The 57,671-nt window shown below is 55.1% G+C and carries 49 protein-coding genes, 1 tRNA gene and 1 pseudogene (2 of these 51 cut by a window edge); 40 read left to right on the top strand and 11 right to left on the bottom strand.

Annotated features, from left to right (window positions below):
* From dnaE to sbcB, 5 genes are all read left to right on the top strand, one after another.
* A protein-coding gene (gene dnaE, locus QEP11_RS16170) for a DNA polymerase III subunit alpha (RefSeq protein ID WP_284337674.1) crosses the window boundary here: on the top strand, positions 1 to 2,881 show its 3' portion. Its footprint begins 668 nt before the window's first position; only the last 2,881 of its 3,549 coding nucleotides appear in the window; its start codon lies off the left edge, out of view; the stop codon is at positions 2,879 to 2,881.
* Positions 2,882 to 2,991: 110 nt separating this feature from the next.
* The gene (gene clpS / locus QEP11_RS16165; RefSeq protein WP_284337756.1) at positions 2,992 to 3,360 is read left to right on the top strand and encodes an ATP-dependent Clp protease adapter ClpS; all 369 of its coding nucleotides are present in this window, start codon (positions 2,992 to 2,994) and stop codon (positions 3,358 to 3,360) included.
* A gap of 62 nt (positions 3,361 to 3,422) precedes the next feature.
* The gene (gene clpA, locus QEP11_RS16160; protein WP_284337673.1) at positions 3,423 to 5,765 is read left to right on the top strand and encodes an ATP-dependent Clp protease ATP-binding subunit ClpA; all 2,343 of its coding nucleotides are present in this window, start codon (positions 3,423 to 3,425) and stop codon (positions 5,763 to 5,765) included.
* A 127-nt stretch (positions 5,766 to 5,892) separates the two neighbouring features.
* Entirely contained in the window at positions 5,893 to 7,335 is a 1,443-nt protein-coding gene (gene cls, locus QEP11_RS16155) for a cardiolipin synthase (protein WP_284337755.1), read from the top strand.
* Between the two features lie 165 nt (positions 7,336 to 7,500).
* Positions 7,501 to 8,949, top strand: a complete 1,449-nt coding sequence (gene sbcB, locus QEP11_RS16150; RefSeq protein WP_284337672.1) for an exodeoxyribonuclease I — start codon at positions 7,501 to 7,503, stop codon at positions 8,947 to 8,949.
* Positions 8,950 to 9,000: 51 nt separating this feature from the next.
* On the opposite strand, the gene QEP11_RS16145 is transcribed toward sbcB, so the two are convergent.
* Positions 9,001 to 9,438, bottom strand: a complete 438-nt coding sequence (locus tag QEP11_RS16145; RefSeq protein WP_284337671.1) for a pyrimidine dimer DNA glycosylase/endonuclease V — start codon at positions 9,436 to 9,438, stop codon at positions 9,001 to 9,003.
* A 906-nt stretch (positions 9,439 to 10,344) separates the two neighbouring features.
* Between QEP11_RS16145 and QEP11_RS19050 the strand changes: the two are divergent.
* From QEP11_RS19050 to QEP11_RS16070, 16 genes and pseudogenes are all read left to right on the top strand, one after another.
* Positions 10,345 to 10,887: pseudogene (locus QEP11_RS19050) on the top strand (tyrosine-type recombinase/integrase); the annotation flags it as partial.
* A 144-nt stretch (positions 10,888 to 11,031) separates the two neighbouring features.
* Positions 11,032 to 11,544 carry a tyrosine-type recombinase/integrase gene (locus QEP11_RS19030; protein ID WP_349816783.1) on the top strand — a complete coding sequence of 171 codons (513 nt, stop codon included), beginning with the start codon at positions 11,032 to 11,034 and terminating at the stop codon, positions 11,542 to 11,544.
* A 116-nt stretch (positions 11,545 to 11,660) separates the two neighbouring features.
* The gene (locus QEP11_RS16135) at positions 11,661 to 12,584 is read left to right on the top strand and encodes a hypothetical protein (RefSeq protein ID WP_284337669.1); all 924 of its coding nucleotides are present in this window, start codon (positions 11,661 to 11,663) and stop codon (positions 12,582 to 12,584) included.
* 108 nt (positions 12,585 to 12,692) lie between these two features.
* Positions 12,693 to 12,902 (top strand): helix-turn-helix transcriptional regulator, encoded by a 210-nt coding sequence (locus QEP11_RS16130; protein ID WP_284337668.1) that lies wholly within the window; start codon positions 12,693 to 12,695, stop codon positions 12,900 to 12,902.
* Positions 12,903 to 13,631 carry an ORF6N domain-containing protein gene (locus tag QEP11_RS16125; protein ID WP_284337667.1) on the top strand — a complete coding sequence of 243 codons (729 nt, stop codon included), beginning with the start codon at positions 12,903 to 12,905 and terminating at the stop codon, positions 13,629 to 13,631.
* A 347-nt stretch (positions 13,632 to 13,978) separates the two neighbouring features.
* Positions 13,979 to 14,428, top strand: a complete 450-nt coding sequence (locus QEP11_RS16120; protein WP_284337666.1) for a hypothetical protein — start codon at positions 13,979 to 13,981, stop codon at positions 14,426 to 14,428.
* A gap of 3 nt (positions 14,429 to 14,431) precedes the next feature.
* Positions 14,432 to 14,683, top strand: coding sequence for a hypothetical protein (locus QEP11_RS16115; RefSeq protein WP_284337665.1), 252 nt, complete (start codon positions 14,432 to 14,434; stop codon positions 14,681 to 14,683).
* 88 nt (positions 14,684 to 14,771) lie between these two features.
* Positions 14,772 to 15,083 (top strand): hypothetical protein, encoded by a 312-nt coding sequence (locus QEP11_RS16110; RefSeq protein WP_284337664.1) that lies wholly within the window; start codon positions 14,772 to 14,774, stop codon positions 15,081 to 15,083.
* Complete coding sequence (locus tag QEP11_RS16105) at positions 15,080 to 15,520, top strand: hypothetical protein (RefSeq protein WP_284337663.1); 441 nt, start codon at positions 15,080 to 15,082, stop codon at positions 15,518 to 15,520. The genes QEP11_RS16110 and QEP11_RS16105 overlap by 4 nt, the downstream gene beginning before the upstream one ends.
* The gene (locus QEP11_RS16100) at positions 15,517 to 16,050 is read left to right on the top strand and encodes a hypothetical protein (protein ID WP_284337662.1); all 534 of its coding nucleotides are present in this window, start codon (positions 15,517 to 15,519) and stop codon (positions 16,048 to 16,050) included. Before QEP11_RS16105 ends, QEP11_RS16100 begins: the two co-directional genes overlap by 4 nt.
* A 9-nt stretch (positions 16,051 to 16,059) precedes the next feature.
* Positions 16,060 to 16,473, top strand: a complete 414-nt coding sequence (locus tag QEP11_RS16095; protein WP_284337661.1) for a hypothetical protein — start codon at positions 16,060 to 16,062, stop codon at positions 16,471 to 16,473.
* Between the two features lie 17 nt (positions 16,474 to 16,490).
* On the top strand, positions 16,491 to 16,925 hold the full coding sequence (locus tag QEP11_RS16090) for a hypothetical protein (RefSeq protein WP_284337660.1): 435 nt from the start codon (positions 16,491 to 16,493) through the stop codon (positions 16,923 to 16,925).
* A gap of 551 nt (positions 16,926 to 17,476) precedes the next feature.
* Positions 17,477 to 17,695 (top strand): excisionase family DNA-binding protein, encoded by a 219-nt coding sequence (locus QEP11_RS16085; RefSeq protein WP_284337659.1) that lies wholly within the window; start codon positions 17,477 to 17,479, stop codon positions 17,693 to 17,695.
* A gap of 12 nt (positions 17,696 to 17,707) precedes the next feature.
* The gene (locus QEP11_RS16080; RefSeq protein WP_284337658.1) at positions 17,708 to 19,312 is read left to right on the top strand and encodes a site-specific DNA-methyltransferase; all 1,605 of its coding nucleotides are present in this window, start codon (positions 17,708 to 17,710) and stop codon (positions 19,310 to 19,312) included.
* Positions 19,313 to 19,315: 3 nt separating this feature from the next.
* Entirely contained in the window at positions 19,316 to 22,018 is a 2,703-nt protein-coding gene (locus QEP11_RS16075; RefSeq protein WP_284337657.1) for a DEAD/DEAH box helicase, read from the top strand.
* Between the two features lie 219 nt (positions 22,019 to 22,237).
* On the top strand, positions 22,238 to 23,155 hold the full coding sequence (locus QEP11_RS16070; protein WP_284337656.1) for a restriction endonuclease: 918 nt from the start codon (positions 22,238 to 22,240) through the stop codon (positions 23,153 to 23,155).
* A 466-nt stretch (positions 23,156 to 23,621) separates the two neighbouring features.
* On the opposite strand, the gene QEP11_RS16065 is transcribed toward QEP11_RS16070, so the two are convergent.
* A complete protein-coding gene (locus tag QEP11_RS16065; protein WP_284337655.1) occupies positions 23,622 to 24,752 on the bottom strand; it encodes a DUF3800 domain-containing protein in 1,131 nt (376 codons plus the stop codon).
* 829 nt (positions 24,753 to 25,581) lie between these two features.
* On the opposite strand from QEP11_RS16065, the gene QEP11_RS16060 reads away from it, so the two are divergent.
* The 13 genes from QEP11_RS16060 (at position 25,582) to QEP11_RS16000 (ending at position 44,082) form a co-directional block, all read left to right on the top strand.
* Positions 25,582 to 26,358, top strand: a complete 777-nt coding sequence (locus tag QEP11_RS16060) for a phage antirepressor KilAC domain-containing protein (RefSeq protein WP_284337654.1) — start codon at positions 25,582 to 25,584, stop codon at positions 26,356 to 26,358.
* Entirely contained in the window at positions 26,355 to 27,188 is an 834-nt protein-coding gene (locus tag QEP11_RS16055; protein ID WP_284337653.1) for a type IV toxin-antitoxin system AbiEi family antitoxin domain-containing protein, read from the top strand. Before QEP11_RS16060 ends, QEP11_RS16055 begins: the two co-directional genes overlap by 4 nt.
* 51 nt (positions 27,189 to 27,239) lie before the next feature.
* Positions 27,240 to 28,097, top strand: a complete 858-nt coding sequence (locus QEP11_RS16050) for a terminase small subunit-like protein (protein ID WP_284337652.1) — start codon at positions 27,240 to 27,242, stop codon at positions 28,095 to 28,097.
* Positions 28,094 to 29,665: a terminase gene (locus tag QEP11_RS16045; protein WP_284337651.1), complete on the top strand. Its 1,572-nt coding sequence runs from the start codon at positions 28,094 to 28,096 to the stop codon at positions 29,663 to 29,665. The genes QEP11_RS16050 and QEP11_RS16045 overlap by 4 nt, the downstream gene beginning before the upstream one ends.
* A gap of 7 nt (positions 29,666 to 29,672) precedes the next feature.
* Positions 29,673 to 31,796 carry a portal protein gene (locus QEP11_RS16040; protein ID WP_284337650.1) on the top strand — a complete coding sequence of 708 codons (2,124 nt, stop codon included), beginning with the start codon at positions 29,673 to 29,675 and terminating at the stop codon, positions 31,794 to 31,796.
* Positions 31,797 to 31,808: 12 nt separating this feature from the next.
* Entirely contained in the window at positions 31,809 to 31,946 is a 138-nt protein-coding gene (locus QEP11_RS16035; protein ID WP_284337649.1) for a hypothetical protein, read from the top strand.
* 67 nt (positions 31,947 to 32,013) lie between these two features.
* On the top strand, positions 32,014 to 32,952 hold the full coding sequence (locus QEP11_RS16030) for a hypothetical protein (protein WP_284337648.1): 939 nt from the start codon (positions 32,014 to 32,016) through the stop codon (positions 32,950 to 32,952).
* A gap of 267 nt (positions 32,953 to 33,219) precedes the next feature.
* Complete coding sequence (locus tag QEP11_RS16025) at positions 33,220 to 34,326, top strand: N4-gp56 family major capsid protein (RefSeq protein ID WP_284337647.1); 1,107 nt, start codon at positions 33,220 to 33,222, stop codon at positions 34,324 to 34,326.
* Positions 34,327 to 34,402: 76 nt separating this feature from the next.
* Positions 34,403 to 34,804: a hypothetical protein gene (locus tag QEP11_RS16020; RefSeq protein ID WP_284337646.1), complete on the top strand. Its 402-nt coding sequence runs from the start codon at positions 34,403 to 34,405 to the stop codon at positions 34,802 to 34,804.
* An 83-nt stretch (positions 34,805 to 34,887) separates the two neighbouring features.
* The gene (locus QEP11_RS16015; RefSeq protein WP_284337645.1) at positions 34,888 to 35,268 is read left to right on the top strand and encodes a hypothetical protein; all 381 of its coding nucleotides are present in this window, start codon (positions 34,888 to 34,890) and stop codon (positions 35,266 to 35,268) included.
* A gap of 17 nt (positions 35,269 to 35,285) precedes the next feature.
* Positions 35,286 to 35,954 carry a phage adaptor protein gene (locus QEP11_RS16010; protein WP_284337644.1) on the top strand — a complete coding sequence of 223 codons (669 nt, stop codon included), beginning with the start codon at positions 35,286 to 35,288 and terminating at the stop codon, positions 35,952 to 35,954.
* Positions 35,955 to 36,070: 116 nt separating this feature from the next.
* The gene (locus QEP11_RS16005) at positions 36,071 to 37,858 is read left to right on the top strand and encodes a hypothetical protein (protein ID WP_284337643.1); all 1,788 of its coding nucleotides are present in this window, start codon (positions 36,071 to 36,073) and stop codon (positions 37,856 to 37,858) included.
* On the top strand, positions 37,855 to 44,082 hold the full coding sequence (locus QEP11_RS16000) for a PLxRFG domain-containing protein (RefSeq protein WP_284337642.1): 6,228 nt from the start codon (positions 37,855 to 37,857) through the stop codon (positions 44,080 to 44,082). Before QEP11_RS16005 ends, QEP11_RS16000 begins: the two co-directional genes overlap by 4 nt.
* A gap of 213 nt (positions 44,083 to 44,295) precedes the next feature.
* On the opposite strand, the gene QEP11_RS15995 is transcribed toward QEP11_RS16000, so the two are convergent.
* From QEP11_RS15995 to QEP11_RS15975, 5 genes are all read right to left on the bottom strand, one after another.
* Positions 44,296 to 44,386, bottom strand: a tRNA-Ser gene (locus QEP11_RS15995).
* Positions 44,387 to 44,649: 263 nt separating this feature from the next.
* Complete coding sequence (locus QEP11_RS15990; protein ID WP_284337641.1) at positions 44,650 to 45,444, bottom strand: ABC transporter ATP-binding protein; 795 nt, start codon at positions 45,442 to 45,444, stop codon at positions 44,650 to 44,652.
* 26 nt (positions 45,445 to 45,470) lie between these two features.
* On the bottom strand, positions 45,471 to 46,355 hold the full coding sequence (locus QEP11_RS15985; protein WP_284337640.1) for an ABC transporter permease: 885 nt from the start codon (positions 46,353 to 46,355) through the stop codon (positions 45,471 to 45,473).
* 84 nt (positions 46,356 to 46,439) lie between these two features.
* A complete protein-coding gene (locus tag QEP11_RS15980) occupies positions 46,440 to 47,405 on the bottom strand; it encodes an ABC transporter substrate-binding protein (RefSeq protein ID WP_284337639.1) in 966 nt (321 codons plus the stop codon).
* A 272-nt stretch (positions 47,406 to 47,677) separates the two neighbouring features.
* Positions 47,678 to 49,384: an electron transfer flavoprotein-ubiquinone oxidoreductase gene (locus tag QEP11_RS15975; RefSeq protein WP_284337638.1), complete on the bottom strand. Its 1,707-nt coding sequence runs from the start codon at positions 49,382 to 49,384 to the stop codon at positions 47,678 to 47,680.
* 259 nt (positions 49,385 to 49,643) lie between these two features.
* On the opposite strand from QEP11_RS15975, the gene QEP11_RS15970 reads away from it, so the two are divergent.
* On the top strand, positions 49,644 to 50,063 hold the full coding sequence (locus QEP11_RS15970) for an acyl-CoA thioesterase (protein WP_284337637.1): 420 nt from the start codon (positions 49,644 to 49,646) through the stop codon (positions 50,061 to 50,063).
* A 61-nt stretch (positions 50,064 to 50,124) separates the two neighbouring features.
* On the opposite strand, the gene QEP11_RS15965 is transcribed toward QEP11_RS15970, so the two are convergent.
* On the bottom strand, positions 50,125 to 50,706 hold the full coding sequence (locus QEP11_RS15965; protein ID WP_284337636.1) for a peroxidase-related enzyme: 582 nt from the start codon (positions 50,704 to 50,706) through the stop codon (positions 50,125 to 50,127).
* 116 nt (positions 50,707 to 50,822) lie between these two features.
* Here QEP11_RS15965 and QEP11_RS15960 point away from each other — a divergent pair, with 116 nt between their 5' ends.
* The gene (locus QEP11_RS15960; protein ID WP_284337635.1) at positions 50,823 to 51,314 is read left to right on the top strand and encodes a DUF6882 domain-containing protein; all 492 of its coding nucleotides are present in this window, start codon (positions 50,823 to 50,825) and stop codon (positions 51,312 to 51,314) included.
* A 160-nt stretch (positions 51,315 to 51,474) separates the two neighbouring features.
* Here the strand turns inward: QEP11_RS15960 and QEP11_RS15955 are convergent, their stop codons facing one another.
* A complete protein-coding gene (locus QEP11_RS15955; RefSeq protein WP_284337634.1) occupies positions 51,475 to 52,923 on the bottom strand; it encodes a catalase in 1,449 nt (482 codons plus the stop codon).
* 290 nt (positions 52,924 to 53,213) lie between these two features.
* A complete protein-coding gene (locus tag QEP11_RS15950) occupies positions 53,214 to 53,759 on the bottom strand; it encodes a PAS and helix-turn-helix domain-containing protein (protein ID WP_284337633.1) in 546 nt (181 codons plus the stop codon).
* 78 nt (positions 53,760 to 53,837) lie between these two features.
* Between QEP11_RS15950 and QEP11_RS15945 the strand changes: the two genes are divergently transcribed.
* The 4 genes from QEP11_RS15945 (at position 53,838) to QEP11_RS15930 (ending at position 57,167) form a co-directional block, all read left to right on the top strand.
* Positions 53,838 to 54,545 (top strand): CoA transferase subunit A, encoded by a 708-nt coding sequence (locus QEP11_RS15945; RefSeq protein ID WP_284337632.1) that lies wholly within the window; start codon positions 53,838 to 53,840, stop codon positions 54,543 to 54,545.
* A 1-nt stretch (position 54,546) separates the two neighbouring features.
* The gene (locus QEP11_RS15940; protein WP_284337631.1) at positions 54,547 to 55,185 is read left to right on the top strand and encodes a 3-oxoacid CoA-transferase subunit B; all 639 of its coding nucleotides are present in this window, start codon (positions 54,547 to 54,549) and stop codon (positions 55,183 to 55,185) included.
* A 100-nt stretch (positions 55,186 to 55,285) separates the two neighbouring features.
* Positions 55,286 to 56,656, top strand: coding sequence for an HD-GYP domain-containing protein (locus QEP11_RS15935; protein WP_284337630.1), 1,371 nt, complete (start codon positions 55,286 to 55,288; stop codon positions 56,654 to 56,656).
* A 277-nt stretch (positions 56,657 to 56,933) separates the two neighbouring features.
* Positions 56,934 to 57,167, top strand: a complete 234-nt coding sequence (locus tag QEP11_RS15930) for a hypothetical protein (RefSeq protein ID WP_284337629.1) — start codon at positions 56,934 to 56,936, stop codon at positions 57,165 to 57,167.
* A 79-nt stretch (positions 57,168 to 57,246) separates the two neighbouring features.
* Here QEP11_RS15930 and selD read toward each other — a convergent pair whose 3' ends face one another.
* Positions 57,247 to 57,671: the 3' portion of a selenide, water dikinase SelD gene (gene selD, locus QEP11_RS15925; protein ID WP_284337628.1), read on the bottom strand. Its footprint extends 643 nt past the window's final position; 425 of the gene's 1,068 nt are visible here — the last part of the coding sequence; the start codon falls outside the window, past its right edge; its stop codon occupies positions 57,247 to 57,249.

Raw genomic sequence — 57,671 nt, 5'->3', positions numbered from 1 at the left:
GGCCAATCCCAAGCGGGTGCGCAGATTTACGCGCGAACAGTATTTCAAATCCAGTGCGGACATGGAGGCGTTGTTTGCCGATGTACCGTCTGCCATCGAAAACACCTTGGAAATTGCGCGTCGCTGCAGTGCGACCCTCAAGCTTGGCACCTATTATTTGCCCGACTTTCCAACGCCCGGAAACATGAGCATCGCGGAGTACTTCCGCCATGCTTCGTATGAGGGGCTGGAAGAGCGTCTTGTATTGCTGTTCCCAGATGTTGCGGTGCGCAACAGCAAGCGACCGGAGTATGTGGAGCGGCTGGAGTTCGAGCTGGGCATCATCTTGAAGATGGGCTTCCCAGGTTACTTCCTGATCGTGGCGGACTTCATCAACTGGGCCAAGAACAATGGCTGTCCTGTGGGGCCGGGCCGTGGATCAGGGGCAGGCTCCCTGGTAGCCTATGTGCTCAAGATCACGGACCTCGACCCCATTTATTACAACCTGCTGTTCGAGCGCTTCTTGAACCCAGAGCGCGTATCCATGCCTGACTTTGACGTGGACTTCTGTCAGGCTAACCGTGACCGCGTGATCGACTACGTGAAGGACCGTTACGGGCGCAATGCGGTTAGCCAGATTGCAACCTTTGGCACCATGGCCGCGCGTGCTGTCATTCGTGACGTGGGGCGCGCCATGGACATGAGCTATACCTTCTGTGATGGCATCTCCAAGCTCATTCCCAATAAGCCGGGGCTGCACGTCACGCTGAAGTATCCGCCCAACCCCAAGAAGGAGGGTGACAAATACACCTATGCGATCGAGGCCGAACCCATTCTGGCGCAGCGCATCGAGCAGGAAGAAGACGTCAAGAATCTGATTGAGCTTGCGCAAAAGCTCGAAGGCATGACACGCAATATCGGCATGCACGCAGGCGGTGTGGTGATTGCTCCGGGCAAGCTGACCGACTTTTGCCCGCTGTACCAGCAGCCAGGCAGCGAGTCGGCAGTGGCGATGTTCGACAAAGACGACGTGGAACAGATTGGCCTGGTGAAGTTTGACTTCTTGGGGCTGGCAACACTGACCATTCTGGAAATTGCGCGCGAATTCATCATGAAGCGCCACAAGGGGCAGGAAAACTTCAAGTTTGAAGAAATTCCACTGGACGATTACCCGACGTACAAGCTTTTCCAGGAAGGCAAAACGGAAGCGGTTTTCCAGTTTGAATCGCGTGGCATGCAGGGCATGCTGCGTGACGCCAAGCCTTCACGCCTGGAAGACCTGATTGCGCTGAATGCCCTGTACCGTCCGGGCCCCATGGACCTGATTCCATCCTTCGTGGCCCGCAAGCACGGACGTGAAGAGATTGAATACCCGCACCCCCTGGTGGAAAAAGTGTTGTCCGAGACGTACGGCATCATGGTTTACCAGGAACAGGTGATGCAGACCGCGCAGGTGTTGGGGGGGTACTCGCTGGGTGGCGCCGACTTGCTGCGCCGTGCCATGGGTAAAAAGAAGGTGGAGGAGATGGTCAAGCATCGTGCCATCTTCTGTGAGGGCGCGGCAAAGCAGGGCATTGACGAGAACAAGGCAGGCGAAGTTTTCGACCTGATGGAAAAGTTTGCGGGCTACGGTTTCAACAAGTCGCACGCGGCAGCTTACTCATTGCTGGCCTACCACACGGCCTGGCTCAAGGTGCACTACACCGCTGAGTTTTACTGCGGCAATATGACCGTGGAAATGGACAACACCGACAAGCTCAAGGTGTTGTACGAAGATGCGCTCAAGCAGGGCATGACCTTTGAGATGCCGGACGTTAACCGTGGCTTCCACCGTTTTGAGCCGGTCACAGACAAAGTGATTCGCTATGGACTCGGGGCCATCAAGGGAACGGGGCAGCAGGCGATTGAGGCCATTGTGGCTGCACGTGAAGGCAAGGGCGTTGGCCCTGACGGCCATGTGAAGGGACCATTCAAGAGTCTGTGCGATTTCTGCGCACGCGTGGACCGCAGCAAACTGAATAAGCGCACGTTGGAGGCGTTGATCAAAGCAGGCGCTTTCGACAGTATTCACCTGGACCGTGCGGCCCTGGTTGCCTCCATTGACACTGCCTTTGAATACGCCAATGCCCAGCTTGCCAATGCCAACCAAGGCGGGCTGTTTGACATGATGGGCGATGACGCCCAGGGCTCAAGCAATCAGGAGCCTGCGTTGGCTGAGGTTTTGCCCTGGGGCGTCAAAGAGCGTCTCACGCAAGAGAAAACCGCTGTGGGCTTTTACCTCTCAGGTCATTTGTTTGATGAAGTGGAGCATGAAGTGCGCAACTTCATACGCACACCGTTGAGCGAGCTGGGTGATAGCCGTGAACCGCAATTGTTGGCGGGCATTGTCAGTGAGTTGCGGGTCATCAATGGTCAACGCGGCAAGCTCTGCCTGTTCAAGCTGGATGACAAGAGCACGGTGCTGGAGGCGTCCATTGACGAGGCGACGTTGAATGCGCACAGTGACTTGCTCAAAGACGACGAGTTTGTGGTCTTAAGCGGACGTGTACAGCACGACCACTTCAGTGGAGGCTTGCGTGTGAAAGCACAAAAGGTCTTCAGTCTCGCTGATGCGCGTTGCCGCTTTGCACGCTATCTGCAAGTGGATGCGGCACAAAAGTTGCCCGACGTGCAGCGCTTGCTGCGCGAGTTTCCAGCCAAAGTTGAAACCACCGATGAGGGTGAATTGCGCCATGGAATGCGCATTCGCCTGGGTGTGCGCTGTGAAGCCGATGGTGTCGCTGCGGTGGCCGAACTGGATATGGGCGACAAGCACAGGTTTTATCCCAGTGATGCGGCCTTGGCTGCCTGGCGTGCAGAAACAGGGAGCAAAGGCTGCCAAATAGTCTGGCGCGGTGCCTAATCTGCCCCCTGTAGGTCATCAACTTACGCTGTCCTACAAGAAGTTTCTTGAAATCTCCCTTTGTCAGCCCAAATACACCTATGAAAAATGTCTCTGGGCTGATCGCTAGAATGAAATTCATGGCTACCCAACAACCTCCATATCGCCCTTCATTGCCAGACCAGATCAAACATGAGGATGATGGCAACTCGGTCGTCATGGAACGGCGCACCCAGAAGATTGTGCCTCCACCGATGTACCAGGTTGTCATGCTCAATGACGACTTCACTCCTATGGAGTTCGTCATCGTGGTGTTACAAGAATTCTTTAGTAAAGACAGGGAACAGGCTACGCAAATCATGCTCAAAATCCATCTGGACGGACGTGGCGTTTGCGGCGTTTACTCCCGTGATATTGCTGCTACCAAGGTGGAGCAGGTATTACAAGCTGCTCAGCAAGCAGGCCATCCGCTGCAAGCTGTGAGCGAGCCTATTGAATAAATGGTGCTCGCCCTGATGTATAGACACAGTCTCATAAACCGCAAGCACAAAGGAGTTCGTACATGATTGCCCAAGAACTGGAAGTCAGCTTGCACATGGCATTTGTGGAGGCTCGTCAGCAGCGCCACGAATTCATTACCGTTGAACATTTGCTGCAAGCGCTGCTGGATAACCCCAGCGCTTCGGATGTGCTGCGTGCGTGCTCAGCCAACATTGATGATTTGCGTGCAGCCTTGAGCAACTTCATCAAAGACAACACCCCGCAGGTGTCTGGCACTGAAGAAGTGGACACGCAGCCGACACTCGGTTTCCAGCGTGTGATTCAGCGCGCCATCATGCATGTGCAATCCACAGGTAATGGCAAAAAGGAAGTGACCGGATCGAATGTGCTGGTCGCCATCTTTGGTGAAAAGGATTCACACGCCGTGTACTACCTGCATCAACAAGGTGTCACGCGCCTGGATGTGGTGAATTACATTGCCCATGGCATTCGCAAGAGTGACCCTCCAGAGCCTGCCAAAGCCGACTCTGCCTCAGAGGTGGAAGAAAGTGCCAGCATGGGGGGCGAGCGCTCGGAAAAAGCTTCTCCTCTGGAGCAGTACACCCAGAACCTGAACCAGGCAGCCAAGGAAGGCAAGATTGATCCGTTGATCGGGCGTGACTACGAAGTCGAGCGCACCATCCAGATCCTGTGCCGTCGCCGCAAGAACAACCCGCTGCTGGTGGGTGAAGCTGGTGTGGGTAAAACAGCGATTGCTGAAGGCCTGGCATGGCGCATCACCGAAGGCACCGTGCCTGAAGTGCTGGAAGAGGCCGTGGTCTATTCGCTGGACATGGGGGCTTTGCTGGCAGGCACCAAGTATCGCGGGGACTTTGAACAGCGTCTGAAGGGCGTGCTCAAGTCATTGCGTGACAAGCCCAATGCGATTTTGTTTATCGATGAAATCCATACGCTGATTGGTGCGGGCGCTGCCTCGGGTGGCACCTTGGATGCCTCCAATCTGCTCAAGCCTGCGCTGTCCAGCGGCCAGCTCAAATGCATTGGTGCCACCACTTTTACCGAGTATCGTGGCATCTTTGAAAAGGACTCTGCACTGTCTCGCCGCTTCCAGAAAGTGGATGTGGTGGAGCCTAGCGTGCCTGAGACCATTGAAATCCTCAAAGGTCTGAAACCTCGCTTTGAAGAGCACCATGGCGTGGAGTATGCACCTGAAGCATTGCAAGCAGCGGCTGAGCTGTCTGCCAAGTACATCAATGACCGCCATTTGCCAGACAAGGCGATTGACGTGATTGATGAGGCGGGCGCAGCCCAGCGCGTGAAAGCGGCAGATTTGCGCAAGCGCACGATCACTCGCACCGAAATTGAGGAGATAGTGGCAAAGATTGCGCGCATTCCGCCTGCCAACGTCTCTAACGATGATCGCAGCAAGCTGCAGACGCTGGAGCGTGATCTCAAGAGTGTGGTGTTTGGTCAGGACAAGGCTCTTGAAGTGCTGGCCAGTGCGGTCAAGATGGCACGTTCGGGTCTGGGCAAGCCAGAAAAGCCAATTGGCTCCTTCTTGTTCAGCGGCCCCACGGGCGTGGGCAAGACCGAGGCTGCCAAGCAACTGGCCTACATTCTGGGCGTGGATCTGATTCGCTTTGACATGTCGGAGTACATGGAGCGCCATGCCGTGAGTCGCCTGATTGGTGCGCCCCCAGGCTATGTGGGCTATGACCAGGGTGGCCTGCTGACCGAGGCCGTCACCAAGAAGCCGCATTCTGTGCTGCTGCTCGATGAAATCGAAAAAGCCCACCCTGACATCTTCAACGTGTTGCTTCAGGTGATGGACCACGGCACGTTGACGGACAACAACGGGCGCAAGGCCGATTTCCGGAATGTGATTGTCATCATGACGACCAATGCAGGTGCAGAGACCATGCAGAAGTCGGTGATGGGTTTCACGACGCAGAAGCAGGCTGGCGATGAAATGGCGGACATCAAGCGCCTGTTCACGCCGGAGTTCCGCAACCGTCTGGATGCCATCGTCAGCTTCAAGCCCCTTGACGAGCAAATCATCTTGCGTGTGGTGGACAAGTTCCTGCTGCAGCTGGAGCAGCAACTGGCTGAGAAGAAGGTCGATGTGACCTTTAGCGACAAGCTGCGCAAGCATCTGGCCGCCAAAGGCTTTGATCCTTCCATGGGCGCACGTCCCATGCAGCGTCTCATTCAGGACACCATCCGCCGCTCGCTGGCTGATGAGTTGCTCTTTGGTCGTCTGGTTGACGGCGGTCGTCTGGAAGTGGATTGGGACGACGAAGCCAATGAAGGAAAGGGTGAGGTCCTGCTGGATATCACCCCGGCACCCAAGCCAGAGGGGAAGTCAGAGCCTGCTGAACCAGAGCAGGCCACGGCATCGGAGTAAATTCCATGCAGCAAAAAGCCGACAGCCGACAAGCTGTCGGCTTTTTTATGTCTATTGGTTTTTAGCGGGCGCCAACAAGATACAGTCTGGCAGCAAAGTATTTGCAGGAGGTGATGTGGGCACAATCATGCAGTGGTTCAATCGTGAGCATGTCATGGTGACACTGTCCATTCTCTGGACGGTGTATGTGGTCGTTGTGGGCGTTTGGATTTTGCTGCAGCGCCGTGCCCCGGTTGCTACGCTCAGCTGGTTGCTATCGATGGCGGTGATTCCTGTGGTGGGAATCGGCATTTATTATTTTCTTGGCCCTCGGCGCTTGAAACGACAGCGTTTGCGGCGTCTGCGCAGTCGCCGCCGCTCGCGGGTGCGTGGGAGCATTGCGCGGCTGAGGGAAAAAGTGCCTGAGGCGCCTGAACGTCTGCACCAGGTGGTCAAGCTGGTGACCGCTTCCACCAACTTCCCGGTCAGCACTGCCGACAAGGTGGAGTTGCTGGTTGGGGGCGCAGCTACGTTTGACAGCATCATGGATGCAGTGCGCCAAGCAAAAGACCATATCCATCTTGAGTACTATATTTTTGAGCCGGATGAGACCGGCCTGGGGCTCATCAATCTTTTGTGCGAAAAAGCACGGGCTGGTGTCGCCGTGCGCTTGCTGGTCGATGCCTTGGGTTCCAAACGGCTTTCCAGCAAGCACTACCGTTTGCTGGAAGAGGCTGGCGGTGAGTTTGCGTTGTTTCATCCCACCAAGTTCGGCCGTCGGGTTCGGCCGGTGATCAATTTTCGTAGTCACCGGAAAATTGTGGTGATTGATGGCCATATTGGCTACACGGGTGGGGTCAACATCACCGATGAGGAAGACAAACGTATCTTGCCCGAGGCCTATCACGATGTGCATGTTCGCCTGGAGGGACCTGTGGTCAACTGGTTGCAGACGGTGTTCCTTGAGGACTGGAGCTACGCACTGGACTACAACCGCAAAAATGAGCCCAGTGATCTGAATGCCTTGCTGCCCGAGCTGCCGGATGGAGATCAGGTGGTGCAAATCATGGCGTCGGGACCTGACAGCAGCATGGAAGCCATTCACCGGGTGCATGTCTCTGCCATTCACGCGGCGCATAAGCGACTGTGGCTGACGACTCCTTACTTTGTGCCCACTGAGGCCGCCATGCTGGCTCTGACGAATGCGGCATTGCGTGGTGTGGATGTGTGCATTCTGGTGCCTGAAAAGTCAGACTCCAAAATTGTGACTGCAGCAGCGCGCTCGTATTTTGATGAGTTGATCAGCGCGGGGGTGAAGGTGTTTGAATATCACCAGAGCATGCTGCACTCCAAAACCATGGTGGTTGATGACATGGTGGGTATCATCGGTACGGCTAACTTCGACAACCGCAGTTTCCGCCTGAACTACGAAGTCTGCGCGGTGGTGTATGGCGAGGAGTTCGCTGCCAAACTGGACGAACAGTTTCTGGAAGACCTTAAACATGCACGGCGAGTGGGTTACGCAAGACCCCAGAGCTTCTGGCAGCGTCTGGGTGACTCTCTGGCGCGCCTGATGTCGCCTTTGCTTTGAGTGTGGATGCCACACCAGAGCTGCCTGGCACTTCATGTACTGGCACCATGGTATCGCCTTGTGGCTGTGCATTGGGTCATGCTTTTTGATGCTGTAGTGGCTTTGTAATGCTGGGTTGCCGCCACAAGGCGCAACATCGGGCTGCAAGAAGGCATACTCCATGCCATGGCTGAACTCACCTTTCTCTGGCACGACTACGAAACCTTTGGTGCCAACCCTCGTTATGACCGCCCCGCGCAGTTTGCGGCAATTCGCACGGACATGGATCTCAACGAGATCGGTGAACCCATCATGCTGTTTTGCCAGCCCGCGCCTGATTACCTGCCCAGTGCGCAGTCCTGTTTGATTACCGGCATCACACCCCAGCAGTGCTTGCAGGAGGGCGTGCCTGAAGATGCGTTCGCTAGAGTGGTGGAGACAGCCTTCAGTCAACCCGGTACGGTGGGTGTGGGTTACAACACCATCCGCTTCGACGATGAGATTACGCGATTCATGTTCTGGCGCAATCTGATTGATCCGTACGCACGCGAATGGCAAAACGATTGCAGCCGCTGGGATTTGCTCGATGTCGTGCGTATGGTCTATGCGCTGCGCCCGCAAGGTATTGTCTGGCCGACCAAAGAAGATGGCAGTCCATCGTTCAAGCTGGAAGACCTTGCACGTGCGAACGGTCTGGTGCATGAGCAAGCTCACGATGCACTCAGTGACGTGCGTGCCACGATTGCTTTGGCGCGCTTGATCAAGCAGCACCAGCCCAAGCTGTTTGAATTTGCCTTTGGCCTGCGCAAAAAAGATAAGGTGCTTCACGAAATGGGCTTGCCCGCGCAGCCGGTTGATGCACGACCATTTCTGCACGTGACTGGCATGATCGCTCCGCAGCGCGGCTGCATTGCCATGATGTGGCCACTGGCCCAGCACCCCACGAACAAGAATGAGGTGGTCTGCTGGGATTTGAATGCAGACCCCAGTGAGCTGGCCAGTCTGGATGCGGATACCTTGCGCCTGCGGATGTTCACCAAGGCCGCAGACCTGCCTGAAGGCATGACGCGCCTGCCCATCAAGAGCATTCACATCAACAAGTCACCCATGGTGGTGCGCAACCTCAAAACCCTGTCCCCGGAAATGGCGGCAAAGTGGGGCATGGATGTGCAGCTGTGCATTGATAACTCGGTCAAGGCACGCGCCTTGCCTGACATGAGTGCATTGTGGAAGCAGGTCTATGCCAAGTTGGATGGTCATGGCCCTAACGATGTGGATCAAGACCTGTACAACGGTTTCGTGGGACCCGCAGACCGCCGCCGGCTGACGCAGCTGCGTGGATTGTCGCCAGTGGAGCTGGCAGTGGACAGCACCGGTTTTGACGATATGCGGCTGCCTGAGTTGGTGTTTCGCTGGCGCGCGCGCAACTGGCCTGATAGCCTGACCGCAGAAGAGCAGTACCGCTGGCAGCAGCGCTGTGCTGCTGCCTTGATCGAAGGTGAGGGAGGTGCTCGTACGGCTGAGCAGATGTTTGCCGAGATTGACGCCTTGTCAGAAACGGTGGAAGACGAGCAGGCAGAAGAAATCTTGGGTGCGCTCTACGATTACGCGGAAAGCATCGTGCCGGAAATGTAAGGTTGCGATCCGAGGGGTGCGCTGTGAAGCGTACCGATGACTGAGGCTGTTTCAACGTATCTCCCAGTCAGAAACCTCTCCAGGCACAAGTACAAACAAGGGGTGTACTTCAGGTTGCTGCACCTCATGCCATTGCGCATGCAACATTGGATTGCGCTTGTGTAGCTTGTTCATCAGGTGTTGCCATTCATAGTCCAGCTGCCCCGTGGTGACTGCTATGGGTGTTGCCTGGGAGGCCTCCAGAATTTTGCTGGCATCAAACTTGTAGCCGCGCTGAATGGCTTGCGCATGTACGGCGTGAAGATAGCTTGCAATAGCAACGCGTGGCTGGGCATGGGATTTGAAGCGTTGTAGCTGTGGATGGTTGGTGTACCCTTTGGTGTGCCCGTGCAGCACTGCCTGGGCCAACAGGGTCTCACGCCATAAGGCAACCAGGCCTTGGGGATCAAGATAGCGGGGGTGTAGTGACCAAATACGCATGACACGCATTGTGCTTGCTCTCTTCAGAGTTCCTCCTGCCGATTGGATACAAGTATCTTCTTGACGAGAGTTCGGGCATAGCGCATTCCAGGCTTGGTTTGTCTCTCACCCGTATGAAGCTGAGAGGGTGCAGATATACGAGCGCTATAGTTGGTGCTATCAACAATCCAAGGTAAGGCAGCGCTTTCTCTCATCTCAGGCAGGCACATGCAAGGCACTGTTCTTGTTGCACATGCTTTTTGTGATCTTTGAGCTTGCGGTTAGCTCCCAGAGTTCTGTGCGATGGCGGTGCCACTTGGCAGCGAACAACAAATAGCGAAAGGTGAGGCGCGGCGAGGCCTGAATCGGGCAACACCCGACGAGGCTGCAGAAGAGGTTTCTAGATTCGCAGCGCAAAAATTGCAGACAAGACCTGGTTGCAGAAACGCAGACTGCACACTTGACTCCATGTTGTTTGCAGAAGAGAAGGAATGCGAGCAAGCTTTGGAGGCAGCAATGATTTGGTGCTGCACAGGTGATCTGCACAACTTAGCTGTGGTTGCAGCCCATCTTTTGTTACGGTGTTTTCACACAGGCGCTTGTCGTACTAAAAGTGGTCAGCTTTTGGCATCTGTGGCTGCTGACAGTGTTAAACACAAAAAGCCCCCAGAAGCGGGCATTTTGTGTTGGCATACATGAGAGGATGCCATCTGGTTTTTTATGCAATTAATTGATTTTGCAGTAATTCTGGCGGAAGGGGCGTCTGCGGATATAGAAAATCGCAAAACCTCAGAAAGTCTCATTTCGCCTTTGCTGTAAAAAACTCTTTGCTATTCATTTGTCTCCCGTAATCGTCTAAAGTCGTGTTTAATCTCTCATTAATTGATGGGTGGATTGATGGGTCTGAAAAACGGTCAATAGTTCGACGGAAGAAAAATGCGTCAAAAAGTTACAGAGCTTGGAGCACTGGTTGTTAACCGGTTGAAAGAGCCTGGTATGCATGCTGTTGGAGGCGTCTCCGGTTTATACCTCCAGATCACTCGCAGTGGTGCGCGCTCATGGATTTTGAGGGCAACTATTGGTGGCAAACGGCGCGATATGGGGTTGGGGGGCTTTCCTGATGTGACGCTTGCAGGGGCCAGAGAAAAAGCACGTGAAGCTCGCGCAAAAATAGATCAAGGTATAGACCCAATTCTTGAACGTGAACAGGCAAAAAGCAGGCTGCGAGCCGAACAGGCTAAAAGCATCACCTTTGAGGCAGCAGGTATGGCGTTGATAGATGCTAAAAGCGATGAGTGGCGCAACCTGAAGCACAGAGCGCAGTGGCTTGCAACGCTTGAAAATTACGCCTTTCCATCCATAGGGAAGTTGCAGGTCAGCGAGATTGGACAAGCTCATGTTTTGAATGTCCTGCAGCCCATCTGGAAAGAAAAAACTGAGACAGCTAAACGGCTTCGTGGCCGTATAGAACAGGTGCTGGATTGGGCCAAGGTGCGAGGTTTCCGGGAAGGAGAGAATCCGGCTCGCTGGCGTGGGCACCTAGACAAACTATTAGCAACCCCAGCAAAGATCGCGCCGGTAATCCATCACAGAGCCCTAGCAATTGATGCAATGCCTGGCTTCATGGTTGCGCTGCGACAGCGTAAAGGAATTGCGCCGCGTGCACTGGAGTTCCTGGTGCTGACTGCTACCCGCTCGGGTGAAGTGCGTGGAGCTACGTGGCAAGAGATAGACATGGATGCAGCCGTGTGGACTGTGCCAGCTGAACGAATGAAAGCAGGGAAAGAGCACCGTGTCCCTTTGTCGCTCCAAGCCTTAGAGCTTTTAGCCTGCTTGTCACGCATACAAGGCACTGAGTTGGTGTTTCCTGCACCGCGTGGTGGAGTGCTTTCCGATATGACTCTTACTGCAGTTATGCGCCGCATGGAGTTGGATGCTGTTCCGCACGGAATGCGCTCCACATTCCGCGATTGGGCTGCAGAACGCACGAACTACCCGCGTGAAGTAGCAGAGATGGCATTGGCCCACACCATCGGCAATGCTGTGGAGGCGGCCTACAGGCGCGGGGATTTATTCACCAAGCGTGCAGAGATGATGACAGAGTGGGCGAGATTCTGCACTTATGCCAAACTTTAAAGCAATGACACAATGGTGGAACGATTGCCTCGAAAGGCTAAATAGAGGTGTTGAGATAATCCTGTTTGAAAAAACATAAGATTCGCTTGAGAACTAATTTCAATTTGAGAGTAGATATGAGCTCTGAAAATTTTTACTATGAAAATTTTGATGAAATTACACCCGAGAAAAAATATAGAAAATTCATAGATTCTTTTCTGTGTGAAAAAAGTGTAAACTCAAGAAAATTAAATAAAAAGAGAAAGAGAAAAGTTCAGGTTGCAATAAATCCTAAAAGAAATGAACTCTCAAAGGAAGTCACAATAATTGAATCTGCTAAAAACAGATTGTTTATTCAGTATGCTAAATATAGACAAACAGTAGACGATGCAATAGATAATTTTTTAGCTATATGTGAAAGATCGGGACTAATCAGAGGGGTAGTGACAGCATCGAGTGTGGAGAACGCGTGTCTGTCTAAAGACAGTCGTTTTCTGTGCGATGAACTTATAGATCTCATTGTAAAAAACAAAGAAATAAAAGAAGCACTTGGGGATCTTGCTATAGTTATAGACCTCAATAAAGATTCACTCATTTACGGGAAAAAGTTTATAGCGAAGCGTAGTGATGTAATCAGGCATTCAGAGCGTGTAAGGCGTTTTTTTCGAGCTGGAGCAAACACTTACTACGAAAAGCTAAAAGAAATTGAAGAAGGAATTGATGCGATAAAGGAAATGTCTGCGGAGGAATTGAATAAAACTGAAGGTGATTTACGGAATATTGCCAATGCTGTAACTGTTATAGCTGAGAGGATCGCCAAAGAAATCAGAAGGCGTGATGCTCAGGCAGGAGCATCCGAAAAGCTTGCCAAAGATCCAAAACAGTCTGCAAAGCAACAAGTGCGCGAATGTTGGGATATCTGGAAAAGCAATCCTGAAAGGTACAAGAGCAAATCAGCATTTGCTAGGGACATGCTGGGTAAATATGAGCAATTGGAAAGCTCCGAGGTTATCCAAAGATGGTGCCGGGAATGGGATTTAGAACTCTGCAAGCAGAGTTAGAATCCAGCAGGCAAGCTTCTAACTCTGCTTGCATAATGCTATAGATTGAGTAGCGATTAAAATTTCCAATTCACTCCATCGCATCACACAAGATGAAAGGAGTGAACAATGCGACTCGCAGGACAAACACAACAATCAGCCCGCCCCAAAGATGGAGCCGCTATCTTGGGCGTAGGTGTATCTACTTTCTGGCGCTGGGCCAAAGAACGCCCAGGCTTTCCCAAGCCCCGCAAACTTTCTACTCGCTGCACCGTCTTTGACGTTTCTGAATTGATCGCCTGGCGCGATGCTCAGAAAGGTGACAAGGAGGGTGTGTAAATGTCCAATATCGTCATCAATAACACCGCACTGCAGGTGATTGAGTATCGGGGCTACCGCGTCGCCACGTTGTCGCAGATTGACGAGGTTCACGGTCGCCCGAATGGGACAGCTGGCCGCAACTTCCGTGAGCACAAGCACCGTTTCATTGAAGGTCAAGATTTTTTCGAGATTGACCAGCCCGACGAAATTCGTCGCCTTGGTTTTGAACGACCTCAGGGAGGCACACCAAACAAGGTCATTTTGATGACTGAGCAGGGCTACACCATGGTTGTGAAAGCGTTCACTGACGATTTGTCCTGGAAGATTCAGCGCCAATTGGTCAATGACTACTTCCGCACCAAGACCCAAGTCCGCGAGCTCAGCAAGCTTGAAGTGCTGCAGCAGGCGCTTGAGTCAGAGCAAGCCCGCATCAAAGCCGAAGAAGCGCTGGCCCTGGCTGCACCCAAGGTGAACTTCTTTGACAAGGTTGTAGAGCGCTCCACATTGATGACTGCCACGCAGATAGCCCAGAAGCTGGGTATGTCCGCCATAAAGCTCAACCAACACTTGGATGAGCTGGGTTTCTACGGCATGGGCGTAAAGCGCGCCCGTGTTTTCAAGCAATGGGTGATTGACAAGGGCTTAGGCGAACTGAAGCAAACCGAGCTTGGTTATTCGCAGCCACTGTTCACCACAGCAGGCGAGGCATGGATTGTTGAGCGCCTAACAAGCGAGGGAGTCGCATGATGTCAGAGCACCGCATTCAAACCATCGAAAAAGACGCTGTGAAAATTACATGCCTTAGACCGCCCCACGGTACAGAGAGGCGATCTATAGGACCGTCGCACGGTACAGAGAGAGCTTCTACTGTACCGCCCCACGGTACTATCAGGCGCCTTTTTATTGCCTCCTCTGTACCGTCCCACGGACACCATCTAGAGAAGCCATCTGTTTCCGGTTTTGAAACTGGTATCAACAAAGAGAAGGTTGAGGCAGGGCAGGTGAACAACATGATGGGGTTGAAGGAAAATCAGCAACCCCAATTCACATGTGGATCGACTTCGTGCTACATTGAAAGCAAGCCGAGAGGCCCGGTGACTCAAAAACACCAATCCGAAGCGGTTGCAACCCCCACCTTCAAGCGGGGTTTTGTCACGCCCATATTCTTGGGGCTGGTGCGTTCGTATGCACTCGCCCATTGGTTACGGGGTGTGGTGGGGGCTACCCGTAAGGATGTCCGCACGGCTTCGGACGTGTTTTTGACCACCACACTCCACCCGCTGCACTCAAAAATGCAAACGGTGGTTTCTTCTCTGATTCCCGAAGGAACCCAGACCATGACCGCCACTTACAAGCGCCGCCGCGCTATCACGCCCGCCACGGGCACCCCTGACCCTATCCAACTGCACGCTGATGCACGCTATGCGTTGAGCATGGCTGTGTTCTATCTGAGCCAGCCCACCGCTAATGTGCCCGGTGCTCGTCGTAAAGCCGTTCAAGCGCTGGATGCTTTGCGTAGCCTTGATCTGAGCCTGGAGGTCTAAACCATGAACGCACAAAACAAAGCCACTCAGGCAGTGGCTCAGGCGGAGCTTTGCCTGATTGATGCTATTGACAACGCACAGTGCGCACTACTCAAGGCGCAGGCACTCATTGCAATGACATTTGGCGAACTTGGCGAGGCGTTTCGAACGATAGATGAGGACTGCCAAGACCGCGTTCTATGGGCCATTAGTGATTTGGTGACAGAAGCCACAAACAAAGTCACTGAGATTGCTGCGCTTAGGGGTGGCAAATGAGCAAGAAATCAGAAGTGGCCCAAATAGGCGAACGCCACATGCACAAAGCCATCTTTGGAAACGCGAAGCAGTTTGATGAGGGGGCAGTATGACAACAAAGAACAAAGCTGCCCACGAGGCAGTGCAGGCGGAGCTTTGCCAGAATGATCGCCACATGCTTGCTTTGCAATGCACATGGGACATCAGTGGAATTGCCGAGGCTGTGACCTTGATGGCTGATGAAGCGGAAGCAGATGGAAACATTGCGCCGGCAGCGCTTCTTCGCTGCTATGGCATGCGCATTGCCACATTGAATTCACAGGTGATGTCCTATCTGGATATGGACCATGGGGTAACAGCGGAACACATGCACAAAGCAATCTTCGGCAACGCGAAGTCTTTTGAAGAGGTGGCTGTATGACTCAGAGAATATCTTCAATTAATGGTTTGAGTCCAGCGGATGTGATGCAAGTGGCAGATCACGCTACTCAGCTTCCAACTAAACACCAAGTGATGCACGCGGCTTGCCTGATGGTGGCCGATTCGCTGCAACTGGTGATCAAGGAGGCAATCGACCCAACTAAGTGGCGCGATGAGTACCACGACGCTATCAGTGCGGTCGAGGTGGCGCTAGATATCGTTAGAAGCCTGGAAGTAGTTGGAGCGTGTGCGCTTGATGACCATACCGATCAATGGTGGCGCGCAGCTTCTGTTGCACGCTTGGCAATGGGGGCCTTGCCAGATAAGGAGACGGCTATATGGCGCCACCTCTGCAATGCGGTCAATGAGTTTGTGGTGTTGCAGAACTTTGTGGATTTTGTGTCGGAGAAGCTGGCACAGAAGGGTGGTGCAGTATGAGTCATAAGAACAGCACCCCGGATCTGCATCCAGAAACTTGGAGTCATGAATTTATTGCCGCAGCGGCTGCATTAAATCGCTTGATTAACGAGCAAGGTCCTGAGGCCCCATTTCTGCCAGAAAACGCGCATCTGATCCGCGCAGCGGCCAAGTATTCACCGCCCGAGTTACAAGGCGATGTCCAAGAGTGGCTACGGCAGCTGAATTTTCATGAGGCCAGCACGGCTATGAAACGCATTGCGGCAGAGCACGGAGAGGAGGAACTGGCCAAGCCGGAATATTCCGACTTGTTGTTCAAGATGATGATGAATGCGCCCTCAAAGCTGAGGGATGCTTTTGAGGAGGAGGCAAAGGCCATGAACCTCCTGCCACCGACTACGTATGTGGATGCAAACGGCCAGCCTGTGTACAGCCTTGAGCAAATCTCCCTTCAATTGGGTGTTTCAGTGCAAGAGCTGAAAGAGCAGCTGCAAAGCATGCCAGATGCCCATGAGTTGCTGTACACGGGTCCCGTGTCGCCTCTGCATTAAGGAGGCAGCATGAAGAAAAAGACGAAAACAATGAACCGTGACCCTAGCTCATGGCACCCCGAGTTCATTAAGGCGCAGCGGGAACTGGAGCGCATCATTTTCAGCATGGGTCCTAGGGCGGTCTTCTTGCCCCAGCATGCCGAGCTGGTGCGAACGGCTGCCCGGTATGCTCCGCTTGAGCACGCCAGGACCTTTGCCCAGATGACATGCACTGTGGACTTCGTGGAGGCATGTGAGGCTGCAAAACAGGTGATCGAGGCCTATGGCCAGGAAGCTTTGACGTGGCCGCAGCATGCCCATTTGGTCGAGCGAATGATGCAGACCGCTCACCCTGATCTGGTAGAAACCTTCAGGCAAGAAGCGCAGGCGTGCGGCTTATTACCGCCGCCTGCTGCTGGGTGCCCAATTTCTCTGCTGCATTGAAGAGGTAAGAGGAAACCATGGGGCCCCGACACAAACGGCCAGCAGACCCCAAAGGGGGGCATGTCCGTATCTATTGGGAGCTGATCGACTCGATGGCATGGCGTAGCCTTAGCTATGCTAGCCAGAGCCTGTTCCTGTTGATGCGGCGAAGGCTGCTGGGTACCAACAATGGCAACATTTCCGCAACCTTGGGTGATCTCAAGCATTACGGGTGGACATCATCTTCCACACTAGCAAAGGCGCTAAAGGAGCTCCAAACGCTTGGTTTCATTGCAGTGACTCGTCAAGGCGGTATCGCCTACGGGCAGAAAATGTGCACGCTCTACCGTTTCACAGATGTTGATGTGTACGAACACCCAAAGCTGGGCATTGGGCCAATAGCTGCCACCAACGATTGGAAGAAGTTTTCTACTTTGGCTCAGGTTATGGATGCTATGAAACCTGAAACATAAAACACTTCCGGCCTTCGAATTTCGAAGCTTATCGGTTCGAATTTCGAAGCGTAAGATGCATTTATCGGTTCGAATTTCGAAGCAGTGGCCTTTTCACTACTTCGAAAAATGAAGCAGTAAAAACTTATCAAATCGTCCACAAACCCGCATGTAGCCTAGCTTTTTGGGCCATGTGGGTTTTTTCTTGATTGAACACTCACTGCTTCGAAATTCGAACACCTATATATGTTGCCATACATACAGCTGAGTAGTGGGGCGGGGACAGCGTGCTGGACCATGTACGTGGTGCCTACAGCTTGGGGTCTGGCCCCAGCTATACGTCTAACCGTCTGGCGGTGTGGAGCAGAGTGGGGAGTAGCATGTAAGCCTTCTAAGGAGGGCTGTCGATTCGAGGACATCAACATGCTCTCGCACAAAGATCAGAAAACCAAGAAAAAGATGGTGCACAAGGCAAAGAACGCGAATCGGCTGCCCTTCAACCTGATAAATTGCAGCCTTTACGATTGAACCCGACTTTACGCCACCCGTATCGTTACCGTCGGAGTATTGCCATGACAGCTGAGCTATGGGTCTCCATGGACCAGATTGCCGAGCATCTGGGTGTCACACGCGATTCGGTCTACCGTTGGATCGACCACAAGGGCCTGCCCGCACACCGCGTAGGGCGGTTATGGAAGTTCAAGGTATTTGAGGTGGACGGTTGGGTGCGCTCAGAAGGCGCGGAAGAAGAACAACGCAGCGATGTCCTGACGACATCGCGCAAAGCTTGAAGGTTGGGCTGAATGCCAACGTTGAACTGGATCGGCAAAGAAGCCGTCGTCAAACACCATAAAGAAGTGCCGTTTCGCTTGCTGGAGCCTGTGCCGGAACTCTCCTGCGGCCCGTCAGATTCGGGCAATCTTATTGTGCAGGGAGACAATTTGCACGCGCTCAAGGCGCTGCTTCCCCGCTATGCCGGAAAGGTGAAGTGCATCTACATCGACCCTCCGTACAACACTGGCAACGAGGGGTGGGTGTACAACGACAATGTGAACAGCCCGGAGATTCGCCGCTGGCTGGGCGAGGTGGTCGGGAAAGAAGGTGAGACGCTGGATCGGCATGACCGTTGGCTGTGCATGATGTACCCGCGTCTTGTTTTGCTGAGGCAGTTTCTGCGCGACGATGGCGCGATCTTTGTATCCATTGATGACAACGAGGTGGCGACGCTACGGTTGCTGATGGATGAGATTTTCGGAGCCAAAAACTTCGTGGCAACCGTGCTGTGGCAGAAGGTCTATTCACCGAAGAACTCGGCGCGCCATCTTTCCGAAGATCACGATTACGTCGTTATTTACGCAGCCAAGGCTGATAATTGGAAACCTAATTTGCTGGGACGCACAAACGAACAGGATGCGGCCTACAAGAATCCCGACAACGATTCCAGGGGCGTATGGAAAACCAGCGATCTGTCGGCGCGCAACTACTACGGTGACGGCACGTATTCAGTTACAAGCCCGTCTGGTCGTGTTATTGAAGCACCGCCCAAGGGGCGTTACTGGACTGTTTCAAAGACACGTTTTCTAGAGCTTGATCGCGACAATCGCATTTGGTGGGGAAAGAAGGGCGACTCCATTCCTCAGTTCAAACGTTTTCTTTCAGATGTGAAAGCGGGCGTAGTTCCACAGACGATGTGGTTTTACAAAGATGTAGGACACACACAGGAAGCGAAGAAGGAGTTGCTTGAGATCGTCGATTTCAATACATCTGATGATGTCTTCATCACACCGAAACCCACTCGTCTGATCCAGCGTATCTTGCAAATTGCCACTGACAAGGATTCCATCGTCCTCGACAGCTTTGCCGGTTCCGGTACGACCGGACACGCTGTGCTCAAGCAAAACGCCGAAGACGGCGGCAATCGCCGTTTCATTCTCGTTGAAATGGATGGAAACATCGCCCAGAACGTCACCCGGGAACGCGTCAAACGGGTGGCACAGGGCTATACCAACGCCAAGGACCAAGCAGTCGAAGGCCTCGGCAACGGTTTCCAGTTCTGTCGTCTTTCCGTCGAACCGTTGTTCAACGCTGATGGTCAGATCCGCAGTGATGTGAAATTTGCGCAACTGGCCGAATTTGTCTGGTTTGCTGAAACCGGCACCGGCTTCATCGGTAACGCAGACTCACCGTTGCTGGGTATTCACGAAGGCCGCGCTATATATCTGCTTTACAACGGCATCCTTAAGGATAAATCCGTGTCGGGCGGTAATGTGCTCACAGGACCTGTGTTCGATGTGTTGCCCAAGTTTGCTGGCCCGAAAGTGATCTACGCCGCCGCCAATCGCATGGGTGCCCGCGCCGCGCGCGAGGGCATCACCTTCAAGCAAACCCCTTACGCGCTGGAGGTGTAAGCCATGTCCGGATTCGCACCGAAAATCTATCAACAGCAGGTACTCGACAGCGTAGAAGCCTATTTCAAGGCCTGCCACGAATTGCCATCCCCTTCGATTGCATTTACTGCTACTACGGAACGTCTGTGGGGGCGAGGCAATCCGTACAACCCATTGTCGGGTTTTCCGGCTGATATGCCGTACTTCTGCCTGCGCGTGCCCACCGGCGGTGGCAAGACCTGGTTAGCTGCGAAAAGTGTCCAACTCGTCAACACTCACCTGCTACGTTGTGAGCACAGCGTAATTCTGTGGCTGGTGCCCAGCAAGCCGATTCGTGAGCAGACCATCAAGGCACTGAAGGATCGCAGTCACCCGTATCACGCCGCGCTGCGTGAAGCTGGACCGATCACGGTACTTGATCTTGAGGAAGCCAAGAGCGTCACCCGCGCCACGCTGGATACTTCGACCACCATCATCGTCGCCACACGCCAAGCATTCCAAGTGGAAGAGGAAGAGTGCCGCAAGGTGTACCAGTCCAGTGGTGCTCTGATGCACCACTTTGATAACCTGTCACCAACGCAGCGCGACGAGTTGCTAACCGACGGAGAGGGAAGCGAGCGCACCACGCCATATTCGTTGGCCAACGTGCTGCGCTTGCGCCGTCCCTTCGTGGTGGTGGATGAGGCGCACAATAGCCGCACTGAACTGGCCTTCGACATGCTGGCGCGCTTCCGGCCCAGTGGTGTGATGGAGTTGACCGCTACGCCAGACTTGGAGCGCACGCCGACTAACGTGCTGCACAGCGTATCTGCCGCCGAGTTGAAGGCGGAAGAGATGATCAAGCTGCCGGTGGTGTTGGTAACTGAACCCAACTGGCAGCAATGCCTGGCTGATGCCATTGGCCGACGCGATGCGCTGCATAAGCTGGCCGATGAAGAGCGCCGTGCTGGTGCGGCCTACGTGCGCCCCCTGGTGTTGATACAGTCCGAACCGCGCCGTACTGGAATCGAGACGTTAGATTTCGAAAAGGTAAGGAATGAGCTGATCACCAACCACGGCATTCCAGCCAACGAAATTGTTGTCGCCACAGGAGAGGAAAAGGGGCTGGAGCAGATCGATGCTGATTACAAGCTGGGCATTGCCGACCCGGCTTGCCCAGTGAAGTATGTGATTACCCAGAAGGCGCTGGCTGAAGGCTGGGATTGCCCGTTTGCCTACATTCTGGTGAGTATGGCCTCTCTGTCGTCGGCCACGGCGGTAGAGCAGTTGCTCGGGCGTGTGTTGCGACAGCCCGGTGCAAGCCATCGACAGGCCAAGGCGCTTAACCAATCTTATGCCTTTGTGGTGTCGCGCAACTTTGCCGAGACGGCAGGTGCGCTGCGGGATCGTCTGGTAGCGGGGGCAGGTTTTGATCGGCGTGAAGTCACGGAGTTCGTTACTGCTGCGCTACCTGAACAGGCACGTCTGGACTTGGAGGGCCACGCCGGGCGCGTTGTCGTTCGGCCAGTTGCGATTACGTTATCCGAGAAACCTGACTTAAAGCGCGTGCCTAAACCAGTGCGTGACAAGGTTAGTTGGGACAGCAAGCTCAACACACTGACTATCAGCACGCCACTCACGGAAGATGAGGCCGAAGCGCTCAAGGCCTCGGTTACCTCCGAAACTGCTGCAACCGCGATTGTGGAGGCCGCTGAAGTCAGCCGCACCACGGCGATTGAGTTTTTTCAGACGCCCGCCGAATTGGGCGAACGCTTCCGCGTTCCGCAGTTGGCTTTACGCGTGCAAGGTGAGTTGGCACTGTTTGATGATCCGGAGGTGCTGGAGTATCCGTGGGATTTGTCTCCCTACGATGCCGTGCCGACAGCTGATAATCTGACAACATTGACTGCGGCACTGAAAGTGTCGGAAGGTGGTGAGATCGATATCGACGGTGAAGGCCGCGTGGTGTCGCGCTTCCTGCCCGAGTTGCAGCGTGATCTGGGTTTGGTTTATCAACCCGAAAACTGGGATGAGGTTCGCATTGCCACCTGGTTGTGCCGCAACCTGCCCGAGCCTTCATTGACCCACGCTAGCAAGCAGGCATTTGTGGCCGCGTGGCTCGCTGACTTGCTGCGCCGGGAGGCATTCACGCTGGCACGCGTGAACTTGCAGAAGTTCTTGATCCGTAACTTGATTGATGCGCGCATTCGTGAACTGCGCAAGCAGGCCGTTAGCAAGGCGTACCAGCAGGCGCTATTCGGTGACGATGCGGCCACGCGGGTGGCAGTGACCGATCAATACGCCTTCGAGTTCCACGCTCAAGTCTATGCACCCAGCCGTGACTACGACGGGCGCTTTGGACATTTCGATTTCCGCAATCACTTCTATGGTCGCGTGGGTGACTTCGACAGCAAGGAAGAGTTCGAATGTGCCTGCCAGTTGGATATGTGGGCACAGCAGGGCCGGATCCAGTTCTGGGTGCGTAACTTGGTTAGGCGTGAAGGCAGTTCATTCTTCTTGCAGAAGGCTGATGGCCGTTTCTACCCGGACTTTCTCTGCCAGTTGCCAGGGGTAGAAGGCCAGCCGGGGCCGATTCTCGCGGTTGAATATAAAGGCGCAGATCGATGGAGCGGCGCTGAAGATGACCGCCTGATTGGTGGCCTCTGGGCTAACCTGTCGGAAGGCCGCTGCCGGTTTGTGATGGTCAAGGACAAGCGGTGGGATTGGATTGAGGAGGTGCTGAAATGAGCGCGAGAGAGGGTATGCCTACCTGTCTAGGTGCACCGAAATGGGTTGCATGAGCGAGACGCTACGAGCAAAAGCAGCGTGCGACTGAACTCCTAGAGGCCGCTAAGCGCGCTGTTGAAATCGCTATTGAAGACAGCGAAGCTGCTGCGCTGATTTACTTGAATCAAATAGCTCCATCAGAGCATTGAGTACCGGATCGAAAAGAAAAGGAAACGTCTCATGGCCGAAATCACCCGCCGTCGCACTGGCGAATTCCTGCGCGAGCTGTTCAGTATCTTGATGGCTGCGCCCGAAGGCATGCGCGCCAGCGAAGCTCTGCAAGTGTTGGCTGATCGCTTCACATTGACGCCCTACGAGGCCGGCTACTACGACTCTGGTACACGTCGTTTCGAGAAGATTGTCCGCTTTGCTACGGTTGACTGTGTCAAGGCAGGTTGGCTAGTGAAGGACAAGGGTATTTGGTCTATCACTGAGGCGGGGCAAGCTGCACATGCTGAGCAACCAGATCCCGAAGCGTTCTACAAGCTTGCTTGCAAGCTTTACGCGGAATGGAAGGCAGCTCAACCCGAAGCCGACGGTAATGCGGCAGCCGTAGCGTCGGTGGCCAGCGCCGTCGAGGATGTCGTCGATAACAACGCCAAGGCGGCAAGTGTGACGTTTGAAGAAGCCGAAGAGCAGGCTTGGGCGGAGGTGTCACAGTATCTGCGGTCAATGAACCCCTACGATTTCCAAGACTTGGTGGCTGACTTGTTGCGCGCCATGTCTTACCACGTCACTTGGGTGTCGCCGCCCGGCAAGGACGGCGGCGTTGACATCTTGGCTTGGCCGGATGCGCTGGGCACCAGGCCGCCGCGCATCAAGGTGCAGGTAAAACGTCAGCAGCAGGCGGTGACCGTGGACGGCCTGCGCTCTTTCATGGCGGTGCTGGGTGACGAAGACGTAGGCCTGTTCATTTGTACGGGAGGGTTTACCAAAGACGCCGAAACTGAGGCGCGAACCCAGGAGAAACGCCGCGTCTCCCTGATCGGCCTCGACAAGCTGTTTGACCTTTGGGACGAGCACTATGACAAGCTGACGGACCAGGCACGGCGTCGTTTGCCGCTCCGATCAATCCGTTTCCTTGCTCCTGGTGGGTAATCAGATGATCCTCGGATACACCAGTATTCACTTCTGCAGTCCCAGAAGGTGCTAGTGTCCTATTACCTCTCGTGGTGAAAATGACGGTTATCAGCCAGAAGCCGTCATCTACAGGGATACATGTTAGGACCGCTTCTGGCCAGTTGCGACTGTCACTGTCCACCCTGCAACTGCTATTCACAAACTAGGTGCCGATAGCAGTTTAGCAATGATAGTCTCTGCTCAGATCGTATGACGGACTACCGGAAAATATCACATAGCGCTTGTCCCAAGCAGCACGAAAATTGATTCCCGCACTGATGATCAGTAAGTGTGCTTTTTTCTCAATTCAAAAGGTAGATTGAAAATAGAAAATTTCTTCAATTCCCAAATCAAATGCCGCTACAAGTAAACGGAAGCCGATAAAAGACTATATAAAATTGGTAAATCCCTGAGGTCCATCTGTTGTTGATTACGTTTGATGTGATCAGTTGATTGAGTACTGCCTCAATTTCAGCCCAAAGCGTTGTGAGATCATTAAGATTACTTCAGGCATACCTTCGATTAGGCTCTGATTATTAATTGCTCGGCGGTGAAGCTCATGGAGCAAAATTAAATTTCGACGTACTGTAGGTCGACGCAGGTCAATCTCTTCAGCATCAGGCAGGACTGGTAAATTAGCGATTGAGGATAATCTCTCTTTCCACTTTTTTGCATGATCATCTGTGGCTCCGCTCCAAACATGTACGGCAGCACCTGCAAGAGCGTCTGCAAGCTGAATTCCATGTGATGTTTTTGAGTCTCGAAAGTCAATTGGCCCAGATAAGTTAAATGTCATAGGGCGATTCGCACCGTCAAATCCCCCAAACAATTGTTTTCTGTACCCGATCATTGCATCAAAAAAGTCACCAGCTTGTTGAAGCGGCTTCGAGTTGTCGCAAATTGCTGTAATAGTTTCGTACTTAGTGCCCCACCGGGATAGAAGACTATGAAGCGAAGTACAAGTAATATCTAATACCCACTTTCCCGTCGTCACCCGTGAGAGACTATCCAGTTCAGCCTTAATATCAGCAGCACGATGTTGAGCAAACTCTCTGACTTTAGTAATAATCGGCGAATTTTCTGGATGTGTGGAGGCTGAAAATAACAATGCCAGCTTGGTATCATCGGGGCTTCGCATCAAAGCTTCAAACTCTTCAAAAATCTGCTCTGCACCAGCACCACGAGCCATAAACTCTACATACAAAATGGTTGCAACAAACTTATGAAAGTCGCAACCATAGAACATAGTATTGATATCGGAGATACACGGCTCGAAAATGTACTCAAAGAGCTTGCAAGCGAGTGCATATTTTTTTTCGGCAATAGTGAACAGTAGCCGGCCATCGAATTCTTTGAGAATTTCGTCAATTGCTTTCCGCCCCGTATGATGCCTTACAAGGCTTCCCCCCTTTAATTCACCGTTTTGAATGTTGTAGCGAGAAATTAAGCTTTCCACAAATTCTTTGGCTTCCTCGTCGTTAGTCACAACAGATGCATAGACAAAAAAACGCTGATTGGGGTCAAGCAAGTGGTTGCCGGTAAATCCTGCTTCATCGAAATAGATAGCTTGTGTCACACAATCTCCTCTAGTTTTTTTTGAAAAAAAGCTGCAATTTATTTTGCATTAGAAACACTTAGATTGCATCAATATTGATCATGGGGCATTGTCCAGCATTGACATCAAGGCTAATGGCAGCAACAGACAATAGGACCAATTCTGAAAGCGGTCGCTCCAGACTCGTTCAGATTTTAACTAGGCAAGTGTCTTGGCAAGGTCTGCTTTGTGCATCAGCAATTATTGAGTTGCATTGACCAGTTGAATCGACCGCATCGCGGAATTAGACACGTAAATGTCCTTTCTGGCGGATCTTGGCCAAACTCAGTCGTTCATTTCAAGTGAATTGTTCAGTTGCTACCGGCGCAGGTGGTGGACTCAATCGGAATTCACAGCATCAACATGCAAGGGTGATTCCCTCGTTACATCACCGTTACCCGTAACGTTTCATGTAACGACCACAACGTTACAGCGATACCGTTGGTGGAGCTTGTAGCGGGTATGGGTAGAACCGTTTCGAAACTCTTGGGCAACCCTTGAGAAAGGCTTTCCGAACCCTTATGGCAAGGCTTGCACGAACCCTTGAGGGAACCCTTTCTTAAAGCCTTTGCCCATGTCTTTGCCTTTGGCTGAGGAAGGGACTTGGCGACCAATAAGAGAGGGCGCATTCGATTCCCAAGGCCCTTCCAAGGGGCTTGCATGGGCCTTGGTGGCAAGGCGTCTATCGAAGGGTTTAAGACCCTCAGAGCGTTCTCCCCGGCTAGGGCTTGGAGGTTCTTGACAAATGCAAATAATTGGATTCCAGCCGGTAGATAACACCGGGTGGAATCCCAAAATGCATTTGCAAGCTATGTCTAACGCAGTGGGCAATGTGACCATGACCAGCTTGGAGCTGGTTGAGTTCATCAACGAAGACCGAAGAGCGCGCGCAGAAGTTGTTGGCGCTGCATTCCCTTCGCCGGGCTTTGCCAAACTGGAGCACGCGGACTTCATGAAGAAAGTGCCGGAGGTGCTTGGTGAACGTGCCGGAAATTTTTCCGCCACGTACCAAATCCCCGGTCCGAACGGATCTAGCCGTTCAGCACCTTGCTACCGCTTCCCGAAGCGCGAAGCCTGCTTGATGGCCATGAGCTACAGCTACGAGCTACAGGCGAAGGTGTTTGACCGCATGACTGCTCTGGAGTTTTCGCAAGCGCACTTGCTCCCGAATTTTGCAGATCCTGTGGCAGCCGCTCGCGCCTGGGCTGATGCCAAAGAATGTGAGCAGCAAGCCGTAGCTGAACTGGCGCTGGCTGCACCTAAGGTGGCGTTTGTAGACAACTATGTGCAGGCCAGCACTGGCAGCAAGGGATTTCGCCAGGTGTGCAAGCTACTCAAAGCCAACGAAAACGAGTTCCGCGCTTTCCTCACTGAGCGCGACATCATGTACAAGCTCGCGGGCGAGTGGACACCGCACGCCCCACACATCGCGGCTGGTCGCTTTGAAACCAAGGCAGGTGTGGCAGAGCACGGGGATACTACCCACGCTTACAACCAGGCCAAGTTCACGGCCAAAGGTGTGACATGGGTTGCCTGTGAATGGGCGAAACACAAAGCGTCTGTGGTCAAGAAAGGCGGTGCAGCATGAATCCGTTGGAAAGCAGCCCTGTCGATACACGGCCCAAGGAGATCAGCACAGATGAGCTGGCCAAATTAATGCATCTCAACCGGTCAGAGGTTTTGATTCTTTATGCCAAGCGCGCTCTGCCTCAGGCAATTCGTGAAGAAGATGGTGTTTTTTATTGGGATGCTAAAGAGCTGGATGGCTTTTTGAGGTCTGCTGTGTTTGATTTGAATGCGCGCCATAAGAACAAAACCGGCCACACTCCGAGAACCATCAAGAATGTTTCGTGGCGTAAAGTCTTTGCTTCGCACCTGTCTTCTTACCAAATTGTGTTGAGCGCGGTTGCCGAAATCGCGCAGCAGGCGATGTTTGCCACGCGGGAAGACATTGCTGCAGCAGTGGATCTGCCCTTGCAGGTCATTGATGAAAACCTGAAGAAGCTGCATGAGCGAGGGTTACTGCGCCGAGTACGTCCTGGCATTTATGCGTTGATAGAGCAGGAGGATGAGCCGAGAGCTATCAGCCTGACGCATTTGCCGGATGGAACGTCCAAGTTGGAATTTGGCGATGTCTGTGAAACCTTGACGGCCAGCGAGCGCCGGAGACTGGCACAGTTGCTGGTCGGTGATGCGGTTCAGTATTCAAACATCCAGGCAGGGCACGATGCCAACTTGTTGGCACAAGAGCTGTTTTTGGTCACCAACATGCTGCGCACTGCGGACTCGGAGCGCCGCGCAGCCTTGTTAAAAGCCGGTGTGGACGTCCCCTTGATTCCCTGGGAGGGTGTTTCGCCGCATCTGGAGCGATTCTCTCAGCGCCTGAGCAAGGTGGGTGCAACGTACTCCAGATCCTAGACACCCCGACTAGGGTTTCCGTTTCCAGTTGCCAGTTTCCATGATTGCGTCATGGCAACCACCAAGCAATCGACCATCCCCGCCCATAGCGCTCAGTCTGCGGACTGGGCGGCAATTGAGCGCGCATATAGCGGCAGCCGTATTTCGGTGCGCCAGCTCGCTGCTGAGCACGGCGTATCGCATACCGCAATCGGAAAGAAGGCGCATGCCAATGGCTGGGAGCGACCAGCAAAGCTGTCTGCGGCGCCCAGCAAGCAAGCACAGAAAAGAGCGGACAAAGCCTCTTGCGGCAAAGATTCACAGCTGACCCAAGCATCGTCCAGAAAGACGGTTGCTCGCGTTGGAGAAAACATCAGGCCCTCTGGCCATCATCTGCACTATTCGCAAGCGCTAGGTGATGCCATTTGTGAACGCTTGGTGGCGGGCGAGAGCTTGCGCAGCATCTGCAAAGCAGTGGGGATGCCTCACATTGCCACTGTAATGCGCTGGCTGGCAGATCCGCTGAAGCAGGCGTTTTGCGACCAATACACCCGCGCGCGTGAAATGCAGATGGATTTTTACGCCGATGAGCTGGCGCAGCTGCATGAGAAAGCCTGGGTACCACTCCTCGATGAGGAGGGGATGCCGATGAAGGATGCGCACAACCAGCCTTACAGGGTGGTGGACAAGTCCTCTGCGGCCTTGGTGAAGCTGGAGGCAGATAACAAGAAGTGGCTGATGAGCAAGCTGGCGCCCAAGAAATATGGCGACAAGCTGGCTTTGGGGGGAGCTGCGGACTTAGGCCCCTTGCATATCCATAAAGAGCTCACGGATGCCGAGCGTGCAGTGCGCCTGGCGCGCGCGTTGAACGAGACGCCACAGGCGCTGCAGGCACTCGCTGGCGCTCTTGGTGCAAAGGGGAAGGCATGACGCAACCTTCGTCCATGACCTTGAGCACTGCGGCAGCACTGCAAGCGATCAAGGCGATGACACCAGAGCAAAAGCGGGAGCTGGATAAGCTGCTGCTTGGTGATGGTCGCGTCTGGGTGCCGCAGGAGGGACCACAGCGCGCGGCTTTTGAAAGCAAAGCCGATATCTTGTTCTACGGTGGATCTGCTGGTGGCGGTAAAACAGATTTGCTGCTTGGGTTGTCTCTCACAGAGCAAAAGCACAGCATCATCTTTCGGCGCCAGGCGGTGCAGCTGACCGGCATTGAAGAGCGCATGACCCACATCATGGGTTCGCGCGATGGCTACAACTCTCAAGAGGGAATTTGGCGCTTGCCGGGTGGCCGGATCATGGAGCTGGGGCACTGCAAGGAGCCCGCAGACTGGATCAAGTACCAAGGGCGCGCCCACGATGCCAAGCTATTTGACGAGATATGCCACTTCACAGAAGGGCAGTTTCGCGCCTTGATTGGCTGGCTGCGCACCGATGATCCCAGCGTCCGTCAGCGTGTGGTGTGTGCTGGCAACCCGCCTACAGAGCCAGAAGGTGAGTGGGTCAAACGCTATTGGGCACCTTGGCTGGATCCTATGCACCCCAATCCAGCCAAACCGGGAGAGCTGCGCTGGTTTATCACCAATGCCAAGGGTGAGGATGAAGAGGTGTGCGGGCCGGATGAGGTGTTGATTGATGGAGAGGCAATCAAGCCAATGTCGCGCACCTTCATTCCATCCAGCGTGGAGGACAACCTTTTTCTGATTACGACCGGCTACAAGCAAAAGCTGCAAGGTCTGCCAGAGCCATTGCGCTCTCAGATGCTCAAGGGGGACTTCAATGCGGGCAGTGCAGATCCTGCGTGGCAGTTGATCCCCACGGAATGGGTGAAGGCAGCGCAGGCACGCTGGGAGGACAAGACATGCAAGGGGCCAATGACGGCCTTGGGCTTTGACCCTGCACGTGGTGGCCTTGATAACTCTTGCGTGGCGCGCCGCCATGGACAGTGGTTTGACAAGCTGGTGAGCGCGCCTGGCATGGTCACCAATGATGGGCCCAAAGCGGCGGGCTTTGTTGTGCCGCTGGTGCGCGACGGTGCCTGTATCTGTGTCGATGCCATTGGCATTGGTTCGAGTGCGCTGGATTGGTTGATGAGCTTGAACCTCAATGTGCTGTCTGTGGTGGGCTCTGAAGCATCTACGGAGATGGACAAGGTGGGTCAGCTGCGCTTTCGCAACAAGCGCGCCGAAATGTACTGGCGCTTGCGCGAGGCCCTGGACCCACTGAACCCAGACCCTATCGCGCTCCCACCAGATGCCGAGTTGCTGGCAGACCTCACTGCGGTTCGCTACAAGGTGGTGACCATGGGCAACAAGGCGGCCATTCAGATGCGCAGCAAAGACGAGATCCGCGACGCCCTGGGGCGATCTCCGGACAAGGGGGATGCCGTTGCTATGACCTTCATCTCCAACATCCCCACCCCGAAGGCGCAGCGCGCAAAAAGCTGGCGTGATCGCTTGGACAGGCGCGGTGGGCAATCTTCATTTATGACTGCATGAGGTCACCATGAGTAATGCAAAAGCACGGTCCAATTGGGACCGCTACCAGTACGGCAAAAGCCGCGGCCATATCGATTACATGAAGCAGGCAGAGCGCTGCGAACAAATGTACCTGGGGGGTGGTCGCCAGTGGAAGCCGGAAGATCGCGCCTATGTGCAGGCGCAAAAGCGCCCGGCACTGGAGTTCAATGAAATTAAGGGGGCGGTCAATACAGCGATTGGCTACCAGATCCAAAACCGCATGGATATCGCGTTCAAGCCGCGTGGTGGTGAGGCTGACCTTGCCACAGCCACCATTTTGTCCAAGGTGGCGATGCAGGTGGCCGACCAGTGTGGCTTGCACTGGAAGGAAACGCAGGTCTTCAGTGATGGACTGATTCAGCAGCGCGGCTACTTTGATGTGCGCATGAACTTCGATAAGAACATTCATGGCGAAATTCAGATTGAAACGCTCGATCCCATGGATGTGGTGCCGGACCCGGATGCCAAGACCTACGATCCTAAAGGCTGGTCGGATGTGACCATCTCGCGCTGGCTCACGCCCGATGAGATTGAAAACATATATGGCAAGAAGGCGCGCCGGATTGCCGACGCAAGCGCGGATACGGGCTATGACTTTGGGGATTTGGGTGACGATGGCCCGCAGCGCAACAAGTTTGGCACAGGTGGCATTGCGGGTGCAGGGGATGCGTATGGCTCTGAGGGTGAGGGCCCACCACGATATCGTGTGATTGATCGCCAGATCCGCGTTTACAAGCTGACCAAGTGTCTGGTGTTCCCTGATACGGGCGATGTGCGTGCAGTGGACCAGCTATCGCCGGAGTCTGTGGCGGATGCGCTGGCCAATGGGGCGGTGGAGACCAAGCGCATGATGCACCGCATTGATTGGCTGGTGACCACTTGCTCGAGCGTGTTGCATGACGCGACAAGCCCCTACGATGATTTCACGGTGGTGCCTTACTTTGCATACTTTCGCCGTGGCCTGACGGTAGGCATGGTGGATGATGCTATCGGACCCCAAGAAGCGCTCAACAAGGCGGTGAGCCAGTTTGTGCACATCCTGAACACGTCCGCCAATAGCGGATGGATCACCGAGCAGGACTCCATCACGAATATGGAGCCCAGCGAGTTGGAAGCGCGTGGCGCCAGCACAGGCTTGCACATTGAGGTGAAAAAGGGCGCCAAACCTCCGCAGAAGATCACCCCGAACCAAGTGCCTACGGGGGTGGACCGCTTGATCGAGCGTGCGGACAAGGCGATCAAGGATGTGACCGTGCCAGATGTGCTGCGCGGCGCTGCAGGGCCTGAGGTGGCTGGGGTGGCGATCCAAAGCCGTCAGTTTGCGGGTCAGCAGCAATTGGCCGTGCCACTGGACAACCTGGCGTTCACCCGTCGGCTGCTGGCGCGCCGCATTCTGGCACTGATCCAGACGTTCTATGACGCGCACCGCGTATTTCGTATCACTGAAACCAATCCCTACAGCGGCAAGCCCGTGGTGGAGACAGTGGAAATCAACCAGTACGACCCTGCCACGGGGGGCTATTACAACGATGTGACCGTGGGCACCTACGACGTGGTGATCACTGAGCAGCCGATGCAGGTGACGTTCCAAAACAGCCAGTTCAACCAGGCATTGGAAATGCGCAAAGCAGGCATACGCATCAATGACGCCATGGTGGTGCGCTACTCCAACTTGCAGGACAAGCACGAAATCTTGCAGGGCTTGCAGCCTGCACCGCAAGAGGTCGATCCAGTGGATGCAGCGCGTGCCCAGTTGCTGCGTGCTCAAGCCAGTCTCACCGCCAAGGAGGCAGAGCGCGCCCAAGCCCAGACGCGAAAGATCAACGTCGAGGCCACCAACAAGAGCGTGGAGTCGCAATACAGCTCGGTGCAGACCGCGCAGGTCATTGCGGGCAACCCCTCCGTATCGGGTCTGGCCGATGGCCTTCTGCGCTCAGCAGGTTTCCAAGACCACGACGCCGCGCCCATCGTGCCGGTGGTGAATCAGCCTGTCGCGCTCAGCGTACCGAGCGAAGTGCCAGTCAATACAGACCCTGTAACCCCAGCCAACCCTGCCGTTGGCATGCATCGCGGCATCAGAACCCCCGAGGCGGATGGTTTGCAACCTTAAGGAGAAGTCGAAATGGCGAAAGAAAAACACCAGATGGTGGCGTCTGGAGATACAGACAACTGGCAGGCCGAGGATGACATGCGCACCTTGGCCCGCGCGCGAGAGATTCACGTGAAGACTACGCGAAGGCCACGCGAACGGCACGCGTGAACCACGCGAAGACCACGCAGTAAACGCTGCGCTGCGTTCAAGCAACCATCCACAACAGGAGAGCAACATGCCCGCAATGATTCGTAACCTACTGAACCGTCGCCTCTTTAATGCACATGATGATGGCACCGATTTGCCCGGTGATGGCGCGACCGTCATCGATGCAGACCTGCAAAACGATGATGATTTTGAGTCACTCAAGGACCTTGATCGTGGTGATGGTCAAGCACCAGCATCGGCACCTGAAACCGCACCACCTCCTGAGGTTGCTCTGGAAGCGCCCAAAGCGGTGGCTGCGGTGGCCGAGCAAGACGAGGGCGAAGATGGCAAGCCTCACTCTGGCAGCGTACCTATGCCGCGTTTTAACGAGGTCAATGAGCGCCGCAAGCAGGCTGAGCAGGCATTGGCCATTACGCAGGCCGAGTTGCAACAGCTGCGCCAAGCAAGCGCCAAGGGCATCACTGACGAAGAGCTGGATGCGCTGGAGGAAAAGCACACCACCGCGATGCTGGACGGGCAGGTCAAGGAAGCCGTGGCCTTGCGCCGTCAGATTAACCAGCACATTGAGCAGCGCGCTGTGATGCGTATCCAGCAAGAGCGCTTGATGGAAAAAAGTGCCAACGCATGGAACGATGCAGTAGATGGCTTGCTCACGGCCAATCCTTGGCTGAACACCAACGACGGTGCGCCCATCTTGGAAATACTGGCCGATGTGGTTGAAGCCAAGGTGGCCAAGGGCATGTCGCAGTTTGATGCTCTCAAAGAGGCCTCCAAGATGCTGCCACGCTTAGCACCAGCGAGCCCCCAGGTCGCGCCCGGCGCCGACTTGCGCACGGCCAACTCGATTAAGCGTGGCGCTCAGGCGGCAGCTGCACAGGCGCCAGTTCTGCAAGCTGGCTTTGGTAACCGCGCCCTGAGTGCTGCCATGTATGACATTGACAGCATCAGCGACGAGGCTTTCATGAAGCTCAGCGAAGAAGAAAAGGCGCAAATGCGTGGAGGCTGATTCCGCGCCTCACCGGCTAGGGTTATGAAAAGCTAACCACTGGCCTGATGCTTTATCCCACGGTGATACCGCAACCAGCACTGTCGTCCATGCTGGTTGCTTTTCTCAACTTTGACGAAACAGCCTCTGTGGTGCGGCGTTAAACCACTTCCGTCAACAAGTCCGACGTTAAACGGCTTGGCCGCTTGGCTGCCTCAATGCCATGTCTTCCGCCTTGAGGGCTGCGCATGCCCGCAACAAGTAACAACTACTGCAAAAGGCATTGCCATGTCGTATACCGAATTTGGAAAACTGAGCGAAGCTCAAGTCAAAGTGTGGGCCAAGGACCTGTGGCTCACCGCAAAGCACAACTCTTTTGCCAACCGCTTTATGGGCACCGACCCCAACTCCATGATCCAGGTGGTCAAGGAGCTGACCAAGACCTCCAAGGGGGATAAGGCCATCATCCAGCTGGTGGGGGATTTGCAGGAAGACGGTGTTGTCGGAGACAACGAGAGCGAAGGCAACGAAGAGGCGATGCAAGCGCACGTCCAAGAAATCAAGCTGGACATGATCTCGCACGCAGTGATCAACAAGGGCAAGTTGGCCGACCAACGCACCACCATCAACTTTCGCAGCACCGGCAAGAACAGCTTGGCTGAATGGCTGAGCCAGCGCATTGATGAGCTGGCCATGCTCACAGCTGCAGGCATCAGCTTTCAGTTCAAGACCAATGGTGCCTTGCGCGCATCGAACTCGCAGTTTCCGGCGTTGGAATTTGCGGCTGATGTGAAGGCACCGACGGCTGAGCGCGGCCTGATGTGGACTGGCACCAGCTTGGACTACTCCAACACCGCCAGCATCACCAACGCCTTTGTGCCCAAGTACAACATGATCGTTGACTTGGTGACCCGCGCCAAAGAGCAGCGCATTCGCGCGCTGCGCAGCGGTGGCAAGGACTATTACGTGGTTCTGGTGGCTCCTGGCACGCTGGGCGCGCTCAAGAAAGATCCCGACTACAAGGACGCGCTGGTGGCCTTGGCCAGCCGTGACGGTGAGAAGTCACCTTGGTTCACCGGTGCTGCAGTGACCATAGATGGTGCCGTGATCCATGAGCACAGCGATGTTTACAACACCAAGGGTGCTGTAACTGGCTCCAAGTGGGGCGAGGGGGGTGTCGTCAACGGCACCCGCACCATGCTGTGTGGTGCTCAGGCGCTGGCCATGCTGGATCTGGGATTGCCAGACTGGGCCGAGAAATCGTTCAACTATGGCAAGCGTCATGGCATCAACGTGGACAAATTCCTGGGCCTGTTGAAGCCCCAATTCGAGTCCAGCGTGACTGGCAGCGTCGAAGACCACGCCATCATCACTTGCGACCACTACTTGGGTTAAGCCAAGGCTTTTGCTTGAGGGCGGGGCCTTGCGGCTGCGTCCTTGCGCTTTCACTTCATCTTATAAGGACAACATCATGGCCATCAATAAAACCTCTGGTCGCCAAGCACCTTTAACCGCCGTAGTGACCATCCAGCACTCTGACGTGACCACCTACGGCAGCGCAGAGCCCGCCATTGACGTGCCGGGCGGTGCCATCGTCACAGGTGGGGACATCACGGTGGTGACCCCTTGGAACAGCACTATCACGGCCACGCTCAAGTTGGGCGACAAGGCTGACGATGACCGCTACACCGCATTGGCTGTTGACCTCAGAACGGCAGGGCGCACCGCGCTGACGCTGACAGGTTACAAGCACGCGGGCATCGAGCCTTTGAAGGCTTTGCTTGCCCAGTCCGGCACGGCTGCAACCAAAGGTGAGGTGCGCATCACCGTGCAGTACATCACCGAAGGCCGCGCGACCGCGTCGCTGGGCTAACCCTTGTTGTGGATGGCGTTGCAAGTAGCGCCTTGAAGGCCCGGCGCTTTGAAGTGACCGGGTCTTTTCTTTGGGAGTGAATCATGAAGACACTTTTCTCACCTTTTGGACGTGCGATCCCTATTGCTTTGACCAGTGGTCATACCTTTGTTGTGACACAACAGCCGGTCCCTGTGCCGGGCATGTTCGTGGCTGAAGCGATGGCCCGAGGCGCGATGCAGGTGGAGGATGAGGCGCAAGCCACAGATGAGGTGCAAGCTGCCGCGCCTACTGATGAAGCATTGGCTCTACAGCGATCCAGCAAGATTAAAGAAGTCCTCAACGGCATGCTCGATGGTGCCAATGAAGCGGACTTCACTGCGGATGGCAAGCCTCAGCTGGCGCGTATGAAAACCTTGACGGGCTTTGCGGTCACACGCGCAGAAGTTGATGCTGCCTGGCTAGAAGTCAGCGGGCCCATGTGAGCGCAGGGAGCACCATCATGCGATTGAAGCAAATGATTGAGATGTTCCGCGCAGAGCTCGGTGATACGCAAAAGACTTATTTGTGGGAGGACAGCGAGCTCGTTCACTACCTCAATCAGGCTGTGCAAGAGGCATGTGAGCGAGCACTGTTGATCGAGGATCGGTACACGCCCAGCGTGTGTCAATTCCAGACAGCCATCGGCACCGACAGCTATGAACTTCATTCGAGCCTTATCAAGATCAAGCGCATGACGGTGGCAGCACGTCTGTTGCGCCCAACCTGCGTAGAGGAACTCGATGATGAATGCCCCGGGTGGGAGCGTCAGACGGGAGTTCCCCATAGCTTCATTTGGGAGGGGACTCAAGGCAGTGGGAGGCCAAGAGTTCGTTTGGTACCAACACCTGCCATGGAGGCCGAGGTGCGCATGACGGTCTACCGTGGTGCGCTAAAGCCATTGGAGGTTGACAGTGATGCGGAGCCTGAGATTCCCGTTTCTTTGCATGATGGGCTCAAGCATTGGGTTTACCGCTGCGCGCTGCTTAAAAACGATGCGGATGCACAAGATGCAGTGCGCGCTGCAGACCACGAAGCTCTTTTCACCAACATCTTTGGTGCCAAGACGGATGCCAATGTGGCCAGGAAACGCCGTGACCGCAATCCTCCGCTCATTCACTGCGCATGGTGATGCGCACTCCCGAGTAGGGTTAGTGAAATTTGACAAGCCCCTGAAGAATCTTCAATGACTTCAGGGGCTTGCTGTTTCCTGCCCTTGGAGCTGAACACCTACATCAAGGAGCCACAATGCCCGCACCTCAGAACATCGCCAAGCAACGCCTGCTTGCATTGGCTGCAGGGACGCCAGCGCGCAGCAGCCAGTCCACTCGAAACCTTCGCGCACATGGAGGCAAAGTCGCAGGTCCAGGCACCTCGACGTCCGACTCTATCGAGGCCAAGCTTTCTGCCGATGAGTTTGTCTTGCCTGCTGACACGACCCGCAAGATCGGGGTTGAGCGCCTGCGCAAACTGGTGGCCGCCACACACCAGCCCACAGGCAAGGCAGCAAAGCCGCACCACTACGCAGATGGCGGGCTGGTTGAGGACGAAGAAAAGCAGGCGTCTGCCGCAGCCAGTACGGCTTCGCCAAGTCGCGCTGACTTGATCGCACAAATTCCACTGGAAGAGGGGCGGGCTGCGCCCAAGGCACAAGACAGTGGCATGCTGGACAGTCTCAAGCAAACCGAAGTTGGGCGGCAGGTTTACAACACGGCAATGGCTCTGCCAGGTGTGGGGGGTGTTGGGCGCACCGTGTCCACTGGTGGTGCCATCAGTTCCGGATTGAATCGCTTGGCGGCCATCGGGAATGCTGCGGGAAATATGGCGACAGGTGATGGCGCGGTGCGCGAAGCGGTGAGCATGGGGGCGGACTTTGCGCGCAATTTCCCCGCTGGGACAGCGCAGGCAGGGACTTTGCCAGACAAAGGCGCCAGCGCGCCTGTCGCTCCATCTGGTGAGCAAGGCCAGCCACAGCCAGATAGCGCGGGCTCTATGCCGCAGTCTGGTAGCTCCATTGCTCCAGGCATTTATCAACATGGTCGCGGGAAGTACAGCGATAGCGCTGCTGGCATGGATTTCAGTCCAGGCTTTACGGGTCAACCCAGTGCCGCCGACCATGAGCGCGCGGGTGCGCTGGCACTCAATGGCAATTCGCAGGCAGGCAATGCTTTTGGCGTGGGTGACTCTCGCTCTCCGGTTGGAATGTCTGTGCAGGATGCGCAAGCAGCGGGGCTGGTTGGTGAACGAGTGGGTTATGACCCAGCTTATGACACAAGGCGCCAGGGGGCAGGTCCAGCCACTGCCCGGCCTGCACAGAGTTGGTCGAACTTCGCCAATGGCTCTATTGCCATGGAAAGCAGCTCCAGCCCTGAGCAAACACCGCAAATGCGCAGCCCGACGCTGGCACACAGTGGCAACGACTGGACAGCGCGCGAGAATTTGCGCCGGCTGAAGATGGATGCCACAAGTTTGGCTCACAGCTCGCATTGGGCAAAAAAAGGATCTGGCAAAGCCGCTGCAGATACCTATAGCAAGGCGTTGCTGGCAGACCATGCAGCCATGACAGATGGACAGTCCCAAGCCAACTTGGAGGCAATGAAGGTTAATGCAGGCTTGCAGCGTGAAGGTATGGCACAAGCAGGTGCAGATCGCCGGGATGCGCGCCGCAGCGCGTGGGAGATGGGGCGCTTGGGCTTGGAGGCGCAAGAGCAAAGCGTGCGTTTGCGCGGCCTTAATCGCTTGGACCAAGCGCAAGAAGCGTTGATGAAGGCGCAAAACCCCGAGCAAGTCTCTAGCGCTCGCGCTCGCTTGCTGGCATTGCACGGCAAGTCTGGCCAAGAGCAAACCAGATGGCGTAGTGGCAACGATCAAAACGGCAACCCATTCCTCTACAACGAGGTGACCGCTGAGACGCGCCCAATGGCCCCGCCTGCTGCCGCTCAAGCTCCAGCGCAGGGGAGCTATCACCGCGGATCTGACGGTAAGCAGTACGAGTTTCGCGACGGCCAGTACGTACCAGTGGGGAGCCGCAAATGAACACAAGCTATCAACCCATACCGTATGACGAGAGCCTATATCCGGTGCAAGGTGGCATTGAGTTCACACCCATTCCCAAAGCCACAGGATTTCAGCGACTCAAGGACATTGGAGCATCGTTTGCCGGTGGAGCCGTTGGTGCCACCAAGGCAATAGCCGATGCAGCTGGCGCTGACAATGCCGTGTCTGCTGGGCTTGGCCGCATGCGGGATGCTACGCAAGGCTGGCTCAGTGCTGAGCGTCAAGCTGAGCAAGAGCGCCGCGCTGCTGTCATCAGTGAGGCAGAGAAGGGAGGCAGCCGGTTGCGTGAGATCGGCGCTCATCTTGGTGGAATTGTTGAAGCCCCAGTCAGTACAGTAGCCCAAGCCGCAGGGTCGGTGGTGCCTATGGTTGCTGCGATGGCTGCAGCACGCAGGGGTATCGCTCCCAAGACATTGGCGACAGGGCTCGGTGCTGTGCAAGGGGCGGGGGCCGTTAAGGGCAGTATTCACGAAGCGGTCAAGGATGGACACTTGAAGGCAGGAGCGAGCGAGGAGGCAGCGACTGCAGCGGCTGACAAAGCCCAGGCTTATGGTGGTGACAACACAGCACAGATTGCGTTAGGCAGCGTTCTTGGTGGCTTGGCTGGCCGCTTCGGTGTGGAAGATATGGTGGCGCGCGGTATGACCGGAGTTGCTGCTGCCGGTGGAGCTTCAGCACTTCGCCGCCTTGGTGCGGGTGCGTTTGGTGAAGGCGTGCCAGAGACCGTTCAAGGTGGTCAAGAGCGTTATGCCTCCAACACCGCCTTGCAAAACGAGGGTTTTGATACGCCAACATGGCAAGGTGTGGCAGGCCAAGCTGTTGCTGAAGGCGTGGCCGGTGGCATGTTGGGTGGCGTGAGCAACGCTTTTGCCCGTGGGCAGCACCGCTCGCAAGAGCCGGAGCCTACTGCTGCTGCAATAGCGCCAGCGCTTGAGCTACAGCGCACAGCTGCTGCGCCGGTCATAGATCCTGATGACAATCCGGAAGTTGGTGTCGATGCTGAGCTCTCTCCCGTGTATCGAGCCGCACCCAATCCAGCTGATGGGCCTTTGTCGCGCAATGTGGCCCAGGAAATGGAGCGTGGCGCTTTGCCCGAGGGACAGGCTGCACCCACGCCGCGCTCCATCCATGAACGCATTCAGGCACTGCCAGAGCAAGAGCGCACACAGGCCATCATCTTGGCCGATGAAATTAACAGCTTAGACAGTCCTGAAGGTGTTCGCCGGTACCGCCGCGCTGAATTGGAGGCATTGCTGCAGTTGCATGAAAAGCCTGCTGGTGCTGACGGCCCAATCTCGCGCAGCTTGACGGCCCATCGACCTAGTACAGCGCTTGCTACCAGCGAGTTGACGGCAGACGATCCTGCTAACTGGCACAAGATCTACCGTCGAAGTCCTGTTGGTGTTCCTTACCAAAACGTAGCAGACCCACTGGCCGATGCCCAGCAGGCCGTGCGCCAAGGTACAAACTACACCGACCCAGAGCGTGTGCAGGCCGTACGTAATGAGCTGGAAGATGCATGGCTTGCACTGAACGTGGACGAATCCACGCAAGCTGTGGAATCTCCACAAGCTGCCGTGCCCATTGATCATGGCGACATCACCCCGGAGATTGATGCCCGTGTTCGTTCTGGCCGGGTTGCCAGCGGTGTGCGCAATGCCTTTGATGCGGGCGCTCCCAACACCTTGCGCGTAATCCAGCATGTCAACCAGGCGCTGCGCACCATTGGTGAGTCTTCGTTGACACAAGATGAAGTTGCCCGCGTGCGCCGCGTAGCCGATGCGCGCACTGCCTTTATGGGGTTGAACTTGCCAGCGGCATTGCCTGCGGATCCTGTGCAGCCAGTCGCTGCCGTGGATGCCATGGCTGACAACAGCAGCATGGAAGCGCTGATCCCTGAGCGCCAAGACAAGGCCACTCGGGCTACGACAGTTGCACAACCAGCAGCGCGAGCAGCATTTGACCAAGCGATCCACAGCGTTTCATCTGCACAGCACGCCCCAGGAGTAACTCAGGCAAGCGTTGAAGGGGAAATGGATGGTGCTGCAGCGACTCTCAAACATGGCGATCAAGTTGACCAACTACCTGTGCTGCAAGGCGCAGCGAGTGCTCAAGTAATCGCGCAACAAGGCATTGAACTCGGACAAACAGAGGATCAACGCAAACAGGACGCGTCTGAGCGCTGGGCGCGCATGGCGGCTGTGGAGCGTCAAACTGCCGCCAAGAGGGCCAATGGTTTGAATGCTGTGGCTAAGGGCAATGTGCACACCAAGCCATGGGCAGACTTGTCCGAGAACGTGCGTGCAGCGTTGCTGGATGCGGTAGTACCGCCATCACCGCAAGAGCGGTCATCAGCGCTGGAACACATACAGCAGCAGACGCTGTTAGACAGTGGTGCTCGTACAGAGGAACCAAACGCTTTGGATCATGGGCTTGCAGAGAATGACTTTGCAGCCACGCCAATTCGTGAAGGCCAGTTACGAAATAAAAAGCCACTCTGGGAGCGCGCCGGGCCCAGCGCACGAACTACCCTGGAGGCAGCCCCCCTTAATCCCGTGGACCAGAGTAGCGCAAACAGTATAGTTCCGCTGGTTGAAGGCAGTAAATCTACCAAGGCTGTTGATACAGCTATGGCTACAGATGCAAGCCCGGGATCAGCTTTGCGCCAAGAGGATGTTTATCCGAATCCAACGGCTGATGAGATCCCCTCCATTCAAGCGGGCTCTGAACACTTCGTTCAGTCTGTGGAGACTCGCGAGATTTTGCGCTCACCAAATCGGGGGAACCAAGTTTCAGCGTCTGTGGAGATGCGCAAGACAGGTCACGGAGCGTTATTCAGCAGCCGCACCACGCCACCGCAATCCAAGCTTTCGCTGGAACGCATCCAGCAGCTGGTGCATACGGCTCTTCGGGACATCCCCGGTTCGCCACCAGTCTACGCCGTAGGCAGCCCCGCTGATATCGGACTTGTCACCGCTGGGGAGGATGTGCATTCTGGCGTCTCCCTCCGGAGTGGAGACATTTACGTGTTTCAGTCCGGAGTAGGGTCTGATCTCGATGTACTTAAGACGGTCTTTCATGAGTTGTTCCATCGTGGGTTAAGAAACATCTTGCCGGTTGAGCAGTATGTGCAATCCATGCTGGATTTGGCAAAGCGTGATGACCGAGTCCAATCATATGCAAATGACTGGAAAAAGCTACCTATCGCAGCACAGCAGCGCGCTGAGCTGGCCAAGATGGGCTTTACCGGCAGCGAGCTGCAAGCCAGTTATGAGGCGCTGGCCATCGAAGAAGGCTTGGCAACGCTGGCCGAAGAGCTAAAAGCCGAAAAACAAGCAGGTACGCGCTCGCTGCGCCTGCGGGGTTTGGCTTCATGGCTGGCCAGTGTGGCAGATAGGCTGGGATTTACCAGCGTGGCCAACGCGATTCGTCGCATGACCTACAGCGAGGCCGAGCGCTTTGTGTTGTCCGCGATTGCGGCTTCTGGTCAACCGGTGACCAGCACAGCCAGCAACCCCGCCGCAGAGCTGAACAAGATGCGCACACCTCTGACGGAGAGTGTGAGCAAGGCCGTGGGGGACACCATCAAGGGGATGACGGTACAAAACGTACGCAAGCAGGCAGGCTTTAAGGTGACCGATTACATGGGCATAGGGTTGCAGTTCTTAGGCCGTCGCCAGTTGACGGAGGTTTACAGCCCAGTGTTACCCCAGCTCAAGCGTTACAGTAATTTGATGGCGCGCATGGATGCTGACAAGAATGAGGCAGGCGCTGCTGCTGATCAGTTGGCCACAGAATGGGGCAAGCTCAAGGACGAAGCCGCTTTGGCTGAGCTGATGCACGACGCAACCTTGGCGCAGATTGACCCGGCCAATGACTATGTGGAAGGCGACAACAAGACCGACTGGAAGGCGCTCAGGGCTCGTTTTGATGCACTGACACCCGAGGCGCGCGATATTTACCAACGTGCCCGTGACGCCTACCGTGGCCACATGCGCCAGGTGCGTCAAGCCATCAAGGAGCGCATCGAGCGCAGCGGTATGACTGGCCAGCGCAAGGCGGACATGATCAAGCAGATGGAAGGTGACTTCTTTGGCCATATCAAGGGGGTGTACTTCCCGCTGGCCCGCTTTGGTCAATACATGGTGGTGGTCAAGAACATAGAAGGCAAGACCGTCAACGTCAGCCGCGCCGAGACGATGGTAGAGGCTGATGCACTGCGCACAACACTGGAGCAGCCTTATCCGGCCAGCAAGGGCTATACCGTGGGCAAGGTGCTCAAATCCAAAGACTTTGTGGCTGACCGTGACACGGTGGGTTCCGGCTTCATCCAAGAGCTGTATGGCTTGCTGGACAAACAGGGCATGGACGCCAAACAGCGTGCCGAGCTGGAGGACTCCATTGGTCAGCTGTATTTGGCTTCCATGCCCGACTTGAGCTGGGCCAAGCATGGCATCCACCGCAAGGGCACGGCAGGCTTTAGCCAGGACGCGCGCCGCGCCTTCGCGCAAAACACCTTCCATGGCGCCCGCTATTTGGCCAAGCTGCGTTACTCGGACCAGCTGCAGGACGAGTTGGCGGACATGGACCAGTACATTTCCCTGCACGACAATGACCCTAAGTACCCTTCGGTGCGCGCCCGCCAGGTGCTGGACGAGATGGTTAAGCGCCATGATGCAGCGATGAATCCGAGCGGGAACTCGCTGTCCACTGCGCTGACCAGCTTTGGTTTCATATTCCATCTGGGCTTGTCACCCGCTTCGGCTATGGTCAATCTGACGCAAACTGCACTGGTGGCTTATCCGGTGATGGGGGCCAAGTGGGGCTTTGCCAAGGCGGGTGAGGCGCTGCTGCGAGCCAGCAAGGAGACCGTGCAGGGCAAGAACGATATTTCTCGCTTCCTCAATACTGAAGAAAAAGCCGCATTTGACGAGGCTGTGCGCGCTGGCGTCATCGATGTGACGATGGCCCACGACTTGGCAGGCATTGCCCAGGGCGAAGACGCTGGCGTGATGTGGAAGATCCGCCCCCTGATGAAGTGGGCCAGCTTCTTGTTCCACCATGCTGAAAAGTTCAACCGCAGCGCGACCTTTATCGCGTCATATCGCTTGGCACGCGATGCAGGCAGTGACCACTACCAAGCGTATGAGGAAGCAGTCAAGGCGACCTATGACGGTCACTTCGACTACAGCAGCAACAACCGACCACGCATCATGCAGGGCAATGTGGCGCGGGTGTTGCTGCTGTTCAAACAGTACAGCCAAAACATGATTTATGCCTTTGCTCGATCTGCGCAGCAGTCCATGCAGGGGCAGACCGCCAAAGAGCGTGCCGAGGCGCGCAAGGTGCTGGCAGGCTTGCTGGTGATGCACGGCATGGCTGCCGGTGCCTTGGGCTTGCCCATGGTGTCTACGCTGCTGGCGGTGGCTTCCATGCTGGCAGGCGATGATGATGAACCGTTTGACGCACAGACCGCGTTGCAAAACATGCTGGCCGATACCTTTGGCCAAAAGCCTGCTGAAGTGCTGGCACATGGTTTGTCACGGCTGACGCCTTGGGACGTATCGGGGCGTGTAGGCTTGGATAACCTGATCTTCCCTGACCTGCAAGAAGGCTTGGAGGGGCAGCGCCTGGCTGAGTCGGCAATGGCTGCCGCTTTAGGGCCGGTGGCCGGTATCGGTACCAACATGCTGCGCGGTGTGCAGAGCATGGCACAGGGTGAGTATCTGCGCGGCCTTGAATCCATGCTGCCCAGCTTCTTGCGCAACCCACTCAAGGCCGTACGTTATGGGGGCGAGGGCGTGAAGGACAAGAGCGGCGTCGTGGTCAAAGACGAAGTGGACTTTGCAGGCCAGCTGGGGCAGTTCATGGGCTTTTCTCCATCAGAGGTGCGCTTGGCTTATGAGGGAAAGGCAGCAATCACTAAGCACGACCGCGCTTTGGTGGCCCGCAGATCCACACTCATGGAGCAATACGCGCTGGCGGCGATGGCAGGGGATGAAGAAGGCAAGGTTGAGGCACGCGAAGCTATTGCGCGCTTCAACGAAAAGAACCCTTCACGCGCCATCAAACCGATGAACTTGGCCCAAAGTGTTCGCATGCGCCAGCGCCGGATTGAGCAGGCGCAGGAGGGCGTTTATTTACCCATGAACCGTCGTGATGCGCTGGGTGTGGGGAGGTTTGCCGACCAGGATGATGGATGAGAATCAGCCGTGTCAAACAAAAGGCCCACCCTCTTATGTTGAGGTGTGGGCCTTTTTACATGCTGAGAACAAAGCGCAAATTGGCGCTATGGCTGGCTATAAAGGTGCACGCTTACAGCAAGAAATGTTCATTTCAAATGCATTCAAAATCGATGGGTGCAATGATGGGTACAAAAGAAAAAGCGCCTGAAAGGCGCTTGTTTCCTAGTGATCTGGCGGAAGGGGCGGGATTCGAACCCGCGGTAGGCTATTAACCTACACACGCTTTCCAGGCGTGCGACTTAAACCGCTCATCCACCCTTCCTGGCAACACAGCATAAGCCATGCTCTGAAATGAAAATCCAAGCTAGATAGCTTGGATTTTTCTTGCTTACAAAGCAGCGCTGCTTTGTAGCACGGGGGCAATTGTAGCTCAGTTTTTGCCTTTAAAAGATATAAAGGCAGATGCGAGCACAAGTTGCGAGCTGTTCAGCAGCTATGTGATTGTGCAGCCAATGGGTGTATTTGGAACGCATACCGCGTTTACGGTGTGAGCAGCGAACGGTACAAGCAGCTTTTCTGTGAGGCTTAACTCAGCAGCAGTGCATCGTCTGCCAGTTTTTCACCACGTACCTTCTCAAACATGTGCAGCAGGTCGGTAACGTCCATGTTGGCCCGTTCCTCTCCAGATACATCAAGCACCACCTGTCCTTGGTGCAGCATGACCGTGCGCTCGCCAACATCCAGGGCCTGGCGCATGGAGTGCGTGACCATCATGGTGGTGAGTTTGCTCTCGCGCACAATGCGGTCGGTCAGCTGCAGCACGAAATCTGCGGTGCGGGGATCCAGTGCAGCCGTGTGTTCATCGAGCAGCAGGATGCGGGAAGGCTGCAAGGCTGCCATCAAAAGGCTCACAGCCTGTCGCTGACCGCCAGAGAGCAGTCCAATGCGATCTGTAAGGCGGTTTTCCAGGCCCAGGCCCAGAGTGGCAAGACGTTCACGGTACAGCGCGCGGTGCTCGTTCTTTACTGCGCGAGACAGGCCGCGTGATGAGCCTCGGCAGTGGGCCAGGGCCATGTTTTCTTCAATGCTCAGGTCCTCACAGGTGCCTGCCATGGGGTCCTGGAAGACACGTGCCACGCGGTGCGCACGATCCCAGACGGGGCGGCGCGTCATGTCTTCACCGGCGATGTGGATGCTGCCCTTGTCCACACTTTGGTCGCCCGAGATTGCATTCAAAAATGTGGATTTCCCGGCACCGTTGGAGCCGATCACGGTGACGAATTGACCGTCGGGGATATCTAGCGACAGACCGCGCAGCGCACGGGTTTCGATGGGGGTGCCTGGGTTGAAGGTGAGTTCGAGGTTTTTGGCGCTCAACATAACTATCTACTTTCTCGAAACACGCATCAGGGCTTGCGGCTGAGCTTGCGTTTGAGTTGGGGTATCACCAACGCGATAGTGACCAGCACGGCGGTGACCAGATTCAGGTCTTGTGCCTTCAGACCGATGAAGTCGCTGTTCAAAGCAGCAGCAATAAAGAATCGGTAGATGATGGCTCCAATCACCACGGCCAGGGTTGCCCAGATGATTTTGCGTGAGGGAAGGATGGATTCACCCACAATGACCGCGGCCAGACCAATCACAATGGTGCCTATGCCCATGGAGATGTCTGATCCTCCCTGTGTTTGCACAAACATGGCACCCGCCAGTCCAACCAAGCCATTGGAGACTGCCATGCCCAGCAGGATCATGCCCCCGGTGTTTACGCCTTGTGCGCGAGCCATACGGGCATTGGAGCCTGTGGCGCGAATAGCCAGGCCTCGCTGCGTGGCAAAAAACCAGTCCAGCAGCAACTTGGCGGCAACCACAATGAACAGCAATAGCAAAGGGCGGAAGACATAGTCATCCATGCTTTCAGGCTGAAGCATGTTGAAAATGGTGGGGTCATTGATGAGCGGCACGTTCGGGCCGCCCATGATGCGCAGATTGACGGAGTACAGCGCAATCATCATCAGGATGGACGCCAGCAAATCCATAATCTTGAGCTTCACATTGAGCCAGCCAGTGACCATGCCTGCCACTGCTCCAGCAGCCGTGGCGGCCAGCGTGGCAATCCATGGGTTGGTGCCCGTAGATATCAAAACAGCGCAGACTGCTCCTCCTAGCGGGAAGCTGCCATCCACCGTGAGGTCAGGAAAGCGCAACAATCGGAAAGAGATATACACACCCAGCGCGACGAGGGCAAAGATCAGGCCAATTTCAATGGCACCGAGCAGCGAAAACAAAGACATGGAACAAAAGTAGTCGGTTGCTGGGATTGAATGAAAAAAGGCAGGGCCAACCCATTGGCGCCTGCCTTCATGCCAAAGCGTGAATTACTTCACCACTTCGGCGGCGCTCTTGAGCAATGCGTCAGACAGCTTGACACCTTGCTTTTCTGCAGCATCAGGATTGACGAAGAGTTCCATTTTGGAGCTGACTTCAGGTTTGATATTGCCTGGTGCTTCGCCCTTCAAGATGCGAGCCACAATACGGCCAGTTTGCTCACCCAGATCGCGGTAGTTAATGCCATAGGCAGCTACAGCGCCACGCTTGACGGAATCAGTGTCAGAAGCAACCAGTGGGATCTTGGCATCCTGGCCCACTTTGACCAGGGCTTCATATGAAGACACCACATTGTTGTCGGTAGAGGTATAAATCACGTCCACTTTGCCCACCAGGCTTCGTGCGGCACTGCTCACGTCGACGGAGCGAGGAGCTGCGGCTTCCACCAGAGTCAGACCCATCGTAGGCAAAAGTTTTTGCAGTTCTTTGACCACCACCACCGAGTTGGCTTCCCCGGGGTTGTAGACCATGCCGATGCGTTTGGCTGTGGGCACGACTTGCTTGACCAGTTCCATTTGCTTGTCCAGCGCCAGCAGGTCAGATACGCCGGTGACGTTGGTCTTGGAAGGTTCCCAGCTGGGAACCAGCTTGGCGACGACGGGGTCAGTCACGGCAGAGAAGACCACTGGCACAGTTTTGGTGGCCGCAACAACAGCCTGGGCCGACGGAGTAGCGATAGCTACGATGGCATCCGGTTTGTCACCTACAAACTTGCGTGCAATCTGTGCAGCGGTGCCAGTGTTGCCCTGGGCGCTTTGATACTGCCATTTCAGATTTTTGCCGGATTCAAAGCCTTCAGCTTTCAGCGCAGCTTGTACACCGTCGCGTACGGCGTCCAGCGCAGGGTGTTCCACGATGGCAGTCACTGCAACGGATTTGTCCGCAGCGTGTGCGCTGGTCATGGAAGCGATAGCCAAAGCGACAGCACCCAAAGGTGCCCAAGACTTGAAATTCATTGCGTGTTCTCCATCGTTGTTATGAAGCCGAAATGGCCTGGATGAATGCAAAGAACGGGCCAACTGCGCCCGTTCTTTGCGTGGATCAAGTCTATAGCAGCGGCTGCGTGCTACTTTCTCCTGATACAGCTAGATGTGACGGATTTCCTACATCACGCATGTTTTTTGCGCTGAGCATCAACTTGGTGCTTTCTGCTTGTTTTGTGTGCACGTTGAAATAAAAAAAGGCTCGCGGAGCGAGCCTTTTTTGCATGAAGCATGCTTCCAGGTGTTTACATGCCGGAGTAAGTGGGGCCTCCACCGCCTTCGGGCGTCACCCACACAATGTTCTGAGTGGGGTCCTTGATGTCGCAAGTCTTGCAGTGCACGCAGTTTTGCGCGTTGATCTGCAGGCGCTGGGCACTGCCGCCTTTTTCTTCGTCAGCCACAAACTCGTAAACGCCAGCAGGACAGTAGCGTTGCTCGGGGCCTGCGAACTTTGCGAGGTTGATGTTGACCGGGACGGAGGCGTCCTTGAGCGTCAGGTGCGCAGGTTGGTCTTCACCATGATTGGTGCCGCTGATGAACACGCTGGAGAGTCGATCAAAGGTCAGCTTCCCATCGGGTTTGGGGTATTCAATCGGCTTGCATTCAGCCGCTGGCTTGAGGTAGGCATGATCTGGCTTGTCGCGGTGCAGCGTCCATGGAATGCTGCCTCGCAGCAAGAATTGCTCAACGCCATTCATGATGGTGGCGGTGGACAGGCCTTTTTTGAACCACGCCTTGAAGTTGCGCGCCTTCCACAGTTCATCGTAGAGCCAGCTGCTTTCAAAAGCTGTTTCGTAAGCCTGCAGCACATCTCCCTGGCGACCAGCCACGATGGCATCGTAGGCGGCTTCAGCTGCCAGCATGCCGGTCTTGATGGCTGCATGGCTGCCCTTGATGCGAGAGGCGTTCAGGAAGCCTGCATCGCAACCCACCAGGGCACCACCAGGGAAGACAAACTTGGGCAGGCTCAGAATACCGCCGGCTGTGATCGCACGCGCGCCGTAAGAGATACGCTTGGCGGGCTTGATGCCTTGCGACTCGTCACCTTCAAGGTAATAGCGAATGTTGGGATGGGTTTTCCAGCGCTGCATTTCCTCGAAAGGCGAGAGGTAGGGGTTGGCATAGTCCAATCCAGTGACAAAGCCCAGCGTGACCAAGTTGTCTTCCAGGTGGTACAGGAAGCCGCCGCCATAAGTCTTGCTGTCCATGGGCCAGCCACCGGTGTGCAGTACCATGCCGGGCTTGTGACGTGCAGGATCAATTTCCCACAGCTCCTTGATGCCCAGGCCGTAAGCCTGTGGGTCTTTGCCGTCGTCCAGCTTGTACTTGGCAATGAGTTGCTTGCCCAGATGACCGCGCGCACCTTCTGCGAAGATGGTGTACTTGCCGTGCAGCTCCATGCCCAGCTGGAATTCACCAGTAGGCTCGCCATCTTTGCCCACACCCATATTGCCGGTGGCAATACCTTTGACGGAGCCATCATCGTTGTAGAGCACTTCGGCTGCGGCAAAGCCCGGGAAAATTTCAACGCCGAGCGCTTCTGCCTGATCGGCCAGCCACTTGGTCACAAAGCCCAGACGCACAATGTAGTTGCCTTCATTGTGGAAGCACTTGGGCAGCAGGAAATTGGGTGTGCGCAGCGAGCCCTTTTCACTGAAGAACACCATGGCGTCTTCGGTGACGGGCTGGTTCAGAGGCGCTCCCTTTTCCTTCCAGTCAGGGATCAGTTCATTCAGGGCAATCGGATCCATGATGGCACCGGACAATGTGTGCGCACCAGGTTCCGAGCCTTTTTCAAGTACAACGACTGATACATCCTGGCCTTTTTCGGCAGAAAGCTGCTTCAGACGGATCGCTGTGGCCAGGCCGCCAGGCCCACCGCCGACGATCACTACGTCATATTCCATGGCCTCTCGTGGGCCGTATTGCGCCAAGATCTCTTCGTTGTTCATCGGGATGTCTCTCTTGGAAATATAAAAAACCTGGAGGGCACGCTCGTGGATCAAAGCGGGCACAAATTGCGGCTGATTCTATGCGTGCTCATTGCTTCCTCCTAAAAAGTTGAGGCGTAGATGGCACGATAGGATGTCCAAAAAGCGTTTTTAGACGCATCCGTGACACTTGGTAGACGCCTTTTGCCTGTCATACCACAACGATAAGGTCTGTCTTTGACAAGATGAGCCTATTGGCGAAATGGCAGGAGCAAAGGCTATGAAACTGGAGATTCCAGAACAGAAAAAACTGGTTTATCGCACCAATTTCTCAGTGAAGTGGGGTGATATGGATGCGATGGGACACGTCAACAACGGCATGTATTTCAAATACATGGAACATAGCCGTGTGGACTGGTTCAGAGAGATCGGCTTTCTATTCCTGCCCAATGGTCAGGCACCTGTGATTGCCAATGCGTTTTGTAACTTCAAACGGCAACTCAAATACCCCGACGAGGTATTGCTCAAATTGTATGTAAGCCATCCAGCGCGTGTAACCTTTGACACCTGGACGACGATGGAACGCGTGAGTGAGCCTGGTGTGGTCTGTGCTGCAGGTGGTGCCACGGTTCTGTGGATTGATACGGTGCGAGAAAAGGCGGTCTCTTTGCCGGAAGCTCTGCGCGAGCTGGTGTCCTAAGCGTGGCAGCGCAATTCATTTCCAGCGAGAAATGACTGTGCTTGCCACGTTTGCCAAACGCCTATGGCTTTGATTTTGGGGTGCGCCCCATCAGGAAGAATTCCGGGTTGGGCTGCATGCCACTGAAGCTAGCCATACGGTTGGACAAACCAAAAAATGCAGTAATGGCAGCTATGTCCCAAATGTCTTCATCGTCAAATCCGTGGCGGTGCAGAACTGCAAAGTCTGCTTCTTCAATGCTGTGGCTGTGCAGGCAAACCTTCATGGCAAAGTCCAGCATGGCGCGCTGGCGCTCTGTAATCTCGGCTTTGCGGTAATTCACTGCTACCTGATCGGCCACCAGAGGGTTCTTTTCGTAGATGCGCAAGATGGCGCCGTGTGCGACCACGCAGTACAGGCACTGGTTGGCGGCGCTGGTTGTGGTCACGATCATCTCGCGTTCCCCCTTGGTCAAACCGCTTTCTTCCTTGAGCATCAGGGCATCGTGGTAAGCAAAGAAGGCACGCCATTCGGCAGGGCGACGTGCAAAGGCCAGAAATACGTTGGGGACGAAACCTGCTTTCTCCTGCACTTGCAAAATGCGCGTGCGAATATCTTCGGGCAGGGTGCTGAGGTCTGGAAATGGGTAGCGTGCTGCTGCCATGATGTTGTCTCCGTTAGGTGTGGTGTACACGGCTGCTGTTCAGCATAGCCAGGAGCCTGCGCCAACAACGTCATGTGCCTGACAATGCTGCTCAGTAAAAACAACGGAATTTCGTGATGGGTGATACAAATCAATTGACAGACTGGGCTGCCTGGAGCCGCGAGGCGGTGGAGACCATGATGGCTCAAAATGCCCAATGGCCCAGGCAGTTCGGTCTGCAAGGCAACCCTGCTTTTCAGTGGGATCTGGACAGTGCCACATTGGTGCTGGAGGCTCCTTTGCACAAGGTTGTTGCCACGGTTTGTCTTGTCGGAACCAGTAGTGAAAAAGAGGGCAGTTTTGTGTGGAGCTGGGCCAATGAAGCAATCCCAAAGCTGCACGGGCAAGCCTTGGAGGTCGTGCACGACTTTGGCAGAGAGAACCAACTGGCGCTGCTGACAACCGCCTGCATTCCCGGGGGTCGCCCGGAAGCGCTGGAGTGTTTGTGCATTGCGGCACGTTTGCAGCGTGCAATCGGAACCTTTATCGACCAGCAAGGTGACGTGAGCCTGTACTTCACCATCTTGCACATGCAAATTGCACTGGATGATGCAATCACCAGCAACTGAGTGGTGCTACCAGCTGTTCGCGCCTGGCACTTTGCTTCGGAGATGCTGAGTGGAGGTCCCTGAGATAGGACTGTAAAGAAAAAACCCTCTTTACATGGGGTAAAGAGGGCTCAATCTGCGTGAGCCGCATGTCCGTACGGCTCTTTGCAGCAGTCGCTTTTTACAGCTTGCCGGCCTTCAGGGCTTCCAGCGCGGCCTTCACGCCAGCGCCATAGGCAGGATCAGCCTTGGTGCAGTGCTCAATGTGCTTGTCAATGATGTGTTGCGACACGCCATTGATATTGCGCGCCGTGTTTTCAAACAGCAGTTGCTGCTTTTCAGGAGTCATCAGACGGAACAGATCGCCAGGCTGGGTGAAGTAATCGTTGTCATCGGCGCGGTAGTCCCAGCGCGATGCGTCGCCGTACAGCTTTTCCACGGGTTCGGCGTACTCAGGCTGCTCTTGCCATGCGCCCTTGGTGTTGGGCTCATAGGCAATGGTGCGGCCGAAATTGCCGTCTACACGCATCGCGCCGTCGCGGTGGTAGTAGTTGGTGGGGCAGCGTGGTGCGTTCACGGGAATCTGATGGTGGTTCACACCCAGACGGTAGCGTGCAGCGTCAGCGTACGAGAACAGGCGCGATTGCAGCATACGGTCTGGCGATGGACCAATGCCAGGAACCAGGTTGGAAGGTGCGAACGAGGCTTGCTCGACATCTGCATAGTAGTTGTCGGGGTTGCGGTTCAGCTCCATCACACCCACTTCGATCAGCGGGAAGTCCTTCTTCGACCAGACTTTGGTCAGATCGAAGGGGTGGAAGCGGTAAGTCTGAGCTTGCTCTTCCGTCATGATCTGAACCTTCAGCGTCCACTTGGGGAAGTCGCCACGGTCAATGGCTTCCAGCAGGTCGCGCTGCGAAGATTCGCGGTCATTGGCCACTACAGCAGCCGCCTCCTGATCGCTCAGGTTTTCAATGCCTTGCTGGCACACCCAGTGGAACTTCACATAGTGGCGTACGCCATCTTTGTTGATCAAGGAGTAGGTGTGCGAGCCAAAGCCGTGCATATGGCGATAGCCCTTGGGGATACCACGGTCACTCATCACGATCGTGATCTGGTGCAGCGCTTCAGGCAGACCGGTCCAGAAGTCCCAGTTGTTTTCAGCCGAGCGCATGTTGGTGTAAGGGTCGCGCTTGACAGCCTTGTTCAGGTCGGGGAACTTCAGTGGGTCACGGAAGAAGAACACAGGGGTGTTATTGCCTACCAGATCCCAGTTACCTTCTTCGGTGTACATCTTCACGGCAAAGCCGCGAATGTCACGCTCTGCGTCTGCAGCACCGCGCTCACCAGCCACGGTTGAGAAGCGCGCGAACAGTTCTGTTTGCTTGCCGATTTCGGAGAAAACCTTAGCACGTGTGTATTTGGTGATGTCACCAGTTACGGTGAATGTACCGAAAGCTCCCGAGCCCTTGGCGTGCATGCGACGCTCTGGAATCACCTCGCGGTGGAAGTGCGCCAGCTTTTCCAAGTGCCACAGGTCTTGCAGCAGCATGGGGCCACGGGGGCCAGCGGTCAAAGAGTCCTGATTGTTAGGTACCGGTGCGCCGGCTGCGGTTGTGAGGCGGTTCATCGCAAGCTTCCTTTTGATGGTGGACAGTCTGAAGAGGCTACACAGCAAGGCTGTCCGTTTGACTTGCTGCGTGTTGAATGAGATCGCTTGCTTGTATTCTTAATCAAAAACTATCGAAATTTAATTCCGATTGATTGATTTTGAGAATGGCGCTGATAAAAGCTTTCAGGACGCATATTTGTCTTGAAACAGAGACATTCTCAGTAGTCTCATGCTATTGCGTATGTCAGATGAGGTCGCTGATCCAGGCCAAAGTTCAAGAAAAGGATGCAAAGACCTGAGCAGTATTCTCATGTCAAAGAGATGAGCTTGTGCACCAAGTCGCCCGTTGTGCTTGCATCATATTTGCGCATCAATCTGGCACGGTAAATCTCCACGGTGCGGTGGCTGATTCCAAGGGTGCGACCAATCTCTTTGGAGGTCTGCCCCTCCAGCAGCTTGGCTGCGACTTCTCGTTCGCGCCCTGTCAAACCGGCTTTGACGGGGCGCTGTTCGCTCATGTCTTCAAAGCTCCAGATTCCTGCGGCATGTGGGTTGTCACGGTCCAGCGCACGGCCACTGACGTGGCACCAGAAGGTTTCGCCTGTAGCACGCTTCATGATGCGATTGTCTGAATAGGAACCTTTGGCATTCAAGATGGGGGCCATGCGCGCTCCCTGGCGCTCATATTCATCTGCCGTGGGGTAGAGCAATTGAAATGACTGGCCTACCATCACCTCGCGTGACATGGCAAACATCTCGCAGACCCGCTGGTTGCAGTCCACCATGATGCGGTTGCGGGAAATCACCAGACCGACAGGCGCTAGGTCAAATGCGAGGCGGTGATCAAGTTCCATGGTGCAACTCTTTAGGAAATACTACGTACGTGGTTAAGTAGTATCTTATGAAGCAGCGATAGCAAACAAGGAGACAACGTGAAAAAACTCTATCCTTCGGCCACGGCCGCGTTGGAAGGCGTGGTGGCGGATGGTCAATTGCTGGCCGTTGGCGGCTTTGGCCTGTGTGGCATTCCTGAAGCGTTGATTGATGCTCTGCGCGACAGTGGTGTCAAAGACCTCACTGTGGTGTCAAACAATGCTGGTGTAGATGGCTTTGGCCTGGGCAAGCTGCTGGAGACGAGGCAGATCAAAAAAATGATTTCTTCCTACGTGGGAGAGAACAAAGAGTTTGAGCGCCAGTATCTGGCGGGAGAGCTTGAGCTGGAGTTCACACCCCAAGGTACCCTGGCAGAAAAGCTGCGCGCTGGTGGCGCAGGCATTCCTGCGTTCTTCACCAAGACGGGTGTGGGCACCATGGTTGCTGAAGGCAAGGAACTGCGTGAGTTTGATGGTGAGACTTACGTGATGGAGCGCTCCATCGTCACTGATGTGTCGCTGGTCAAGGCGCATCGTGCAGACAAAAGCGGCAATCTGCAATTTCGTCTGACAGCACGTAACTTCAACCCTGCAGCTGCGACGGCAGGCAAGGTTTGCATTGTGGAGGTGGAAGAAATCGTCGAAGTGGGTGAGATTGCGCCTGATGATGTTCACCTGCCGGGCATTTATGTGCACCGCATCGTCCACAACCCGAATCCCGAAAAACGCATCGAAAAACGTACCATCACCGAGAAAGCAGGAGCCTGATATGCCTTGGACGCAAGACCAAATGGCCGCGCGTGCGGCACAAGAGCTGGAAGATGGTTTCTATGTCAACCTGGGAATTGGTATCCCTACCTTGGTAGCCAATCACACTGGTGACAAGGAAGTGTGGCTGCAATCGGAAAACGGCATGCTGGGCATTGGCCCGTTTCCCACAGAAGATCAGGTCGATGCTGATCTGATCAACGCGGGCAAGCAGACCGTGACCACGATTGCCGGCTCGTCCATCTTTGGCAGTGATCAGTCGTTTGCCATGATTCGCGGTGGCAAGATCAATTTGTCAATTCTGGGTGCCATGCAGGTCAGTGAAAAGGGAGATCTGGCCAACTGGATGATTCCAGGCAAGATGGTCAAGGGCATGGGGGGAGCCATGGACTTGGTAGCCGGTGTGAAGCGCGTGATTGTGCTGATGGAACACGTGGCCAAGAAAAAAGACGGCTCTACCGATCTCAAAATCCTGCCTGCCTGCACCTTGCCTTTGACAGGTGTAGGTGTGGTGGATCGCATCATTACTGACTTGGGTGTGATGGATGTGACGCCAGAAGGGCTGAAGCTGGTGGAGCTGGCAGATGGCGTGAGCTTTGAAGAGATACAAAGCAAAACGGGGGTTACGCTGCTGCGCTGAGTAGCGTCGTACTTGTCTTACGCAAGCCCACCTGCATAGGTGGGCTTTTTGTTGCACTGAATCCACTAGTATCAAGCCAGTTATAACTCCAGCGCAGAACATGCAGTCAGTGCCAGCAGACATAGAAGAAGTGCAAGGACTCAGCAGTCCATCGTTGATCAACGACCCGAATTTCTTGCAGGCCGTCTCTCAAATGGCTACCAGGCAAGAAGTCGTGGCTGGCTCAGCTATCTATGCCTCCAGTGGTTTGAAATTGCTGGATGCCGGGATACGGATTGATCATCGCTTGTATGAGCGGCTGCGCCTGCATCGCTTGATGGCGCCGATTGATCAGTGTCTGAAAGCCCAGCACCCGGTGGATATTGCCAGCCTGAAAGCGATGGTCATGCTTTTGTCTGAATCCTCGTTGCTGGGGCGTCAGCTGTCATCGCATCTGGGGACGCAGCAACACATGGTGCTGAAGGTGCTGGAGCACATGCCCTGGCCTCAACAGGCCAGCTTCAAAATCACGGTGATGCGCGCGCAGCTGCCGCAGTTGTTTGAACACAGTGTGCTGATGATGATGACCGCCGTCTTCCTGGCGGTGAAGCAGCGCCTTTCTTTGAATGATTGCGCTGAGCTGGCTGCAGCGGCAATGCTGCATGACGTCGGCATGCTCTACATGCCGCCGAGCTGGACCAATGCTTCGCACAAGCTCACTGCGCAAGAGCGCAAGCAATTGGCAGCGCATTCCATAACTGCCATGCTGGTGGTGCGCGAAACAGGGGTGTATTCGCGCCGTGCAGAGGATGCGGTGCTGGAACACCACGAGCGCTTGGACGGTAGCGGTTATCCCCGGCATGTCAAAGCTGCTGCCATTTCTCCATGGGGGCGGATTCTGATGCTGGCGGAAGTCGTGTCCGCTTTCTACAGCAAGTTCACAGACATGCCCGCGCAGCGTCTGTCGCTGATGCTGCGCATGAACCACCGCCGTTTTGATGACGAGCTGCTGAAGCATGTACATGCATTGCTGACGGAAACTGAGGTCTCCACAACAGGGGGTGTTGCGCATACCAGTTCCGAAGTACGTCAGGTGGTGGCCACCTTGGCTGCGGTGATGAAGACTTGGGAGGTAAGCAAGCGACAGTTGCCTGAAGCATGGCAAAGCATGCACGGGGCTGCTGCGGTGTCTTATGTGGATATGCGTATGCAGAGTCTCGAAAAGGCGTTGGCCGAGTCCGGCTCTCACCCCCTCCAGCAAGCTGACTGGCTGAAGATGTTTGAAGAGGAGCCCAGCAGCATGGCAGAGATGGTGTTGATCAACAAAGAAGCTCTGTGGCAAGTGGAGAGCTGCGTTGAGGCCTGTATCCGACAGTGGCCGCAATTGCTCAAACCCCAGAACCCGCTTGAAGTGATTGTGGAAGACTGGCTGGTGAATTGCCGGATTGTTCTGGGCCTCCAGAGTCCTCTTTCTGACGCCGCCCAGACGTGACAGCGTAGTTGATGCTCGCTCCCTTTCTGTGTCACGGTTGAATGCGTGGGGCAATTACTTCTTTTTATGAGCACTAGATGTTGCGAGTCAAGCATTCAAGGATGTTTCATGCTGGATGTGCAAGAAACACCTACACCAGTTGCTCCTTTTTTATGTCACAGCACTGACACAGCCCCCATTTATGCTTGCGTCATCACTTGAAAGACTAATGTACGGCATGGCCGGGACGGCTATGTATTGGTGCTGATTCGCCAAATTGCAAAGGAAGATTGAGAAGATGGAAAACGTCCACCCACAACACATCACCATGGATCGTTTTACGTTTGTGCCCAAAGCACAGCAGGCGGAAGGGGCCGGTTTTGTTTCTCAACTGAGTATCGACAGCGGAGAAGGCGCTGCACGCAGCCAGCGCTTTTTTACCTTTGCTCCAGTTTTCGAAACAGCAGAGAGCGCAGTGGCCTATGCACTGGAGCAAGCCAGTCATTGGATGAAGTACAAAACGCTGGCTTAAGTGCCAGCGTTTGAAGCTCGAGGAAAAAGGCCCTTGCTCGAAAGAGTAGGGGCCTTTTATTTGTGCAATATCTTTGTGGTTAAGCGACGTGTACTTCTGGGGCACCTGCTTGCATATGACCGATGATGGCCGCTTCGTCAAAACCATGGCGGCTGAAAATATCCAGCACTTGCTCTACGGCGTCGGGCGAGCAAGATACTAGCAAGCCACCAGAGGTCTGAGGGTCAGTCAGCAGAGCGCGTTGTGCATCAGTGATATGGGATGCCAGCTTTACCGCTTCACCGTATGAAGTCCAGTTTCGGCCTGAAGCGCCGGTAATGATGCCTTGTTCCGCCATCTCCAGCACATTAGGTAGAAGAGGTAGTCGCTTGGCATCCAGATGGGTGGTGAGCTGGGCACCGCGGGCCAGCTCCAGACTGTGCCCCAACAGGCCAAAACCCGTTACATCAGTCAAGGCATGCACACCGCTGAGCTTTGACAGGTCAGCACCGGGGCGGTTGAGTT

Source organism: Comamonas halotolerans, assembly GCF_030162935.1.
Classification (GTDB): Bacteria; Pseudomonadota; Gammaproteobacteria; order Burkholderiales; family Burkholderiaceae_C; genus Comamonas; species Comamonas halotolerans.
This window is presented reverse-complemented; position numbering and strand designations above follow the sequence as displayed.

Bases quoted from the DNA above. Each gene is read 5' to 3' on its own strand.
- clpS (WP_284337756.1), top strand. From the start codon at position 2,992: ATGAAATTCATGGCTACCCAACAACCTCCATATCGCCCTTCATTGCCA.
- clpA (WP_284337673.1), top strand. From the start codon at position 3,423: ATGATTGCCCAAGAACTGGAAGTCAGCTTGCACATGGCATTTGTGGAG.
- cls (WP_284337755.1), top strand. From the start codon at position 5,893: ATGCAGTGGTTCAATCGTGAGCATGTCATGGTGACACTGTCCATTCTC.
- sbcB (WP_284337672.1), top strand. From the start codon at position 7,501: ATGGCTGAACTCACCTTTCTCTGGCACGACTACGAAACCTTTGGTGCC.
- QEP11_RS16145 (WP_284337671.1), bottom strand. From the start codon at position 9,438: ATGCGTGTCATGCGTATTTGGTCACTACACCCCCGCTATCTTGATCCC.
- QEP11_RS19030 (WP_349816783.1), top strand. From the start codon at position 11,032: ATGGTTGCGCTGCGACAGCGTAAAGGAATTGCGCCGCGTGCACTGGAG.
- QEP11_RS16135 (WP_284337669.1), top strand. From the start codon at position 11,661: ATGAGCTCTGAAAATTTTTACTATGAAAATTTTGATGAAATTACACCC.
- QEP11_RS16130 (WP_284337668.1), top strand. From the start codon at position 12,693: ATGCGACTCGCAGGACAAACACAACAATCAGCCCGCCCCAAAGATGGA.
- QEP11_RS16125 (WP_284337667.1), top strand. From the start codon at position 12,903: ATGTCCAATATCGTCATCAATAACACCGCACTGCAGGTGATTGAGTAT.
- QEP11_RS16115 (WP_284337665.1), top strand. From the start codon at position 14,432: ATGAACGCACAAAACAAAGCCACTCAGGCAGTGGCTCAGGCGGAGCTT.
- QEP11_RS16110 (WP_284337664.1), top strand. From the start codon at position 14,772: ATGACAACAAAGAACAAAGCTGCCCACGAGGCAGTGCAGGCGGAGCTT.
- QEP11_RS16105 (WP_284337663.1), top strand. From the start codon at position 15,080: ATGACTCAGAGAATATCTTCAATTAATGGTTTGAGTCCAGCGGATGTG.
- QEP11_RS16100 (WP_284337662.1), top strand. From the start codon at position 15,517: ATGAGTCATAAGAACAGCACCCCGGATCTGCATCCAGAAACTTGGAGT.
- QEP11_RS16095 (WP_284337661.1), top strand. From the start codon at position 16,060: ATGAAGAAAAAGACGAAAACAATGAACCGTGACCCTAGCTCATGGCAC.
- QEP11_RS16090 (WP_284337660.1), top strand. From the start codon at position 16,491: ATGGGGCCCCGACACAAACGGCCAGCAGACCCCAAAGGGGGGCATGTC.
- QEP11_RS16085 (WP_284337659.1), top strand. From the start codon at position 17,477: ATGACAGCTGAGCTATGGGTCTCCATGGACCAGATTGCCGAGCATCTG.
- QEP11_RS16080 (WP_284337658.1), top strand. From the start codon at position 17,708: ATGCCAACGTTGAACTGGATCGGCAAAGAAGCCGTCGTCAAACACCAT.
- QEP11_RS16075 (WP_284337657.1), top strand. From the start codon at position 19,316: ATGTCCGGATTCGCACCGAAAATCTATCAACAGCAGGTACTCGACAGC.
- QEP11_RS16070 (WP_284337656.1), top strand. From the start codon at position 22,238: ATGGCCGAAATCACCCGCCGTCGCACTGGCGAATTCCTGCGCGAGCTG.
- QEP11_RS16060 (WP_284337654.1), top strand. From the start codon at position 25,582: ATGTCTAACGCAGTGGGCAATGTGACCATGACCAGCTTGGAGCTGGTT.
- QEP11_RS16055 (WP_284337653.1), top strand. From the start codon at position 26,355: ATGAATCCGTTGGAAAGCAGCCCTGTCGATACACGGCCCAAGGAGATC.
- QEP11_RS16050 (WP_284337652.1), top strand. From the start codon at position 27,240: ATGGCAACCACCAAGCAATCGACCATCCCCGCCCATAGCGCTCAGTCT.
- QEP11_RS16045 (WP_284337651.1), top strand. From the start codon at position 28,094: ATGACGCAACCTTCGTCCATGACCTTGAGCACTGCGGCAGCACTGCAA.
- QEP11_RS16040 (WP_284337650.1), top strand. From the start codon at position 29,673: ATGAGTAATGCAAAAGCACGGTCCAATTGGGACCGCTACCAGTACGGC.
- QEP11_RS16035 (WP_284337649.1), top strand. From the start codon at position 31,809: ATGGCGAAAGAAAAACACCAGATGGTGGCGTCTGGAGATACAGACAAC.
- QEP11_RS16030 (WP_284337648.1), top strand. From the start codon at position 32,014: ATGCCCGCAATGATTCGTAACCTACTGAACCGTCGCCTCTTTAATGCA.
- QEP11_RS16025 (WP_284337647.1), top strand. From the start codon at position 33,220: ATGTCGTATACCGAATTTGGAAAACTGAGCGAAGCTCAAGTCAAAGTG.
- QEP11_RS16020 (WP_284337646.1), top strand. From the start codon at position 34,403: ATGGCCATCAATAAAACCTCTGGTCGCCAAGCACCTTTAACCGCCGTA.
- QEP11_RS16015 (WP_284337645.1), top strand. From the start codon at position 34,888: ATGAAGACACTTTTCTCACCTTTTGGACGTGCGATCCCTATTGCTTTG.
- QEP11_RS16010 (WP_284337644.1), top strand. From the start codon at position 35,286: ATGCGATTGAAGCAAATGATTGAGATGTTCCGCGCAGAGCTCGGTGAT.
- QEP11_RS16005 (WP_284337643.1), top strand. From the start codon at position 36,071: ATGCCCGCACCTCAGAACATCGCCAAGCAACGCCTGCTTGCATTGGCT.
- QEP11_RS16000 (WP_284337642.1), top strand. From the start codon at position 37,855: ATGAACACAAGCTATCAACCCATACCGTATGACGAGAGCCTATATCCG.
- QEP11_RS15990 (WP_284337641.1), bottom strand. From the start codon at position 45,444: ATGTTGAGCGCCAAAAACCTCGAACTCACCTTCAACCCAGGCACCCCC.
- QEP11_RS15985 (WP_284337640.1), bottom strand. From the start codon at position 46,355: ATGTCTTTGTTTTCGCTGCTCGGTGCCATTGAAATTGGCCTGATCTTT.
- QEP11_RS15980 (WP_284337639.1), bottom strand. From the start codon at position 47,405: ATGAATTTCAAGTCTTGGGCACCTTTGGGTGCTGTCGCTTTGGCTATC.
- QEP11_RS15975 (WP_284337638.1), bottom strand. From the start codon at position 49,384: ATGAACAACGAAGAGATCTTGGCGCAATACGGCCCACGAGAGGCCATG.
- QEP11_RS15970 (WP_284337637.1), top strand. From the start codon at position 49,644: ATGAAACTGGAGATTCCAGAACAGAAAAAACTGGTTTATCGCACCAAT.
- QEP11_RS15965 (WP_284337636.1), bottom strand. From the start codon at position 50,706: ATGGCAGCAGCACGCTACCCATTTCCAGACCTCAGCACCCTGCCCGAA.
- QEP11_RS15960 (WP_284337635.1), top strand. From the start codon at position 50,823: ATGGGTGATACAAATCAATTGACAGACTGGGCTGCCTGGAGCCGCGAG.
- QEP11_RS15955 (WP_284337634.1), bottom strand. From the start codon at position 52,923: ATGAACCGCCTCACAACCGCAGCCGGCGCACCGGTACCTAACAATCAG.
- QEP11_RS15950 (WP_284337633.1), bottom strand. From the start codon at position 53,759: ATGGAACTTGATCACCGCCTCGCATTTGACCTAGCGCCTGTCGGTCTG.
- QEP11_RS15940 (WP_284337631.1), top strand. From the start codon at position 54,547: ATGCCTTGGACGCAAGACCAAATGGCCGCGCGTGCGGCACAAGAGCTG.
- QEP11_RS15935 (WP_284337630.1), top strand. From the start codon at position 55,286: ATGCAGTCAGTGCCAGCAGACATAGAAGAAGTGCAAGGACTCAGCAGT.
- QEP11_RS15930 (WP_284337629.1), top strand. From the start codon at position 56,934: ATGGAAAACGTCCACCCACAACACATCACCATGGATCGTTTTACGTTT.